The sequence below is a fragment of the Pseudomonas sp. GW821-FHT12A04 genome, assembly GCF_058807755.1.
In genome coordinates this window covers 170638-218934 of record NZ_JBXAQZ010000006.1, presented here as the reverse complement: position 1 = coordinate 218934, position 48297 = coordinate 170638, and the positions used below count along the sequence as shown (strand labels likewise).

Here is a 48297-nt window from a genome sequence, read left to right as displayed (position 1 = left end):
GCTCGCTCCCACAGTTGACCGAGTTGACTCAGATCTACTGTGGGAGCGAGCTTGCTCGCGATGGCGGTGTTACTGGTTACGAATATCTAAGTGCATGAGCCGGCTCGATCTTCGCCGCACGCCAGGCCGGGTAAACCGTGGCCAGGAAGCTCATGACAAACCCCGCCGTGCAGATCAGCGCCACATCCGCGCCTTGCAGCTCAGACGGCAGGTTACTGACGAAGTACACGTCGGAACTGAAGATGTGCTGCCCGCTGACCCGCTCGATCCAGCCCACGATCTGGCTGACGTTCAGTGCGGCAATCACGCCCAATACACCGCCAATCAAGGTGCCGACGATGCCGATCACCGTGCCCTGCACCACGAAGATCGCCATGATCTGTCGTGGCGTGGCGCCGATGGTGCGCAGGATCGCGATGTCCGCACCCTTGTCGTTCACCACCATGATCAGGGTCGCGATGATGTTGAACGCCGCCACCGCGACGATCATCAGCAACAGCAGGCCGATCATGGTTTTTTCCATCTTCATCGCGCTGAACAGGCTGCCCTGGGTGTGGGTCCAGTCGTCAGCCTTGTAGGCGGCGCCCAGCCCCGAGGCGATTTCGTTCGACACTTGCGGCGCGGCATACAAGTCCTTCACCGCCAGGCGCACGCTCTGCACCTGATTCGGCTCCCAGTGCTGCATCTGCGCGGCATCGGCCATGTGGATCAGCGCCATGGTGCCGTCCAGTTCCGCACCGACCTTGAACACGCCGACCACATTCAGCCGCTGCATGCGCGGGGTAATGCCGCCCGGCGCATTGCTGACCTCAGGCACGATCAAGGTGATCTTGTCGCCCACGTTCAAACGGAAGCGGCGCGCCGTGATCTGCCCGATCACCACGCCGAATTCGCCCGGCTTCAGGGCTTCCAGGCTCCCCTGAACGATGTGCTTGGCAACGATCGACACCTGGCCTTCCAGCGCCGGGTCGACACCGCTGACCTGGATCGGCTGCATCGTGCCCTTGTAGGACAGCATGCCCTCCATCTCGGTGAACGGCACCGCCGCCGTCACTTCCGGGTTTTTCATCGCGGCCGCCGCCACGGGCTTCCAGTCGTCAATCGGGTTCACGCCGACGATGGTGGCGTGCGGCACCATGCCTAGGATGCGCGAGCTCATTTCGCGCTGGAAGCCGTTCATCACCGACAGCACCACGATCATCGCCAGCACGCCGAGGGCGAGACCGATCATCGAGGTCATCGAGATGAAGGAAACAAAGCGATTGCGGCGCTTGGCGCGGGTATAGCGCGTGCCGATAAAGATCGATAACGGTCTGAACATTCGCTGGGGCACCGTATAAAAATAAAAGACCCGACGCACCTTTCGGTCGCGTCGGGTTTCAATCCGTTAGATGGGAGTCAGGCAACCTTCCTGCAAGTGCAGGACGCGGTCCATCTGGCGGGCGAGGTTCATGTCGTGGGTCACCACCAGGAACGCCGTGCGCATCGAGGTGCTGAGCTCCAGCATCAAGTCCTGGATCCCCTGGGCGGTGTGGGAATCGAGGTTGCCGGTCGGCTCGTCGAGCATCACCAGGCCCGGATTGTTCACCAGGGCGCGGGCGATGGCCACGCGCTGACGCTCACCACCGGACAGTTCGGCCGGCTTGTGCTCCAGGCGATGCCCCAGCCCTACCCGCTCCAGCAACGCCGTGGCACGCTGACGCGCTTCGGGGATCGCGGTCTTGCCGATCAGGAGCGGCATGCAGACGTTTTCCAGGGCGGTGAATTCCGGCAGCAGGTGGTGGAACTGGTACACGAAGCCGAGGGCGCGATTACGCAGCAGACCGCGTTTCTTCTCGCTCAGCGCCGACAGTTCTTCACCGTCGAGCCAGACACTGCCCTTGGTCGGTGTATCGAGGCCGCCCAACAGGTTGAGCAAGGTACTTTTGCCCGAGCCCGACTTGCCGACAATCGCCACACGCTCGCCCGGGTGCAACTCCAGTTGCAGGCCGGCCAACACTTCCACCGATTCCGGGCCTTCCTCGTAGGATTTGCCCAGGCTGCGGCAGCTCAAGATTGCTTTATCACTCATGCCCGACTCACTCATAACGTAGCGCCTCCGCAGGCTGGGTGCGCGCGGCACGCCAGGCTGGATACAGGGTGGCGAGGAAACTCAGGACCAACGCCGCGGAGCAGACCATTACGACGTCCTGGCTCTGCACCTGCGACGGCAGGTAATCGATGAAGTAAACGTCGGCGTTGAGAAACTTGTGCCCGATCAGGCCTTCGAGGGCCGAGATCGCGGCGCTGACGTTCAGCGCGGCGAAGATCCCGACCACCGCGCCGATCGCGGTACCGACTACGCCAATGACGGTGCCTTGCACCATGAACGTGCGCATGATCGTGCCCGGTGTGGCGCCCAGCGTGCGCAGGATCGCGATGTCGCCCTTCTTGTCATTCACCACCATCACCAGCGTGGAAATAATGTTGAACGCAGCGACGGCAACGATCAGCAGCAGCAACAGGCCGATCATGGCTTTTTCCATGCGGATCGCCTGGTACAGGTTGCCGTGGGTGCGGGTCCAGTCGCGGGCGTAGTAGCGGTCTTCGCCGAGGTCGCGGGCGATGCTCCACGCGGTGCGCGGCGCCTGGAACAGATCGTCGAACTTCAGGCGCAGGCCTTGGACCTGATCCGGTTTCCAGCGGTGCAGCCGGGCCAGATCCTGCAGGTTGGTGACGCCAAGATAGCCATCGAGCTCACCGGCTCCGACATGGAAGATGCCGACCACGGTAAAGCGCTTCATGCGCGGGAACATCCCGGCCGGGGTCACCGTGACTTCGGGCGCGACGAAGGTCAGCTTGTCGCCGATGGCCGCGCCGAGCTTGGCCGCGGCCTTGTCGCCGATGACGATGCCGAACTCACCCGGCACCAGGTCGTCGAGTTTTCCCTGGGTCATGAATTGATCGATGATCGACACCTGGCGCTCTTGCGCCGGGTCGATGGCATTGAGCAGGACTTTCGAGACCTTGCCGTTATTGGTCAGCAAACCCTGCATTTGCGTAAACGGCGCCACGGCGGTCACCTGCGGGTTCTGCTTGACCTTCGCGGCCAGGCCTTGCCAATCGCTGATCGCCTCACCGGACTCGATGGTCGCGTGGGGCACCATGCCCAGCACGCGGGTGCGCATCTCATGATCGAAGCCGTTCATCACCGACAGCACCACGATCATCACGACCACGCCAAGGGCGAGCCCGATCATCGAAGTCAGGGAAATGAATGACACAAAATGATTGCGACGCTTTGCACGGGTGTAACGCGTGCCGATAAATACGAAGAGAGGTCTGAACATGTCGGGGCTTGTTCGGAGGGAAAAGGAACGTCCTTGTGGCGGGGGTCGATAACCAGCTTTACACTCAGACCACCGCCGCTACCATGGGTTCGCCATGTCGACATTAGATGAAGAAGATCGCCGCGAATACTACCGTATCGAGGATACGATCGCACTGGAAATTCGGCCCCTGTCCGCTACTGAAGCCACAGGCCAGGAAGTGTTGCAGGATGCTTCCCCACTCTTCAACTTGCTCAGCGAACTGCACCTGAGTGAATTCGAGTCGCAACACCTGTTGCGCCAGATCAGCGAACGCGACCGGAACCTCGCGGCGTTCCTCAAATCCCAGAACAAACGCATCGACTTGTTGAGCCAGGTGATCGCCATCACCGCGCTCGGGCAGATCGGCGAACCACAGCCGGTGATCATCTCCGAAGGCGGCATCGACTTTCAGCATCCATCGCCCATTGCCACCGGCGCACGCCTGTCGGTCAAACTGGTGCTGATGCCGCAGGCCCTGGGCCTGCTGCTGCGCGCCCGCGTCACCCATTGCGACCGCAAGGGCGACGGCTATGACGTCGGCACCGAGTTCGAATACCTGACCGACGCCCAACGCCAACTGCTGGCCCGCCACATCTTGCAAAAGCAGGCCCAGGAACGACGCCTGGCCCGCGACCAACTCGAATCAGGCAATTAAATTAAGGAAGAACCGTGACCCTCATCTACGGCCATCGCGGCGCCAAGGGCGAAGCACCGGAAAACACCCTGACCAGCTTTCAGGAATGTCTCAAGCACGGCGTGCGTCGCTGCGAACTGGACCTGCACCTGTCCATGGACGGCGAGCTGATGGTCATCCACGACCCGACCCTCAAGCGCACCACCGACCGTCGCGGCAAGGTCGTCGAACACACGGCGGCCGAGCTTGTGACCTATGACGCACGCAAGGGTGGACCGGGCTGGATCAAGCCTTGCCCGATTCCGACGCTGGAACAGCTGTTCGAGCAATGCGACTTCGATCACTGGCAGCTGGAAGTCAAAAGCGCATCACGGATGCGTGCCGCGACCACCGTGCTGGCGATTCGCGAAATGGTGCAGCGTCATGGCCTGATGGACAAGGTGACCATCACCTCGAGTTCCCGTGAAGTGCTCAAGGCTGCGCTGGAGTTGGTGCCGGACGTATCCCGCGGGCTGGTGGCCGAGTATGCCTGGCTTGACCCACTGAAGGTCGCCGCCAGCTATGGCTGTGAGATTCTGGCGCTGAACTGGACCCTGTGCACGCCGGAACGTCTGCAAAGGGCGCAACGTCAGGGGCTGCATGTGTCGGTATGGACCGTCAACGAGCCCGCGCTGATGCGCAGACTCGCCGACTTCGGCGTTGACAGCCTGATTACAGACTTTCCCGGTTTGGCCACCGCCACGCTCGAGAATTGCTGAAATCGGTCTCCCCGGCCGGCTCAGGCCACCGGCCGGAGCCCGTCAAAAAAGCCGGTTGAGGCCGTCGTACGCGGCTACCCGATAGGCTTCGGCCATGGTCGGGTAGTTGAACGTGGTGTTGACGAAGTACTTCAACGTGTTGAGTTCGCCCGGCTGGTTCATGATCGCCTGACCGATGTGTACGATCTCCGACGCCTGATAACCGAAGCAGTGAACACCCAGCACTTCCAGGGTTTCACGGTGGAACAGGATCTTCAGCATGCCTTGCGGCTCGCCGGCGATCTGCGCCCGCGCCATGCTCTTGAAGAAGGCCTTGCCCACTTCGTACGGCACCTTGGCCTGGGTCAGCTCCTGCTCGTTCTTGCCGATCGAGCTGATCTCCGGAATGGTGTAGATGCCGGTCGGCACGTCATTCACAAAGCGCCAGCTACCGTTATCGACGATGCTGCCGGCGGCCGAGCGACCCTGGTCGTGGGCGGCACTGGCCAGGCTCGGCCAGCCGATCACGTCACCGGCGCCGTAGATGTTCGGCACGCAGGTGCGGTACGCCTCGTCGACTTCGATCTGGCCACGGCTGTTGACCTTCACGCCGATGTTTTCCAGACCCAACTGATCGGTGTTGCCGGTACGACCGTTACACCAGAGCAAGGCGTCGGCCTTGATCTTCTTGCCGGACTTGAGGTGCAGGATCACACCGTTGTCCACGCCTTCGACGCGGTCGTAGTCTTCGTTGTGGCGAACCGTGATGTTGTTGTTGCTGAAGTGATAACTCAGGGCCTGGGAAATTTCCGAGTCGAGGAAGCTCAGCAGTTGCCCACGGTTGTCCACCAATTCAACCAATACACCCAGACCGCTGAAGATCGAGGCGTATTCGCAACCGATCACGCCGGCGCCGTAAACGATGAGTTTACGCGGGGTGTGGCCGAGGCTGAGGATGGTGTCGCTATCGTAGATACGCGGGTGGTGGAAATCGATGTCCGCCGGGCGATAAGGACGCGAACCGGTGGCGATGATGATGTGCTTGGCCACCAGTTTTTCGACCACGCCGTTGGCGCAGACCACTTCGATGGTTTGCTCGTCGGCGAAGCTGCCGGTGCCGAAGAATACGTCGACGCGGTTACGGGCGTAGTAGCCGGTACGCGAAGCGACTTGCTTGGAGATGACTTTCTCGGCGCTTTTCAACACGTCCGGGAACGAGAACCAGCGCGGCTCACCAATGGCCCGGAACATCGGGTTGGTGTTGAATTGCATGATCTGCCGCACCGAGTGACGCAGTGCCTTGGACGGGATGGTGCCCAAGTGAGTGCAGTTGCCGCCGACCTGGCGACGGCTATCGACCATCGCCACCTTGCGCCCTGCCTTGGCGGCGTTCATTGCCGCGCCTTCCCCTGCCGGGCCGGAACCCAACACCACCACGTCGTAGTTGTAGACAGCCATGCGTACTCCTCAGAACAGGCCGCGGCACCCTCGGCACCTGCGGCTAAATCACGCCAATGCGTGGCATGAAGGAACAATTTGGGGCCAGTGCAGAACCCGGACACAGTCTATAGAAGCGTCAACGCCGCGCACATTAACCCTTGGTCGCGTCGTAGGCTACTTTTGCCTGCGCTACAACGCCAGTTTTCAATGCTCAAATCGCCGAAATCATTCGGTTTTTTTGCCACTGATGCGTTCAAAAGCGGGACTGCTGCGTGTGACGAAACCTATATCGGCACGAATCACAAAAAATGCGCCGATATCGTGTTTTTCTGCGTAGTCCCAACCGCGCTCCGGGCCGAGAATCAGCAACAGCGTCGATAAGCCATCGGCCATCAACGCAGAAGGATGAATCACTGTGACGGACGCCAGGCTGTGTGAGACCGGCGCACCGGTGCGGGCATCGAAGGTGTGGGAAAAACGCTGTCCGTCCTGCTCGAAATAATTCCGGTAGTCGCCAGAAGTGGACAGGCCATAGCCGTCGACGACAATGACCCGTTCCGCCACCTGCCGGTCATCCCGCGGCTCTTCCAGGGCAATGCGCCACGGCGAGCCGTCAGCTTTCTTGCCGGACGCCTTGAGCTCACCCGTGGCCTCGGCGAGGTAGTCATGGATACCCATCGCCTCGAGTCTTGCGGCAATCGTGTCCACTGCATAACCTGCGGCGATGCTGTTGAAGTCGACCTCCACGGCAGCGTCCTTGCACAACCGGTCACCATCGATGCGCAAGTGTTCATGGCCGACGCGCTTGCGGCCTTCGGCGAGCGCCTCGGCGGTCGGGACTTTTTCCCCGCGGGCCTGCGGGCCAAATCCCCAGAGGTTCAGCAATGGCTCCACCGTCAGGTCGTAGGAACCGTCGCTTTGCGCTGACAGTTGCTCGCCCACGCGGACCAATTCGAGGATCGACGCCGGCATTGCCTGACAGCCGTTGGCCGGCAATGCATTGAAGCGCTCGATGTCCGAGTCGCTGCGGTAGGTCGACATTTGCCGGTCAATGTCAGCGAGGATCTGCTCGACCTGGACACGGACTTCGTCCGGCGCCGGAAGGTCGGCATGGCGCACATACTTGATCGAATAAGTGCTGCCCATGGTCGGGCCGCCGAAGTTCTCCAGAGTGTCGCCGTTGCCGCAACCTGATAGTGCGCCGAGCAGCAAAAATGCCACCCTCTGCCACCTGATCAACAATTTCCGAGCTCCCCAATGCATCCCCTGACACACCGCCAGGGCCAGCCATTATGCGATAGAACCGTGGGTGCGGGCTTGCTCGCGAAGAGGCCATCACATTCAGCATTGATATCTCTCTCAGACCGCTATCGCGAGCAAGCTCGCTCCCACATTGGATAGCTGGCGTGATCACTACCGTGCAAACACCACCATACCCTGTGGGAGCGAGCTTGCTCGCGATGAGGCCAGTGCGAACAGCACATCCCCCAATAGACAAAAGCAGCACAAACAAAAACGCCCCGACCAAGGCCGGGGCGTTTTCATGTGCAGCTAAGGCTTAGCGCGGGAATGCTGGCGGGTTTACACCGGCCATGTCTTCCATCACGCGAACCACCTGGCAGCTGTAACCGAACTCGTTGTCGTACCAGACGTACAGAACAACGCGGTTATCCTGGGTGATGGTCGCTTCAGCGTCCACTACGCCTGCGTGGCGCGAGCCAACGAAGTCGGTGGAAACCACTTCCTGGGAGCTGACGTAGTCGATCTGCTTGTGCAGATCCGAGTGCATGGCCATCTGGCGCAGGTACTCGTTGATCTCTTCGCGAGTGGTGGCCTTTTCCAGGTTCAGGTTCAGGATAGCCATCGACACGTTCGGCGTAGGAACGCGAATCGCGTTACCGGTCAGCTTGCCCTTCAACACTGGCAGAGCCTTGGCGGCTGCAGTGGCGGCACCGGTCTCGGTGATTACCATGTTCAGCGGCGCGGCGCGGCCACGACGGCTGCCCTTGTGGAAGTTGTCGATCAGGTTCTGGTCGTTGGTGAACGAGTGAACGGTTTCGACGTGGCCGTTGACGATGCCGTACTTGTCATTCACAGCTTTGAGCACCGGCACGATGGCGTTGGTGGTGCACGAAGCGGCCGAGATGATCTTGTCGTCAGGGGTGATTTCGCCGTGGTTGATGCCGTGCACGATGTTCTTCAGCGCGCCCTTGCCAGGTGCGGTGAGGATTACGCGGGCAGCGCCCGGGCAAGCCAGGTGCTGGCCCAGGCCATCGGCGTCACGCCATACACCGGTGTTGTCGACGATCAGAGCGTTTTCGATGCCGTACTGGGTGTAGTCGACTTCGGCCGGGCTCTTGGCGTAGATAACCTGGATCAGGTTGCCGTTGGCGGTGATGGTGTTGTTGGCTTCATCAATGGTGATGGTGCCATCGAACGGGCCATGAACCGAGTCGCGACGCAGCAGGCTGGCACGTTTGACCAGGTCGTTCTCGGCGCCCTTGCGGACCACGATGGCGCGCAGACGCAGGCCGTCGCCACCACCGGTTTTCTCGATCAGGATGCGCGCCAGCAGACGACCGATACGACCGAAGCCGTACAGGACAACGTCGGTGCCTTTGCGGGCGGAAGCGTTCTGCTGGCCAACCACGTCGGCCATCTCTTCACGGACGAACTGCTCGGCACTACGGCCATTGCCTTCGGCCTTGTATTTGGCCGCCAGCTTGCCCAAGTCTACCGAAGCGGCACCGAGCTTGAGCTCGCTCATCGCCTTGAGTAGCGGGAATGTTTCGTGGACGGAGAGTTCGGTTTCGTCGGTCTGGCGATGACGGGCAAAGCGGTGCGCTTTGAGGATCGAAATCACCGAGCGGTTGATCAGGCTGCGGCCATAGATCGAGCTCACCACGTTGTTATTGCGGTAGAGCTGACCGATAAGCGGAATCATCGCTTCTGCGAGTGCTTCACGGTCGATCCATTCACCAAGACACTGGTCGGGCTTCTGAGTCACGGGAACCTTCCACATGTAGGGGCAGAAAAAAGGGGCTACATTATGCCGCCGAGTGACAGCGGTAGCAATGCGCGCCCGTCGCGCTTTACGTAACAAATCGTCGTTCAAAAAAATTACGCCTCGCTCCAGCCCAATAAAACCGGGGCTTTCAGCACAGTCAATTTTTTGGAGCCAAAGTCTCCTTATCCGTAACCCTCCGTAACACTCGTTGTTTTTGCCACTACATATTCATTAATTTTAGGTAAAAAAGCGCAGAATTTTGTCTTTACCACTACATTTCGCCAAACCCGTGCTTTAGACACAGTCAGCAACTGACAGGCGGCATCGTAGACCGCTACAATTACCGACTTTGTCGCAACGCTTGGAGCTCAACCTTCCGTGCCCGTTCTGCGTCTACCGCTTCTCCCTGCCGCGGCAGGTAAACAGCACTGGGGCAACCTGCCCGGTGCCGCCCTGAGCCTGGCCATCGCCGAGGCCGCCAGCGCTGCCAAGCGCTTTACCCTGCTGCTGACCGCCGACAGCCAAAGTGCCGAACGGCTGGAACAGGAGCTGGCTTTCTTCGCCCCGGATTTGCCCGTACTGCACTTTCCCGACTGGGAAACCCTGCCCTACGACCTGTTCTCGCCGCACCAGGACATCATTTCCCAGCGCATCGCCAGCCTGTACCGGTTGCCGGAACTGAGCCATGGCGTGCTGGTGGTGCCAATCACCACGGCCTTGCACCGCCTGGCGCCCACCAAATTCCTGCTCGGCAGCAGTCTGGTGCTGGATGTCGGCCAGAAGCTCGACGTCGAGCAAATGCGCACCCGGCTTGAAGCCACGGGTTATCGCTACGTCGATACGGTGTATGAACACGGCGAGTTCACCGTTCGCGGTTCGCTGATCGACCTGTTCCCGATGGGCAGCAAGCTGCCGTATCGCATCGATCTGTTCGACGACGAAATCGAAACCCTGCGCACCTTCGACCCGGAGAACCAGCGCTCGATCGACAAAGTCGACTCGGTCAAGCTGTTGCCGGCCAGGGAGTTTCCGCTGCAGAAAGAAGCGGTCACCCGTTTCAAGGCGCGGTTCCGCGAGCGTTTTGACGTCGACTTCCGCCGTTGCCCGATCTTCCAGGACTTGAGCAGCGGGATTACCCCGGCCGGTATCGAGTACTACCTGCCGCTGTTCTTCGAAGAAACTTCGACACTGTTCGATTATTTGCCCCAGGACACGCAAGTGTTTTCCCTGCCGGGCATCGAGCAAGCCGCGGAAAACTTCTGGAACGATGTGCGCAATCGCTATGAAGAACGCCGCGTCGACCCGTCCCGTCCTTTATTGCCACCCGCCGAACTGTTCCTGCCGGTGGAAGACTGCTTCGCGCGCCTGAAGAACTGGCCGCGCGTGGTGGCCAGTCAGCAGGATGTAGAAAGCGGTGGCGGTCGCGAGCGCTTCCCGGCTCGCGAATTGCCCAACCTGGCCATCGAAGCCAAGGCCACCCAGCCATTAGCGGCACTGGCTGGTTTCCTCGACGAATTCCCCGGCCGCGTGTTGTTTACCGCCGAATCGGCAGGCCGCCGCGAAGTGTTGCTGGAGCTGCTGGAACGCCTGAAGCTGCGACCAAAAACCGTCGACAGCTGGCCGGACTTTGTCGCCGGCAAGGAACGCCTGGCGATCACCATCGCCCCGCTCGACGAAGGCTTGATGCTCGATGACCCGGCCCTGGCCCTCGTCGCCGAAAGCCCGCTGTTCGGCCAGCGCGTGATGCAGCGCCGTCGCCGCGAAAAACGCGCCGATGCCAACAACGATGCCGTCATCAAGAACCTCACCGAGCTGCGCGAAGGTGCGCCGGTGGTGCACATCGACCACGGTGTCGGCCGCTACCTGGGCCTGGCGACCCTGGAAATCGACAGCCAGACCGCTGAATTCCTCGCCCTGGAATACGCCGAAGGCGCCAAGCTTTATGTGCCGGTGGCCAACCTGCACCTGATCGCCCGCTACACCGGCAGCGACGATGCCCTGGCCCCGTTGCATCGCCTGGGCTCCGAGACCTGGCAGAAAGCCAAGCGCAAAGCCGCCGAACAGGTGCGTGACGTGGCCGCCGAGTTGCTCGACATCTATGCACGTCGCGCTGCCCGCGAAGGCTACGCTTTCGCCGATCCGAAGGCCGACTACGCCACGTTCAGTGCCGGTTTCCCGTTCGAAGAAACCCCGGACCAGCAAACCACCATCGAAGCGGTGCGCGAAGACATGCTTGCGCCCAAGCCGATGGATCGCCTGGTGTGCGGCGACGTCGGCTTCGGCAAGACCGAAGTGGCAATGCGCGCCGCGTTCATTGCGGTGCACGGCGGTCGCCAGGTGGCGATTCTGGTGCCGACCACCCTGCTCGCCCAGCAGCACTACAACAGCTTCCGCGACCGCTTTGCCGACTGGCCGGTGAGCGTGGAAGTGATGAGCCGCTTCAAGTCGGCCAAGGAAGTGAATGCAGCGGTCGCAGACCTGGCCGAAGGCAAGATCGACATCGTCATCGGCACGCACAAGCTGCTGCAGGACGACGTGAAGATCAAAAACCTCGGGCTGGTGATCATCGACGAAGAGCACCGTTTCGGTGTCCGTCAGAAAGAACAGCTCAAGGCCCTGCGCAGCGAAGTCGACATCCTGACACTGACCGCCACGCCGATTCCGCGCACGCTGAACATGGCGGTGTCGGGCATGCGCGACCTGTCGATCATCGCCACGCCGCCGGCCCGGCGCCTGTCGGTACGCACCTTCGTCATGGAGCAGAACAAGAGCACGGTCAAAGAGGCCTTGCTGCGTGAGTTGCTGCGTGGCGGCCAGGTCTACTACCTGCACAACGACGTGAAGACCATCGAGAAATGCGCTGCCGATCTGGCCGAACTGGTGCCGGAAGCACGGATCGGTATCGGCCACGGGCAGATGCGCGAACGCGAACTCGAACAGGTGATGAGCGACTTCTACCACAAGCGCTTCAACGTGCTGATTGCCTCGACTATCATCGAGACCGGCATCGACGTACCGAGCGCCAACACCATTATCATCGAGCGTGCCGACAAGTTCGGCCTGGCACAGTTGCACCAGTTGCGCGGCCGGGTCGGACGCAGCCACCACCAGGCGTACGCCTACCTGCTGACGCCGCCACGCCAGCAAATCACCCCGGACGCGGAAAAGCGCCTGGAAGCGATTGCCAACACCCAGGACCTCGGCGCGGGCTTCGTGCTTGCCACCAACGACCTGGAAATCCGTGGCGCCGGCGAACTGCTCGGCGACGGCCAGAGCGGGCAGATCCAAGCCGTCGGCTTCACGCTGTACATGGAAATGCTCGAGCGCGCGGTGAAGTCGATCCGCAAGGGCGAACAGCCAAACCTCGATCAACCGCTTGGCGGCGGTCCGGAAGTCAACTTGCGGGTACCGGCGTTGATCCCGGAAGACTACCTGCCGGATGTCCATGCCCGCCTGATTCTCTACAAGCGCATTGCCTCGGCCACCGACGAGGACGGCCTCAAGGATTTGCAGGTGGAGATGATCGACCGTTTCGGCCTGTTGCCGGAACCGACCAAGAACCTGATCCGCATCACAGCATTGAAATTGCAGGCCGAGCAACTGGGCATCAAGAAAGTCGATGGCGGCCCCCAAGGCGGTCGCGTCGAGTTCGCCGCACAGACGCCGGTCGACCCGTTGACCCTGATCAAACTGATCCAGAGCCAGCCAAAACGCTACAAATTCGAAGGTGCCACGATGTTCAAGTTCATGGTTCCGATGGAGCGCCCGGAAGAGCGCTTTAATACTGTAGAGGCGCTTTTCGAGCGCCTCGTTCCGAAAACTGCTTGAAGGACGCCGCATGCGCCTGTTTCGCTCACTGACCCTGTTGACCCTGTTGATGCCAGCGCTGGTCGCACCCACGGCATATGCCGATGACCTGTATCAGGTCGAAATGATTCTGGTCCGTCAAAACACCGTACCGGCAATCGTCAGCCGCGCCGCGCCGGAAGACTGGGCCGCTGGCGCCCAACCGGTCAGCCCCGACAGCCTGCGCACGCCAAGCCTCAATGGCGAGGTGGAAAAACTCACCAGCAGCGCTGACTACACGGTATTGCTGCACAAGGCCTGGCAACAGCCCCTCGGCGAAACCGCCAGCAAAGTGGCGATCAGCGACGGCAAGGAACAGTATGGTCAGTACCCGATCGAGGGCACACTGAACATGAAACTGGGGCGTTTTACCGACGTCGACGCCGATTTCTGGGTCAACCAGATCGATGCCAATGGCATGGTGACGGCCAGCGAGCGCTTGAAACAGGAAAGCCACACCAAAAACGGCCAATTGAACTTCCTCGACAACGGCCACCTCGGCCTGCTGATCAAGATCACCTCGCTGACCTCCCCCGCCCCCCGAACAGCTCCCGAAGAAATTCCGGACTGATTCCCAATGTCCGCGACCCTGAGCAAACCCCTGGCACCGACCTGGGTCAGCCGATTCAAGGAACAGAGCCTGGAGCGTGGCCGCCGCTACGCGCTGGAGAATCGTGTCAGGATCGTCGAAGCCGGCGACGCAACCATCGTCGCCGCGTGTGAAGGCTCGGGCGGTAACGTTTACCGCCAGACCATTCGCCTGCGCGAGTCAGCCAAGGGCACTCTGCTGATGGTCGACGCCACCTGCTCCTGCCCGGTCCACAGCAACTGCAAACATTGCGCGGCGGTGCTCCTGCAAGTGCAGGAAACCCTCGACTACCCCGCTGCCGCCAAAGATGCCGAACTCCTGGAAAAACTCCAGGCAGTCCTGGAAAACCGCAGCCCGAAAGCACCGCCGCAAGTGCTGGTGGACAATGTGCAGCCCGTTCCGCGCCTGTGGCTGGCCAGCATCGAGTTCAGCGCGTTCGAACCGCGCAACGGTCGAATGCAGCGTTACATCCAGCATCGCGCGGCGCTGTCTTTCAGTTACCTGGACGAGTACGTTTCCGGGCAGAAAAACACCGACATCCTGATTCGTCAGGAAACCCAGACGCTGCGGATCAAACGCCACCCGGAAGTGGAACAGTCCTACCGAGAGCAACTGCGAATCCTCGGTTTCAAAATCGCCACCCGGCAAAGCAAGGCCCTGCCGGAAAGTGCCGGCGAGCTGTTCGAGATGGTCAATGACAGCGCCTGGCTGACCTTTACCCTCAATGAACTGCCGAAGTTGCGCACCCAGGGCTGGGAATTGCAGATCGACGAGGACTTCGGTTTCGACCTGACGGCGGTAGACGACTGGTACGCCACGGTCGACCAGGCACCGGAGCGAGACTGGTTCGACCTGGAACTGGGGATCATCGTCAACGGCGAACGCCTGAGCCTGTTGCCGATTCTGCTCAACCTGATGCGCTCCCACACCGAAATCCTCAACCCGGAGCGCCTTGCCCGACGCCGCGACGACGAGCTGATCCTGGTCAATATCCCCAATCGCCCGAACTCCGGGCACGGCCCGTTGCAAGTCGCCCTGCCCTTCGGCCGCTTGAAACCGGTGCTGGCCACCCTCGGCGAGTTCTACCTGCAGGAGCCCGGCGACACCACGCTGCGCCTGAGCAAGGCCGATGCCACGCGCCTGAACCCACTGGAAGACATGCCACTGCTCTGGGAGGGTGGCGAACAGATCCGCACCTTTGCCCAGCGCCTGCGCGACATCAAGGACCACACGGCCGTCGCCCCGGACGGTCTGAATGCGACGCTGCGTCCGTATCAGCTTGAGGGCTTGAGCTGGATGCAATCGCTGCGGCAACTGGAAGTGGGTGGAATCCTTGCGGATGACATGGGCCTGGGCAAAACCCTGCAGACACTGGCGCACGTCCTGAGCGAGAAAAACGCCGGTCGTCTCGATCGGCCGTGCATGGTGGTGATGCCAACCAGCCTGATCCCCAACTGGCTCGACGAAGCGGCGCACTTTACGCCGCAGCTCAAGGTACTGGCGCTATACGGTGCCAGCCGCAAAAAGCACTTCGACAAGCTGGCCGACTACGATCTGATCCTGACCACCTATGCGCTGCTGCCCAAGGATGTCGAACGCCTGGCGGCGCAGCCCTTGCACATACTGGTGCTGGACGAAGCGCAATACATCAAGAACCCGACCAGCAAGGCCGCCCAGGCTGCCCGCGAGCTCAATGCCCGGCAGCGCCTGTGCCTGAGTGGCACGCCGCTGGAAAACCATCTCGGTGAACTCTGGTCGCTGTTTCACTTCCTGTTGCCCGGCTGGCTGGGCGACGTCAAAAGCTTCAACCGCGATTACCGCGTGCCGATTGAAAAACGCACCAGCGAGGTCAGGCTCCAGCACCTCAACGGCCGGATCAAACCTTTCCTGCTGCGCCGTACCAAGGAACAGGTTGCCACCGAGTTGCCGCCGAAAACCGAGATCATCCACTGGGTCGAACTCAATGAGGCCCAGCGCGATGTGTACGAAACCATGCGCCTGGCCATGGACAAGAAAGTCCGCGACGAGATCACCCGCAAAGGCGTGGCCCGCAGCCAGATCATCATTCTTGAAGCCCTGCTCAAGTTGCGACAGGTGTGCTGCGATTTGCGCCTGGTCAACGAGGCGACCCTGCCAAGCCGCGGCAGCACGTCAGGCAAGCTCGATAGCCTGATGGAAATGCTCGAGGAATTGTTCGAGGAAGGTCGGCGGATCCTGCTGTTCTCGCAGTTCACTTCAATGCTGTCACTGATCGAAGACGAACTGAACAAGCGCGGCGTGGCCTACGCTCTGTTGACCGGCCAGACCCGCGACCGCCGCACACCGGTGAAGGAATTCCAGAGCGGCAAGCGTCAGATTTTTCTGATCAGCCTGAAGGCCGGTGGCGTTGGCCTGAACCTGACCGAAGCGGACACGGTGATTCATTACGACCCGTGGTGGAACCCGGCGACGGAAAACCAGGCGACCGACCGTGCGTATCGCATCGGCCAGGAGAAGCCGGTGTTCGTCTACAAACTGATTGCGCGCGGCACGGTGGAAGAAAAGATTCAGCACCTGCAAAAGGAAAAATCCGACCTCGCGGCCGGCGTATTGGATGGGCGCAAGGCCGGGGACTGGAAACTGCAGAGCGATGATATCGAGGCGCTGTTTGCGCCGCTGCCGGAAAACCTCGAAAAACGTTGAGATCTGTGGCGTTTTTTAGTCCGTCATCGCGAGCAAGTCGGATCGCCGCACCGTCGCTCCCACAGATTCAGAGGTGTCCGCAAAAGACGCGGACACTGTGGGAGCGAGCTTGCTCGCGATGAAGTCAACTCGGTATCAAGCGGGACTCAGCCCTTGAGCACCCTCGCCAGCGTCGATTTCACCTTGCCCATGCCGTCATGCAATGCCTGCTCGATCTCGGCCATGGTGATCACCGCCGTCGACTTGCCCGCCGCCGGGTTCACCACCAGCGCCAGACAGGCGTAATCGAGTTCCAGCTCGCGGGCCAAGGCGGCTTCCGGCATACCGGTCATGCCGACGATGTCGCAGCCATCGCGCTCCAGCCGGGCGATTTCAGCCACTGTCTCCAGGCGCGGCCCTTGAGTGCAGGCATACACGCCATGACTGCTGTAGCCCACGCCCTCCGCCGCCAATGCCGCAATCAGTTGCTGACGCAACGGCTCGCTGTAGGGGTAGCTGAAGTCGATATGGGTGACGTGCTCCAGGTCATCGGCAAAGTAGGTGTGCTCACGACCGCTGGTGTAGTCGATCAACTGATGCGGCACGCAGAAATGCCCGGTGCCCATCGCGGCATGGATGCCGCCCACGGCGTTGACTGCCAGAATGGCTTCGGCACCAGCCTGCTTCAGCGCCCAGAGGTTGGCGCGGTAGTTGACCTGATGCGGTGGAAAACGATGGGGATGACCGTGACGCGCAAGGAACAGTACTTCCTTGCCGGCATACTCGCCGATCTGAACGTCGGCCGAAGGTGCGCCATAAGGCGTGTCCACTGCCAGTGACTGGCGAATGCTCAGGCCTTCGAGTTGAGTCAGGCCAGTGCCACCGATAATCGCGTAAACCGTCATAACGAACAGTCCTTAATCAATCAATTGAGCTTCTTTGAGCGCGCCGACAGCGGCCAGCCAGCGCGGATCCTGACGGTATTCGGTGCTGGCAAACGACTGGCCGCGCATCCGCGCAATGCGCTCGGAAGGCTTGACCTTCAGGCGCTGGGCAGCGCTCAGGGCCAGTTCGGCGGCCGCACGGTCGTTGCACACCAGACCCATGTCGCAACCGGCAGTCAGCGCCGCTTCGATACGGCTGGCGGCATCGCCGACCACGTGAGCGCCTGCCATGGACAGGTCGTCACTGAAGATCACGCCATCGAACTGCAATTCGCCACGCAGGATGTCCTGCAACCAGCGGCGGGAGAAGCCGGCGGGCTGGGAATCGACTTGTGGATAAATGACGTGGGCCGGCATGACCGCGGCCAGTTGCTTGCTCAGCTTGGCAAACGGCACCAGGTCATTGGCGCGGATCTCGTCGAGGCTGCGTTCGTCGTTGGGAATCGCGACGTGAGAATCCGCTTCAGCCCAGCCGTGGCCGGGGAAGTGCTTGCCGGTGGCGGCCATCCCGGCGCTGTTCATCCCGCGGATGAATGCACCCGCGAGCAAGGCAGCGCGCTCGGGATCACTTTCGAACGAGCGAGTGCCAACAACGGCGCTGCGCTGGTAATCCAGGTCCAGCACCGGGGCAAAGCTCAGGTCCAGGCCGACAGCCAACACTTCGGTGGCCATGATCCAGCCGCACTGCTCGGCCAGGTATTCGGCGTTCGGGTTGTCGGCAATGGCGCGCATGGCGGGCAATCGCACGAATCCCTGGCGCAGGCGCTGCACGCGACCGCCCTCTTGATCCACCGCCAACAGCAGATCGGGACGAATGGCGCGAATGGCCGCACTCAGCTCGCGCACTTGACGCGGATGCTCGATGTTGCGGGCAAAGATGATCAGGCCACCCACTTCGGGCTGGCGCAACAATTGGCGATCTTCAGCCGTCAGCCAGGTACCGGCGACGTCCACCATCAACGAGCCTTGCAAGCCAGCAGTCATAGAAATTCCTTGATAACAGAAAACCCGGCCCACACGAATTCGCCGCCAGACGCTGTGCCCGGCAGGTCGGCGATTTCAATGGGAAACGGGTTCAGAACGAGAGTCGGCATGGGCGGCTAGCTTAGCGGATGTCAGCTGCCGCGCCCACCCGTGTGCGGTTAAACCTTGGCGGCAACCGGTGTCGATTTGCTACGCGGACGCAACTGGGCCGTGGCCATGGCCGTGTCGGTAACGCCGGATTCGGCGCGCATGCCGGCAGCCAGGAACGGCACCATCAGGCGCATGACCTGCTCGATCGAGGTGTTCACGCCGAAATCGGTTTCGGCAATCGCGCGCAAGGCCTTGATACCGGACATGCTGAACGCCGCCGCACCCAGCATGAAGTGCACGCGCCAGAACAGTTCGATAGGTGGAATACGTGGCGCCGCTTCGTTGACCAGCATCATGTAGCGGCGAAATACCTTGCCGTACATGTCTTCCAGATAACGACGCAAGTGCCCCTGGCTCTGACTGAACGCCAGTCCCAGCAAACGCATGAAGATAGACAGGTCGTTGCCACTGCGCGGCTGCACCACCAGTGCCTGCTCGACGAGGATTTCCAGCAACTCTTCGAGTGTCGGCTTGTTTTCAGGCTTGGCCTGACGCCGCTCCAGCTCTTTATCGAGGCTGATGCAGAATGGCCCGAGGAACCGCGAGAAAACCGCTTGAATCAACGCCTTCTTCGAACCGAAGTGATAGTTCACCGCTGCCAGGTTGACACCCGCCTTGCTGGTGATCAGACGCAACGAGGTTTCGGCGAAACCTTTTTCCGCGAACAACTGCTCGGCGGCATCAAGAATGCGTTCAACGGTTTCCGACTGGGCCATGGCTACTCCGCCTGACAAACACTTGTTTGAAACATACGTTTCAGCCTGTGCATTGTCAAGTCTGGCAGTTCGTTTCGGGAATGGTCGGTCAGACATTTAACCACACAACGGCAAAGCTTCAATCCATCGGCTGTTTGACCGTCCGGCGGCGACTGAAAAATGGAGCATTGCCAAGACCGACTTACTGTATATAATCCCAGTCACTGTATAAAAAAACAGAGCGATCGATATGCTAAAGCTGACGCCACGACAAGCAGAGATTCTGGCCTTCATCAAGCGTTGCCTGGAAGACAACGGGTATCCACCCACCCGCGCGGAAATCGCTCAGGAACTGGGTTTCAAGTCACCCAATGCGGCGGAAGAACACCTCAAGGCACTGGCCCGCAAGGGTGCAATCGAGATGACGCCTGGCGCCTCCCGTGGCATCCGCATTCCCGGCTTCGAAGCCAAGGCCGACGATTCCACCCTGCCGATCATTGGCCGGGTAGCAGCCGGCGCCCCGATTCTTGCGCAGCAACACATCGAAGAGTCCTGCAACATCAATCCCGCCTTCTTCCATCCGCGCGCCGACTACCTGCTGCGCGTCCACGGGATGAGCATGAAGGATATCGGCATTTTCGACGGCGACCTGCTGGCGGTCCACACCACCCGCGAAGCCCGTAACGGCCAAATCGTCGTTGCGCGGATCGGCGACGAAGTGACCGTCAAGCGCTTCAAGCGTGACGGCAGCAAAGTCTGGCTGATCGCCGAGAACCCCGAGTTCGCCCCTATTGAAGTGAACCTTCAAGACCAGGAACTGGTGATCGAAGGCTTGAGTGTCGGCGTCATTCGCCGCTAAAGGAGACACCATGCAGTTCCCACAGACATCACCACAGCAAACCCAACTGCCGTTGTTCGAAGCGTTCATGGCACAGCCATTGGCGCCGATCCTGAAAGACGTAGTCGAGTCCCCCTGGAGCGCCGAACCTGACGCTTTCAGCGAGCTGTCACTGCGTGGTGCAGCCGGGAACTGCCTGAGCCTTCTGGCACCGATCCTCAGAGAACTGAGCCAGGACCAGGACGCACGCTGGCTGACACTGATCGCGCCACCCGCCAGCCTGACTCAAGCCTGGCTGCGAGATGCCGGCCTTAACCGCGAGCGCATTCTGCTGCTGCAACCGCGGGGCACCCAGAGCGCCCAGCAACTGACTTGCGAAGCCCTGCGCCTGGGTCGTAGCCACACGGTGGTCAGCTGGATCAACCCGCTGAGCCCCCAATCGCGACAACAACTGATCAGCGCCGCCCGTACCGGGGACGCTCAGAGCCTGAATATTCGACTGGGTTAACCGGCGGACAAACGCGTGATTCACCGCGCAAGGCTTCTCCAGGGACAGAGAAGCCGATGAGTAACGACATCAGGAAAAGCGACAGGCGGCGGTCAATGAAGAACCCGCGACCCCTCTTCCTTGTCGAATTCGCCTTCAACCAGGCGACCGGCCATCTGAACACCGACGCTCAACATCGCCTTGGCGACTTCCACGTGCTGCCCTTGCAGGAATGCCTTGGCGTCCTCGGAGAAATCCAAAGTAACCAGAGAACCCTCGTCCTCGGCCCTGCGCAGCTCGATACGGCCGTCTGGTAACTCGACAATTTCTAGAAAGGACGTTGGCATAAAGGACTGTTCTCCACGAAAGGCGGGGATTATATAGGCATCGGCCAGGCTTCGCTCGGGATCTTGACCAGATGCCATCCCAAAACTGTTTCTGTCAGCACTCGTTCAGGCCTTCGCGAAAGCGGATCGCCAATCCTTTCAGATTCTGACGCCAGCTCTCCAGCTCCTCCCGACTCAGCTCTTGCGGCGCCTCCTCTTCATCCAGATTGACAGCCTGAATCAGTGGCTGGGTCACGTCGCCTTTTGGCTTGTGGGGCGCGCGCGGCGGCTGAAACAACGCAGCATGGGCAGCCAACAACTTGGCCAGCCAGGTTTCCGGGTTATTGGCCAGCTCGACCAGCTCAGCCATTTCCGGAATGGCGATGGTGTCCAGCACCTCGCGAGTCAGCAACAACTCTGCACGGGGCGCATTGGCCTGAGGCAAGCGATAGAAACCGGCGATCTCGTGACACAGACCCAGCAGCGCGCCGTACAGATGAAACAGCGCGGATTCGCGCCCAGCCTGGATCAGCGCCAGCGAATTCATCGCCCGCCCCTCTTCAGTGCGGGCCAGCGCTTCGAGCGACAAGCCGGCGAAATAAATCTTCTGATTGGTGCGGGTGTACAGTTCGTGGGCCATGACGGCAGCCTCCACAACGAAATAATTGCTTCACGCAGGTCTGACAGTGTCGTGGATCAGCCGATCCGACCGCAAGCCCAAAACAAAAAAGCCGCATGAAAACCCGAGGGTTCTCATGCGGCCTTGCGCACTGACTGTAGGAGCGAGCTTGCTCGCGATGGACCTGAGAGCAACGCGGGCATTCTGAAGGCCCGCGTCATCGTTGACGACCATCGCGAGCAAGCTCGCTCCTACAGGGGGCGCGGCTTTAAGCCTTGGCTGCCGGACGCTTGTCTTCAACCGTCCACTTGCCACCGTCGTAGTAAGCCTTCCAACCGGTTGGCTTACCGTCAACCTCGGTCTGCACGTACTGTTCCTTGGTCTTGCGACTGTAACGAATCACAGTCGGGAGGCCATCCGGATCTTTCTTCGGCGCTTCGCAGAGGAAGTGATACTTCGGATCGATCTCATCCTTGTGCGGGATGATTTCCATCACCAATGGAGCACGAGTCTCGCGGTTTTTCGGGAACTGGCTGGCCGCCAGGAACAGACCGGATGCACCGTCGCGCAGAATGTAGGTGTCGTTGACCTTTTCGCACTTCAGCTCAGGCATCTTCACCGGATCCATCTTCGGCGGCGCCGCATCACCACTCTTCAGCAGTTTGCGGGTGTTCTTGCAGGTGGCATTGGTGCAACCGAAGAACTTGCCGAAACGGCCGGTCTTGAGCTGCATCTCGCTACCGCACTTGTCGCACTCCAGGCTCGGACCTTCATAGCCCTTGATGCGATAGGTGCCCTCTTCGATTTCGTAGCCATCGCAATCCGGGTTGTTACCGCAGATGTGCAGCTTGCGCTTCTCATCGAGCAGATAGGCGTCCATCGCCGTACTGCAGATCGGGCAGCGATGCTTGCCACGCAACACCAGCGACTCCGACTCGCCCTCGTCGTCCGCAGCGATTTCATCGCCCGGCACCAGGTTGACGGTGGCCTTGCAGCGCTCTTTCGGCGGCAGGCTGTAGCCCGAGCAACCGAGGAACACGCCGGTCGACGCGGTACGGATCTGCATCGGGCGACCGCAGGTGGTGCACGGAATGTCAGTCATGACAGGCTGATTGGCCCGCATGCCGTGTTCCGGGCTTTCGGCTACTTCGAGTTTCTTCTTGAAGTCGCCGTAGAACTCGTCGAGCACGTTTTTCCAGTCGCGTTCGCCTTGGGCCACGTCATCGAGATGCTCTTCCATGCCGGCGGTGAAGCCGTAGTCCATCAGGTTGGAGAAGCTTTCGGCCAGACGCTCGGTGACGATGTCGCCCATCTTTTCCGAATAGAAACGACGGTTGTGCAGCGCCACGTAGCCGCGGTCCTGAATGGTCGAAATGATCGCCGCGTAGGTCGAAGGACGACCGATGCCGCGTTTTTCCATTTCTTTTACCAGGCTGGCTTCCGAGTAACGCGCCGGCGGCTTGGTGAAGTGCTGGGTCGGATCAAGCTTGATCAGCTTCATCGCGTCGCCCTGGGCCATGTCCGGCAGCACGTCGTCATCGCCCGGCTTGGCGATTTGCGGCATGACGCGGGTGTAACCGTCGAACTTCAGGATGCGGCCCTTGGCGCGCAGCTCGAAGTCGCCGGCACCGACAGTGACCGTGGTCGACAGGTATTGCGCCGGCAGCATCTGGCAAGCGAGGAACTGGCGCCAGATGAGCTCGTAGAGGCGCTCAGCGTCACGCTCCATGCCCGACAGCTTGCTTGGCTCGGTATTGGCGTCGGACGGACGAATCGCTTCGTGAGCCTCTTGTGCGCCTTCCTTGCTGCTGTAGACGTTCGGGGTTTCCGGCAGGTATTTCTTGCCGAATTCGCCTTCAATATAGGTACGCGCCATCGCCACGGCATCAACCGAAAGGTTGGTGGAGTCGGTACGCATATAAGTGATGTAGCCAGCTTCGTAAAGACGCTGGGCCATCATCATGGTCTTCTTCACACCGAAGCCCAGGCGATTGCTTGCGGCTTGCTGCAAGGTGGAAGTGATGAAGGGTGCCGACGGCTTGCTGCTGGTCGGCTTGTCTTCGCGCTTGACGATGCTGTAGCTGGAAGCCTTGAGCTTCTCCAGCGCGGCCATGGCCTGGGTTTCATTGAGCGGCTTGAAGGCTTCGCCTTTCTCGCGGGCCACGTCGAAGCGCACGGTCGCGCCTTTTGCGGTGCCGAGGTCGGCGTGAACTTCCCAGTACTCTTCCGGGATGAACGCGCGGATTTCGCGTTCGCGCTCGACCACCAGCTTCACGGCAACCGACTGCACGCGACCGGCGGACAGACCGCGAGCGATCTTGGCCCACAGCAGCGGCGAAACCATGTAACCCACCACGCGGTCGAGGAAACGACGCGCCTGCTGGGCGTTGACGCGGTCGATATCCAGCTCGCCTGGTTTCGAGAAGGCTTCCTGAATCGCCTTCTTGGTGATTTCGTTGAACACCACGCGCTTGTAGCGGGTGTCGTCACCACCGATGGCTTCGCGCAGGTGCCAGGCAATGGCTTCCCCCTCGCGGTCCAAGTCGGTTGCGAGATAGATGGTGTCAGCATCCTTGGCGAGCCGGCGCAGCTCTTCGATGACTTTTTCCTTGCCCGGGAGGATCTCGTACTTGGCTTTCCAGCCATGATCCGGATCGACACCCATGCGCGCGACCAGCTGCTTGCGCGCTTTTTCTTTCGGCGACAGTGCCGGCGCTTCACCCGCAGCAGCCTTGCCGCGCTTGGCGGCTGGCTCTTTGCTGGCGCTAGCCGAACCGCTGGTGGGCAGGTCTCGGATATGGCCGATACTCGACTTCACCACGTATTCGTTGCCCAAATACTTGTTGATGGTCTTGGCCTTAGCCGGGGATTCCACAATGACCAGCGATTTGCCCATGGATCAGAAAATTCCTGAATTCGAGAAGTGAAAGGCGGTTGGCGCCTGACGCGGCACCGCTATATATAGTGGCTACAAGATGAGGTCAAGCGCAGGGCTCTGCGCGTACTCCCCTTATGGCTTCGGAAAAACGCTCGGTTCGGCCTGCACCAAAGCAAAGCGTGGCACCTGTTCGCCGTCAACCTCGACGGACTCCAGGAACATGCTCAAGGGACGCACCCAAAAGCCGTAATCGCCATACAGGGCTTGGTAGAAGACCACTTCTTCTTCGGTTTCCGAATGCCGCGCAACACTGAATACGCGGTACTGCGGACCTTTGTAATGTTGGTAGAGCCCAGGTTGTATCGGCATGCTTTGGCCCTCACTCAAATTTTTTCAAAATAAAAACAAAAATAAATCCGGAAAAACAAAAACCGGGGCACTTGGCCCCGGCTTCCATCAACGAGACGCTTAAACGCGTTCGAAGACGGTGGAGATGCCTTGGCCGAGACCAATGCACATGGTGGCTACCCCAAAGGTACCGCCATTCTGCTTCATCACATTGAGCAAAGTGCCGGAGATACGCGCACCGGAGCAACCGAATGGGTGGCCCAGGGCGATCGCGCCGCCGTGCAGGTTAACCTTCTCGTTCATCTTGTCGAGTACTTTCAGATCTTTCAGCACTGGCAGGGCCTGTGCGGCGAAAGCTTCGTTGAGCTCGAAGAAGTCGATGTCGGAAATGCCCAGACCCGCGCGCTTCAGTGCTTTTTGTGTGGCCGGTACTGGACCATAGCCCATGATTGCCGGATCCACACCTGCCACTGCCATCGAACGAATCACCGCCAGAGGCTGGATACCCAGATCCTGTGCACGCTGCGCCGACATCACGATCATGCACGAGGCACCATCGGTGATCTGCGACGAGGTACCGGCTGTCACGGTGCCGCCCTTCGGATTGAACGCCGGCTTCAGAGCCGCCAGGCTTTCCAGGGTGGTTTCCGGACGAATGGTTTCGTCGTAGTCGAAGGTTTTCAGGAAACCGTTCTCGTCGTAGCCCTGCATCGGGATGATTTCGTCTTTGAACTTGCCTTCCACGGTCGCCTTGTGGGCGAGTTGGTGGGAACGCACGCCGAAAGCGTCCTGCTGCTCGCGAGTGATGCCGTGCATCTTGCCCAGCATTTCCGCGGTCAGGCCCATCATGCCCGAGGCTTTCGCCGCGTACAGCGACATGTGCGGGTTCGGATCGACACCGTGCATCATGCTCACGTGACCCATATGCTCGACGCCACCAACCACGAAAACGTCACCGTTGCCGGTCATGATCGCTTGCGCGGCAGTGTGCAGAGCGCTCATCGACGAGCCACACAGGCGGCTGACGGTCTGGCCGGCCGAAGTGTGCGGGATCTGGGTCATCAGCGACGCCATGCGCGCGATGTTCCAGCCCTGCTCCAGGGTCTGGTTCACACAGCCCCAGATCACGTCTTCGACTTCGTTCGGGTCGACCTTGACGTTACGTTCCAGCAGTTTGCTGATCAGGTGCGCCGACATGTCTTCGGCACGGGTGTTGCGGTGCATGCCGCCCTTGGAGCGGCCCATCGGAGTACGACCGAAGTCGACAATCACGACGTCTCTAGGATTCAAGCTCATAAGTTCACTCTCACTCTAGTTGGGGGCGCTTAACCGAAGAAGCTCTGGCCGTTCTTGGCCATTTCGCGCAGCTTCGCGGTCGGGTGGTACAGCGCGCCCAAATCAGCGTACTGGTCAGCCAGGGCAACGAACTCTGCCACACCGATCGAATCGATGTAACGCAGCGCACCGCCACGGAATGGAGGGAAACCAATACCGTAGACCAGACCCATGTCGGCTTCGGCAGCGGTTTCGACGATGCCGTCTTCCAGGCAACGCACGGTTTCCAGGCACAGCGGGATCATCATCCAGTTGATGATGTCTTCGTCGGTGACTTCGCGCTGCTCGTAAACGATCGGCTTGAGCACTTCCAGCACCGAAGGATCGGCCACTTTCTTCTGCTTGCCCTTCTTGTCGGTCTCGTAGGCGTAGAAGCCCTTGCCGTTCTTCTGGCCCAGGCGCTTGGCTTCGTAGAGCACGTCGACGGCCGAGCGACGGTCGTCTTTCATGCGGTCCGGGAAACCTTCAGCCATTACGTCACGACCATGGTGACCGGTGTCGATGCCGACCACGTCCATCAGGTAGGCCGGGCCCATAGGCCAGCCGAATTTTTCCATGATCTTGTCGATACGGACGAAGTCCACACCGGCGCTGACCAGCTTGGCGAAACCGCCGAAGTACGGGAACAGGACGCGGTTGACCAGGAAGCCCGGGCAGTCATTGACCACGATCGGGTTCTTGCCCATTTTCTTGGCGTAGGCAACGGTGGTGGCAACAGCCAGCTCGCTGGACTTCTCGCCACGGATCACTTCCACCAGCGGCATCATGTGCACCGGGTTGAAGAAGTGCATGCCGACGAAGTTTTCCGGACGCTTGAGGGCCTTGGCCAGCAAGGTGATGGAAATGGTCGAGGTGTTGGACGCCAGGATGGTGTCCTCCTTGACCTTGTCTTCAACTTCGGCCAGTACCGCTTGCTTGACCTTCGGGTTCTCGACGACCGCTTCGACCACCAGATCCACGTGACCGAAGTCGCCGTAAGACAGGGTTGGACGGATGCCGTTGAGCACTTCAGCCATTTTCGCGGCGGTCATGCGACCTTTATCAACGCGGCCGACCAGCAGTTTGGCGGCTTCGGCCAGACCCTGCTCGATACCGTGCTCGTTGATGTCCTTCATCAGGATCGGCGTGCCTTTGGAGGCCGACTGATAGGCGATACCGCCACCCATGATGCCGGCGCCCAGTACGGCGGCCTGCTTCACATCCTTGGCGATTTCGTCGTAGGCCTTGGCCTTTTTCTTCAGTTCCTGATCGTTCAGGAACAAGCCGATCAGGCTCTGCGCAGCAGAGGTCTTGGCCAGTTTGACGAAACCTGCAGCTTCAATTTCCAGCGCCTTGTCGCGACCGAAGTTCGCGGCTTTCTGGATGGTCTTGATCGCTTCAACCGGCGCCGGGTAATTCGGACCAGCCTGGCCGGCCACGAAACCCTTGGCGGTTTCGAAAGCCATCATTTGTTCGATGGCGTTCAGCTTCAGCTTTTCCAGCTTCGGCTGGCGCTTGGCCTTGTAGTCGAACTCGCCGGAGATGGCGCGCTTGATCAGTTCCAGCGCGGCATCCTGCAGTTGCTCAGGAGCAACCACGGCGTCGACGGCGCCGACTTTCAGCGCGTCTTCAGGACGGTTTTCCTTGCCGGCGGCGATCCATTCGATGGCGTTGTCGGCACCGATCAGGCGCGGCAGGCGCACAGTACCGCCGAAGCCCGGGTAGATGCCCAGCTTGACTTCCGGCAGACCGATCTTGGCCTTGGTGGACATGACGCGGTAGTCCGCCGCCAGGCACATTTCCAGACCGCCACCCAACGCGATGCCATTGATCGCGGCGACGGTCGGGACGTTGAGGTCTTCGAAATCGCTGAAAATCTTGTTGGCTTCGAGGTTGCCAGCAACAAGTTCTGCATCCGGCAGCTTGAAGTTGTCGACAAATTCGGTGATGTCGGCGCCGACGATGAACACGTCCTTGCCACTGCTGACGATCACGCCCTTGATCGAAGCATCTGCCTTGATGGTGTCTACGGCCTGACGCAGTTCGTTCAGGGTTAGACGGTTGAACTTGTTGACGGACTCACCCTTGAGGTCGAACTTCAGTTCGACGATGCCACTTTCAAGAGCCTTAACCGTGATGGCTTTACCTTCGTAAATCATCAACTGATCTCCACGATATGGAAGCTGAACAGTACACGTCGGACGCAGGCGAACGGCTTGGCAGGGACGTTGATCGTCAATGCTACGCCCATTCCCCCGGCACACCCGCCAACGCGATAGTCGGGATTCTGTAGGAGCGGTCTGAAATACAAACGCTCAATTCATACGCCCGTTTGATTTGGGTACGTCACCTTCACGGAATTTCCGACAATTGTCAATCGCCCGAAACACGGGTTGAAACGCGACTTTCCGGTCATATCCGTACTGCGAAGACCTTAAACACGCTTGAGCATGCAAGGTCATTCATAGAATCAATTGTTAGAAAGTTCGCCCTAATTCGCTGCAGCCCGTGTTTAACAAGCTACGCTGGCGGAACCCAGGGGAAAATTTTGAACGCTTTTGGCGAATGCCCAGCGTAAGATCAGCCAACACCGTTTTTACCGGCCTGCCTGGCCAACTCCAGCCCGATGATGAATGTCGGGCTTTTTATTGCCTGCGAAAAACACCTGTAGGAGCGAGCTCGCTCGCGATGGACGTCAACGATGACGCGGGAAGCCTGGCACCCCGCGGCGCTCTCAGGTTCATCGCGAGCAGGCTCGCTCCTACAGGGGATCGGGTTTCAGGCGAGGGCTTTGAGGGTGGCGTCGATCTGCTGCAACACCTCGGCCTCGCCCTTCTCGCCCCAGTACAACGTGATCATTTGCTTGTCTGCCTCGACTTTGTAGACGTTGGCCGGCAATTTTTCGAAATGATCGAGCAGTGCCCTGTCTTCACAGATTTCCTGCCATTGATTGACCCAGACACCCGGTGATTTTTGCCAGTAACTCCAGCACGCCGGCTGATTGCCACGGCGAGGACGATGGTACTGGGCGCAGGGGCTCGGCGGCTCCTGGCTGAGCCAGTGCGGCCACTCCTGAGGCGCCAATTGCATGGCCAGCCCGATGCGCCGAGCCTCCATCCGCAAGGCGATGCGCCCGCTCTGAACTCGCGACGGCCGCAACCATGCCAGCGGACTCAGCACCACCAGCAGGATTGACACCACTATCCAGACCGTCATATCTGTACTCCCGAATTTGAATGAGCCCATTGTGTCACTTTGGAACCAATGCGCTTGAAACCAGCCATACTTACCAATATTGCATCCCTCAGGAGGAGCACCTCATGCCCTACAACCATATTCTGGTCGCTGTAGATCTGACCGAAGAGTGCGACCCTGTGATTCACCGCGCTCGCGAACTGTCGGTGAGCAACGGTGCGAAATTGTCGCTGGTGCACATTGTCGAGCCGATGGCGATGGCCTTCGGCGGCGACGTGCCGATGGACCTGTCACAACTGCAACAGCAGCAGTTCGATCAAGCCAAGGAGCGCCTTGACCGCTTGATCCTGAAATACCCGGAGCTCTCCAGGGAATACAGCCACCTGACCTACGGACAGCCACGCCAGGAGATCCACCACCTGGCCAAGGAGCAAACCTGCGACCTGATCGTGGTGGGCAGCCATGGCCGGCATGGTCTGGCACTGTTGCTGGGCTCCACCGCCAATGACGTGCTGCATGGCGCGCCTTGTGATGTGCTGGCGGTGCGTCTGCAAAACAAAAGCTGACAACACACCCTTGTAGGAGCGAGCCTGCTCGCGATGGTCGTCAACGATGACACGGGAAGCCTGACACCCCGCGGCGCTCTCAAGTTCATCGCGAGCAAGCTCGCTCCTACAGGGGGATTGCATTTCATATGAAAAGCCCGGCGTTCATCACTGAACGCCGGGCTTTTTTTGTTACCGGGTCAATCAGGCATCCAGCTCGGCCCAACGCTCGACCATGATGTCGAGTTCAGCCTGCAACTGCTCCAATTGAGCAATCACCGCAGCCGTTTCGGCCGCCGGACGCTGATAGAAGCCGGCATCCGCCATCTGTGCTTCAACGGCGGCAATCTGCTGCTCCATGGCCTCGATCTGCCCCGGCAACGCTTCCAGTTCGCGCTGCAATTTGTAGCTTAGCTTTTTCTTCGCCACTGGCGCTTCGACAGCTGCCGCAACCGGCGCAGGCTCGGCCTTCACCACCGCGGAGTTCAGGTCGGCCTTGCCGGACTTGCTCTCGGTCACGCCCAGCAGACGCGGCGAGCCGCCCTGGCGCAGCCAGTCCTGGTAGCCACCGACGTACTCGCGAACCTTGCCTTCACCTTCGAAGACCAGGGTACTGGTGACCACGTTGTCGAGGAATGCCCGGTCGTGGCTGACCATCAGTACGGTGCCGTTGAAGGTCAGCAAGACCTCTTCCAGCAGCTCGAGGGTTTCGACGTCGAGGTCGTTGGTCGGTTCGTCGAGTACCAGCAGGTTCGCCGGCTTGCTGAACAGCTTGGCCAGCAACAGACGGGCACGCTCACCACCCGACAGCGCCTTGACTGGCGTGCGGGCACGCTGCGGGCTGAACAGGAAGTCGCCGAGGTAGCTCAGCACGTGGCGGCTCTGGCCATCGATATCGATGAAGTCGCGACCTTCGGCCACGTTGTCGATCACGGTTTTTTCCAGATCCAGCTGATGGCGCAACTGGTCGAAGTAGGCGACATCGATCCGGGTGCCCTCTTCCACTTTGCCGCTGGTCGGCTGCAAGCCGCTGAGCATCAGCTTCAGCAGGGTGGTCTTGCCGGTACCGTTGGCGCCGAGCAGACCGATACGGTCGCCGCGCTGCAGCACCATGGAGAAGTCCTTGATCAGGAACGGACCGTCCGGGTGAGCGAAACTCACGTTATCGAGGACCATGACCTGCTTGCCGGACTTGTCGGCGGTTTCCAGCTGGATATTGGCCTTGCCGGTACGCTCACGACGCTCGCTGCGCTCGACGCGCAAGGCTTTGAGCGCACGTACGCGACCTTCGTTACGGGTGCGACGGGCCTTGATGCCCTGGCGAATCCACACTTCTTCCTGGGCCAGGCGCTTGTCGAACAGCGCGTTGGCGGTCTCCTCGGCCGCCAGTGCGGCTTCCTTGTGCACGAGGAAACTGGCGTAGTCGCCGTTCCAGTCGATCAGGCCGCCGCGATCCAGTTCGAGGATGCGGGTTGCCAGGTTCTGCAGGAAAGAACGGTCGTGCGTGATGAACAGCACGGCGCCCTGGAAATCCTTCAGCGCTTCTTCAAGCCAGGCGATGGCACCGATGTCCAGGTGGTTGGTCGGTTCGTCGAGCAGCAGCAGGTCCGGCTCGGACACCAGGGCCTGGGCCAGCAGGACGCGACGACGCCAGCCGCCGGACAACTCGGCGAGGGTCTTGTCGGCCGGCAGTTGCAGGCGGCTCAAGGTGCTGTCGACGAGGGTCTGCAAGCGCCAGCCATCGCGGGCTTCGAGGTCGTGCTGGACGTGCATCAGCTTGTCCAGATCGGCGTCAGTGACGATGTTCTGGCTCAGGTGGTGATATTCGGCGAGCAAGGCGCCAACGCCGTCCAGGCCTTCGGCCACCACGTCGAACACTGTCCGCTCGTCGGCCACCGGCAATTCTTGCGGCAATTCGCCGATCTTGAGCCCGGGTGCGCGCCAAACGGAGCCGTCATCGGGCTTCTGGTCGCCCTTGACGAGCTTCATCATGCTGGACTTGCCAGTGCCGTTGCGGCCGATGATGCACACCCGCTCACCACGGGCGATCTGCCAGGACACCTTGTCCAACAACGGCATAGCGCCGAAAGCAAGGGACACATCGCTGAATTTGAGCAGGGTCATGAGCTTCTCCAAAAACCGGGCGCGCATTCTACCTGACTTGAGGCTTCAGAAGGCCGGCAATTTCACTCTCGTAGCACTCTGCATGACAAATGTTGCGAACTGATGCGGGAAGACCCGCAAAGCTTTCACCGGCTGCTGGCAAAAGGCTAAGCTACAGACAATTCAGCGCGGGCCTGGCCCGCGCTTGTCATGATTTTTCTCTGCCCGGACGTCTCATGCGCAGTCGCCTTTTCAATCTTTTATCTGCTTTTTTACTGTCTGCCGCTGCCGTTCAATCCGCCCAGGCGGTGGACCTGTCCACCCAACGCCAGTATTACGATGAAGCCAAGCGCGCCCTGGCCAAGGGCGATAGCGGCCCGTATTTCCGTTACAGCCAGGCCCTCGCCGATTATCCGCTGGAACCCTACCTGGCGTACGACGAGCTGACCGCGCGCCTGAAAACCGCGAGCAACGCCGAAATCGAGAAATTCCTCGCCGAACACGGCGACCTGCCCCAGGCCAACTGGATGAAGTTGCGTTGGTTGCGCTGGCTGGCGGAACGGGGCGACTGGGCGACCTTCGTCAAGTACTACGACCCGAAAATGAACTTCACCGAACTGGACTGCCTGAATGCGCAGTACCAGATCAGCCACAACCTCAAAGCCGAAGGTTACGCCAACACTGAAAAGCTCTGGCTGACCGGTAAATCCCAGCCCGAAGCCTGCGATGCCCTGTTCGGCATGTGGGCCGCCGATGGCCAGTTGACCGAGCAAAAGCGTTGGGAACGCGCCAAACTCGCCGCCCAGGCGCGCAACTATCCCCTGGCCAACAGCCTGATCAACGGCATGACCACCCTCGCCCCTCGCGGCCGCTTGCTGGTGGACGTGGCGCAGAAACCGGAACTGCTCAACCAGCCGTCACGCTTTACCCCGGCCGATGAGGCCATGTCCGATGTGGTCAGCCTCGGCCTGCGCCGCCTGGCTCGTCAGGACCCGGACAGGGCCATGAATCTGCTCGACGGTTACGCCAGCAGCATGCATTTCTCCCGGGATGAAAAAGTGGCGATCGCCCGGGAAATCGGGCTGACCCTCGCCAAACGTTTCGACAGTCGAGCCCTGGACGTCATGACCAAATACGATCCGGAACTGCGCGACAACACGGTTTCCGAATGGCGCTTGCGCCTGCTCCTGCGCCTGGCGCGCTGGGACGATGCCTATCAGTTGACCCGCCGCCTGCCCCAGGACCTGGCCACCACCAACCGCTGGCGTTACTGGCAGGCCCGCACCCTGGAGCTGGCGCAACCGCAGAACCCGGAAGCCCAGACCCTGTATCGAAGCGTGGCTCGTGAGCGCGACTTTTATGGGTTCCTCGCGGCGGATCGCTCGCAGTCCCCCTATTCGCTGAACAACAAGCCGCTAGTGATGAGCCAGGCGCTGATCAACAAAGTGCGCAACACCCCCGGCATACGTCGCGCCTTGGAGTTCCACGCTCGCGGGCAAATCGTCGACGGGCGCCGCGAGTGGTACCACGTCAGCCGTCACTTCAGCCGCGACGAAATGGTCGCCCAGGCCAAACTGGCCTACGACCTGAAATGGTACTTCCCGGCCATTCGCACCATCAGCCAGGCGCAGTACTGGGACGATCTGGATATCCGTTTCCCGATGGCCCACCGCAACACGCTGGTGCGTGAAGCGAAGAATCGCGGCCTGCATCCGAGCTGGGCGTTCGCCATCACTCGCCAGGAAAGCGCCTTCATGGAAGATGCCCGCTCCGGGGTCGGCGCCTCGGGCCTGATGCAACTGATGCCCGCCACCGCCAAGGAAACCGCACGCAAGTTCAGCATTCCCTATAGCTCGCCACAGCAACTGTTCAACCCGGACAAAAACATCCAGCTCGGCGCCGCATACCTGAGCCAGGTGCACAGCCAGTTCAACGGCAACCGCGTCCTCGCCTCCGCCGCCTACAACGCCGGCCCGGGCCGAGTGCGCCAATGGCTACGCGGTGCGGACCACCTGAGTTTCGACGTGTGGGTGGAAAGCATTCCGTTCGACGAAACCCGCCAGTACGTGCAAAACGTGCTGTCGTATTCGGTGATCTATGGCGAGAAGCTCAACTCACCGCAGCCAATCGTGGATTGGCATGAACGGTATTTCGACGATCAATGATCACTGCAGGAGCGAGCCTGCTCGCGATGGACATTAGAGTGCCGCTGGGTATCAGGCATCCCGCGTCATCGTTGACGACCATCGCGAGCAGGCTCGCTCCTACAAGAGCTCCCCAGCGTTAATCAATCCATCACTGAACTGCAACGCCGCCAACCGCGCATACAACGCATTGCTGGCAATCAGCTCCAGATGCGTACCCACCGCCACCAGTTTCCCCTGGTCCATCACCGCAATTCGGTCGGCGTTTTTCACCGTTGCCAGGCGATGGGCGATCACCAGGGTGGTCCGGTTTTTCATCAGTGTCGGCAGCGCCTGCTGGATCAGGTGTTCGCTTTGGGCGTCAAGGGCGCTGGTGGCTTCGTCCAGGAGCAGGATCGGGGCGTCCACCAGCAGCGCACGGGCAATGGCCAAGCGTTGGCGCTGGCCGCCGGACAAACCGAGACCACCGTCCCCCAGATGAGTCTGGTAACCATTGGGCATGGCTTCGATAAAGTCATGGGCGTAAGCGACTTTTGCCGCTTCCTGTACCTCGGCCAACGTCGCCTGCGGATTGCCGTAGCGAATGTTTTCTTCAATGCTGCCGAAAAACAGCGCCGGGGTTTGCGACACCAGGGCAAAACAGCGACGCAGGTCCAACGGGTCGAGTTGAGTCAACGGCACGCCATCGAGCAGGATGCGCCCCTCGGCCGGGTCGTAAAAACGCAGCAGCAAGTCATACACCGTGGACTTTCCGGCCCCCGATGGCCCGACCAGCGCCAGCGTCTCACCGGCATTGACGGTCAGGCTCAACCCGTCGACAGCATAACTTTCCGGCCGCGACGGGTAGGAAAAACGCACATTGTGCAGTTGTAGTTGGCCATTGACCCGCTCCGGCAGCTTCACCGCGCCCGCCACCGGCGGCAGGATGATGTTTTCCGAACGCAGCAACTCGGCAATCCGCTCAGCCGCGCCGGCTGCCCGCTGCAACTCGCCAATCACTTCGCTCAACGTACCGAACGCGCTGCCGACAATCAGGCTGTAGAACACGAACGCCGCCAGCTCGCCAGCGGAAATTCGCCCGGCGATGACGTCCATGCCACCAACCCAGAGCATCACCCCGACCGCTCCCAGGACCAGCACGATCACCAGGGTAATCAGCCAGGCCCGCTGGAAGATGCGCTTGCGCGCGGTGTTGAACGCCTCTTCCACCGTCACGGCAAACCGTCGCTCGTCCTGGGCCTGATGGTTGTAGGCCTGCACGGTCTTGATCTGCCCCAGGGTTTCGGACACATAACTGCCGATATCGGCAATCCGGTCCTGACTCAGGCGTGAGAGGTTACGCACCCGGCGTCCGAAAATCAGGATCGGCGCGATCACCAGGGGCAAGGCAACCACCACGATGCTGGTGAGTTTGGGGTTAGTGATGAACAGCAGGACGATCCCACCGATCACCATCAGCAAATTGCGCAGGAACAATGACAGCGAAGAACCGATGACCGATTGCAGCAGCGTGGTGTCGGCGGTCAGGCGGGACTGGATTTCCGAGCTGCGATTGTCTTCGTAAAACCCCGGATGCAGGTAAATCAGATGATTGAACACGTTGCGGCGGATATCGGCGACGCAGCGCTCGCCGATCCACGACACCAGGTAAAACCGTGCAAAGGTTCCTATCGCCAATCCCGCCACCAGTAACATGAACAGACCGATGGACTGATTGAGCAGATGCGGTGACTGGGTCATGAACCCCTCGTCCACCAGCAGGCGGATGCCTTGCCCCATGGACAAGGTGATGCCAGCGGTGACGATCAGCGCCAGCAAGGCGCCAAAGGCCTGCCAGCGATATGGCGCGATGAAGCGACTGGCCAGGCGAATGGCACGGCGGTGACGGGCAGAGAGCATCGTAATCATCCTGGACAAGGCAATCATTAGGGTCAGCCTATACCGCTCAATGGGGTGGCTTGCTGCAAATCACAATGAGTCGGGTTAATTATGTCCGCCAACACTAGAGGCTAGACGCTATTGGTCTAAAGTTCGGGTAGCCACGTGGTGGCATTTCTGGTGGACTGGTTCTGCCCCCCAGGAAAGATCGCAGGGAGTTGTCATAGCCCGGTCACCTGGCGGTTCTACAGTAAGCACACAACCTGATGAGGAGACAGGCCATGTCCTTGCAACACAGCAGCGATGACAAGATTCAAGTGATCCGCACGCAACCAGACCAGTCTCTGGGTTGCTCGATTATTGACGAGCAGGGTCGCGAAGTACCGATCACTGAAGAAATGATCCAGAAAGCTTGCAGCGAACTGGATAAGCGATTGGTCAAACCTGCCAAACAAAAGTGATATAGCCACCGTCTTCTTGACCCGGCCCATTGTTGGCCGGGTTTTTTATGGGCGCCTGTCCGGACATTGTGGGGCGCCCTTCGCGGTCTATCAGACTGCCGTTGCCCCCAACGCCGCCACAATCCTCTGCAACTCAGGCGCATCCCCCTCGATCCGCACCTGCAATCCGTCGATCTCTCGACGCGAAGGATAATTCTTGCGCAACGCATCAAATGCCGCTCGCTGTTCGCTGACACTGCCGACAAGGCTGCGACGGAAGTCCGCATCGTCACGTCGCGGGTCATACACGCCACGGCACAGCATCGCCAACGCCCAGGCCGGGTCACTTTGCGCATTGAGGGTCACGTGCGACAGCCACGGCGCCGGCAGCAAATCGCCCAGGCTGACCCGGGCTGGCTGCCCAAGGAAATCGCAATAGGCCTGATAAATCTGCGCGGTGCCCCGCTGCTTGCCGTCGAGGCTGTAGCCGGCAATGTGTGGCGTTGCCAGCACGCAGAGTTCGGCCAGCGCCACGTCGACTTCAGGCTCGCCTTCCCAGACATCGAGCACCGCTTGCAGGTCTTCGCGCTCCAGCAGCACGTCGCGCAGTGCTGCATTGTTGACCACCGGCCCGCGACTGGCATTAATCAGCCAGGTGCCGGACCTGAGCTGGTTCAGGTGTTTTTCATCGAACAAATGCCAGGTCGATTGCTGACCCTGTTTAGTCAATGGCGTGTGCAGACTGATGACGTCGCACTCGTCGATGATCTGCTCGAGGCTGACGTAGTCTCCACCTTCCGCAGTTTGCCGTGGCGGATCGCACACCAGCACCTTCCAGCCCAGGCCTTGCAATACCTTGACCAGGCGTCCACCCACTTCGCCGGCACCGACCACGCCGTAGGTACGCCGGGTCAGGTCGACACCCTCGATTTCGGCCAGGGTCAGCAGACTGCCGAGCACATAGTCGACCACACCACGGGCATTGCAGCCCGGCGCGCTGGACCAGGTGATACCGGCCTGCTGAAAGTAATTCAGGTCCAGATGATCGGTGCCGATGGTGCACGTACCGACAAAGCGCACCTTGCTGCCCTCGAGCAGCGCGCGATTGACGTTGGTCACCGAGCGCACCAACAGCACATCGGCCTGCTCGACCGTGGCACGGTCGATGGCGCGACCCGGTACCCGGCGGATTTCACCGAAGCCTTCGAAGAAGGCATCGAGCAGAGGGATATTTTCGTCGGCAACAATCAGCATGGCAGGCTCCTTTGGCGGGTTGGCAGTGTAGGCGCAGAATTCATCTCTGTGTAGGAGCGAGCATGCTCGCCATGGGCGTTAACGATAACGAGGGCTGCCTGAATGAACGCGGCGCCCTCACATTCATCGCGAGCGAGCTCGCTCCTACAGAGAGAGCGGAGCGATTACAAATACCCAACACAGTCTTTTCCTGACCGAAGCGTCAACGCGTAGAATGCGCAGCCCTGCGCATCAAAACCTCTGGACGCTTCGCTTGTGAATTCCGTGACTGACACTACCGCCGCCCCACGCACGACCCCGGTTCGCCTGGAACTCAAGGGCCTGCTCGGCCTGGCCCTGCCGATCATGATCGCGCAACTGGCCACCACGGCCATGGGCTTCGTCGATGCGGTGATGGCCGGCCGCGTCAGCCCGCGGGACCTGGCATCGGTGGCCCTGGGCAATTCGATCTGGATTCCGGTCTACCTGTTGATGTCCGGCGTCCTGCTGGCAACCACACCCAAGGTCGCGCAACGCTTTGGCGCCGGGCAGTTTGACGAAATCGGCCCGCTGGTCCGCCAGGCGCTGTGGCTCGCATTGTGTGTCGGGTTGATCGGCAGCGGCCTGTTGCTCGGCGCCGAGCCGATCCTGCACTGGATGAAAGTCGATCCGCAATTGATCGAGCCGAGCATGGGTTACCTGCACGGGATCGCCTTCGGCTTGCCGGGCATGGCGTTCTATTACGTGCTGCGCTGCTACAGCGATGGCATGGGTCGGACCCGTCCGAGCATGGTCATCGGCTTGTGCGGGCTACTGCTGAACATCCCGCTGAACTACACGTTGATCTATGGCCATTTCGGCGCACCGGCCCTGGGCGGTGTTGGTTGCGGCTGGGCCAGCGGCATCGTGATGTGGTTCATGGCGTTGAGCATGGCCGGCTGGACCTTCTGGGCCCCGTTCTATGCCCGCACCCGTGTACTGGTGCGCTTCGACCGGCCGAAATGGGCCGTGATCAAGCGCCTGGTCAGCATTGGCCTGCCGATCGGTATCGCCGTATTCGCCGAGTCCAGCATCTTCGCGGTCATCGCCCTGTTGATCGGCAGTCTCGGCTCCACCGTGGTGGCAGGGCATCAAATCGCCCTGAATATCAGCTCGTTGCTGTTCATGATTCCTTATTCGCTGGGCATGGCGGTGACCGTGCGGGTCGGCCAGGCACTGGGGGCCGGCAATCCCTGGCAGGCGCGCTTCGCGGCGAAGGTCGGGCTCGGCGCGGCACTGGTGTTCGCGGCGTTCTCGGCGGCACTGATCCTGCTCCTGCGCGAACCTATCGCCTCGATCTACACGCCTGACAAGGCCGTGATCCAGATTGCGTCGATGTTGATTGTGTATGCCGCGCTGTATCAGTTTTCCGATGCCATCCAGGTGATCTGCGCCGGCGCGCTGCGTGGGTACCAGGACACCCGGGTGACAATGATCCTGACCTTGTTCGCCTATTGGGGCATCGGCCTGCCGGTCGGCTACGTGCTGGGACTGACCGATTGGTTCGGTCCGGCCAGCGGCCCGAGCGGGCTGTGGGAAGGGTTGATTGCCGGTTTGAGCTGTGCGGCGCTGATGCTGTCGATCCGACTGACGCTCAGTGCGCGCCGGCGGATTCGTAACAGCCAGGGTTGATCGTCACAACCCTGTAGGAGCGAGCTTGCTCGCGAAGGTCGTGAACGATAACGCGCAAAAACCAGATGCCCAACGGCGCCTTCGTTATTTTCGCGAGCAAGCTCGCTCCTACAGGGGGCTTGTTGGTTAAACAGACTTCTTGCGAATCCAGTAGAGGTAGGTGCCCTCATCTTCGTGCTGTGCCACCAGTTCATGGTCGAGAAACACACAGAACTTGGGAATGTCGCGACGGGTCGACGGGTCGGTGGCGATCACTTTGAGCAGGCCGCCGGGCACCAGATCACGGATGTGTTGATGCAGCATCATCACCGGCTCGGGGCAATTGAGGCCGGTGGCGTCGAGGGTGCCGTCTACCGGCGTATCAAGCATTTCACTCATGATTCACTCCTGAAGCTGGCCGGCATTGTCGCGCACTGCCGGGTGTAACGTCATCTGTGGCATTACGCCGCCCCCTTGTAGGAGCGAGCCTGCTCGCGATGATCGTCAACGATGACGCGGGAGACCTGACACCCCGTGGTGCTCTCAGGTCCATCGCGAGCAGGCTCGCTCCTACAGGGGATTGCGGTGTTTCAGCGGGACTTGGGTTTCTTCACGTCCAGTCGGCGCAAATGGCAAGTCACTTCCTCGCGGTCGTGGTACAGCTGCTTGCAGCCAATCTCGACCTTGATACCCCGGGCCTTGAAGCCATCGGCAATGCGCTCGAGCAAACGCTTCACTTCGGCATAGCGCTGCTTCATCGGCAGCTTGAGATTGACCACCGCCTCGCGGCAGTGGCCGTCGCCGATCCACTCTTCCAGCATCGCGGCGTTGCGCGCCGGCTTCTCGACGATGTCGCAGACCATCCAGTCCACCGGTTGCTTGGGCTTGAAGGTGAAACCGTCAGCCATCAAGTGCTGCACCAGACCGGTGTCCATCAGGCTTTCGGCCATCGGGCCGTTGTCGATGGCGGTCACCAGCATGCCACGGTTGACCAGTTGCCAGGTCCAGCCACCAGGGGCGGCCCCCAAGTCAACGCCGGTCATGTCGCCATGCAGGCGCTCGTCCCACTGGTCGCGCGGGATGAAGTGGTGCCAGGCCTCTTCCAGCTTGAGGGTCGAGCGGCTCGGCGCCTCGCGGGGGAACTTCAAACGGGGAATGCCCATCGGCCACATCGCCGAGTTGTTCGACTCCGCCAGGCCCATGAACACTTCACGACCGCTCTTGAACGTCAGCAGCAAACGCGGCTTGTGGGCATCTTCCACCAGCTTGCCGGCCGCCATCAGCGCCTTGCGCAGGTGCACTTCGAATTTCTTGCAGAAGTTCGACAGTTCCTTTCCGTCGTTGGTGTCGACCATTTCCAGCCACAGGCTGCCGCACAGCGGAAAGTCCGCCATGTGGGCGAGGATCACACTGATGCGGTCGGTTTCCGGCAGATCGATGAAAATCCCCCGGGCCCATTGGCGCGGGAAGATCAGCTCGGCAAAACGCTGCCCGCGCATCAGGCGCTCGGCGCCGTCTTCTTCGGTGCAGACAAACTCGGCGCAAGCAGTTGCCGCCTTGGCCTTGGCATAACCGGCCACGTTCAAGCGCGCGGCGAGGTCGGAAATCTCGGAACAGACTTCGCCTTCGAAGCCCGGCCGGCAATGCATAAAGAGGGTGTTCATTAATACTCCTGGACCCTGTAGGAGCGAGCTTGCTCCCACAAAGAGAGACCGCTTGCCCTGAAGCAAAGCCTGTCACGAAAACCGGCGCATGATAGCCGAGATCGGAAGCTGGAGCTTGTCGATAGAACCCGGTTATTAGCCAGCTACTGAAAACAGAGCTAGGTTTAATGTTCTGCCCATCCCCTCAGTCCGTAGCCGTGCGGACTCAAAGGAGTGATTGCAATGCCGTCCCTCGATAGCCTGAATACGCTCAAGACCCTGCAAGTCGGCAACAAGACCTACCACTACTTCAGCCTGCCCGATGCCGCCAAAAGCCTGGGTGATCTGGACAAGTTGCCGATGTCGTTGAAAGTCCTGCTGGAAAACCTGCTGCGCTGGGAGGACGAAAAAACCGTCACCGGTGCCGACCTCAAGGCATTGGCCGCGTGGCTCAAGGAGCGTCGTTCCGACCGCGAGATCCAGTACCGCCCCGCGCGGGTGCTGATGCAGGACTTCACCGGCGTACCGGCGGTGGTCGACCTGGCCGCGATGCGCGCGGCGATGGCCAAGGCCGGCGGCAATCCGCAACGGATCAACCCGCTGTCGCCGGTGGACCTGGTGATCGACCACTCGGTGATGGTCGACAAGTTCGCCAGCAGCAGCGCCTTCGAGCAGAACGTCGACATTGAAATGCAGCGCAATGGCGAGCGCTATGCGTTCCTGCGCTGGGGCCAGAGTGCCTTCGACAATTTCAGCGTGGTGCCGCCGGGCACCGGGATCTGCCACCAGGTGAATCTTGAATACCTCGGCCGCACGGTTTGGACCAAGGACGAGGACGGCCGCACTTACGCCTTCCCGGACACTCTGGTTGGCACCGATTCCCACACCACCATGATCAACGGCCTCGGCGTGCTTGGCTGGGGTGTCGGCGGTATCGAGGCGGAAGCGGCGATGCTCGGGCAACCGGTGTCGATGCTGATTCCCGAAGTCATCGGTTTCAAACTCACCGGCAAGCTCAAGGAAGGCATCACCGCCACCGACCTGGTGCTGACCGTGACCCAGATGCTGCGCAAGAAAGGCGTGGTGGGCAAATTCGTCGAATTCTACGGCGACGGCCTTGCCGACCTGCCCCTGGCCGACCGCGCGACCATCGCCAACATGGCCCCGGAATACGGCGCCACCTGCGGTTTCTTCCCGGTGGACGACATCACCCTGGATTACCTGCGCCTGTCCGGCCGGCCCCTGGAAACGGTGCAACTGGTCGAGGCCTACAGCAAGGCCCAGGGCCTGTGGCGCCTGCCCGGCCAGGAACCGGTGTTCACCGACAGCCTGGCGCTGGACATGGGCAGCGTCGAAGCCTGCCTCGCGGGGCCGAAACGCCCGCAGGACCGGGTGACGCTGCCGAATGTCGCGCAAGCGTTCAGCGACTTCACCGACCTGCAATTCAAGCCCACCAGCAAGGAAGAAGGCCGCCTGGAAAGTGAAGGCGGTGGCGGTGTTGCCGTCGGCAATGCCGATATGGCCGGCGAAGCGGATTACGATTACGAAGGCCACACCTATCGCCTGAAAAACGGCGCCGTGGTCATCGCCGCGATCACCTCCTGCACCAACACCTCCAACCCCAGCGTGATGATGGCCGCCGGGCTGGTGGCGAAGAAGGCCGTGGAAAAAGGCCTGAAACGCAAACCCTGGGTGAAGAGCTCGCTGGCCCCCGGCTCGAAAGTGGTCACCGACTACTACAAGGCGGCCGGCCTGACCCAGTACCTCGATGAATTGGGCTTTGCCCTGGTCGGCTATGGCTGCACCACTTGCATCGGCAACTCCGGGCCGCTGTCGGAGCCCATCGAGAAAGCCATCCAGCAAGCCGACCTCACCGTGGCCTCCGTGCTCTCGGGCAATCGCAACTTCGAAGGCCGGGTGCATCCATTGGTGAAAACCAACTGGCTGGCCTCCCCGCCGCTGGTGGTGGCCTATGCGCTGGCCGGCACGGTGCGCACCGACCTCAGCCGCGAGCCGCTGGGCGAAGGCAAGGACGGCAAACCGGTGTACCTGCGGGACATCTGGCCAAGCAGCAAGGAAATTGCCGACGCCGTGAATCAGGTCAACACCGCCATGTTCCACAAGGAGTACGCCGAAGTGTTTGCCGGTGACGAACAATGGCAGGCGATCAAGGTTCCGCAGGCGGCGACCTATGTCTGGCAGGACGACTCGACTTACATCCAGCACCCGCCGTTCTTCGACGACATCGGCGGCCCAGCGCCCGTGGTCAAGGATGTCAGCGGCGCCAGGATCCTCGCACTGCTCGGCGACTCGGTGACCACCGACCACATTTCCCCGGCCGGCAACATCAAGGTCGACAGCCCGGCAGGGCAATACCTGCGCGACAAAGGCGTGGAACCGCGGGACTTCAACTCCTACGGCTCGCGGCGTGGCAACCATGAAGTAATGATGCGCGGCACCTTCGCCAACATTCGCATACGCAACGAAATGCTCGGCGGCGAAGAAGGCGGCAACACCCGCTACATTCCCACCGGGGAAAAAATGTCGATCTACGACGCCGCCATGCGCTATCAGGCTTCGGGCACGCCGCTGGTGGTGATCGCCGGCCAGGAATACGGCACCGGCTCGAGTCGCGACTGGGCGGCCAAGGGCACCAACCTGCTGGGGGTGAAAGCGGTCGTCGCCGAAAGCTTCGAACGAATTCACCGCTCCAACCTGGTGGGCATGGGCGTGCTGCCGTTGCAATTCAAGCTGGATCAGAACCGCAAGAGCCTGAAACTGGGCGGCAGCGAAACCCTGGACATCCTCGGCTTGACCGGCGTCGAGCTGACGCCACGGATGAACCTGACGCTGGTCATCACCCGCGAAGACGGCAGCCGCGAGAAGATCGAGGTGTTGTGCCGCATCGATACACTCAATGAGGTGGAGTACTTCAAGTCCGGAGGGATTCTGCATTATGTGTTGCGGCAGTTGATCGCGTCTTGACCGACCGCTGACAAAGACACCGCCTTCGGGCGGTGTCTTTGTTTGGGCCACGAAAAGCCATGTGGGAGCGAGCTTGCTCGCGATATGGAGAGAACATTCAACATTGTTGCCGACAGTCGGTAAGCTATCGCGCGCAAGCTCGCTCCCACAGGGGTTTGACAGTGCATCGCAAATCCCGACAAAAGGACTTCAAATGATTGCCCTGCCATGGACGCTTCTGGCTCTGCTTTCCTTCGGCTACGGCCTGGCGCTGACCTACGGCCATCTCGGCTGGCTCTCGGCAATCTCGGTGTTCCTGTTGCTGGTCGCAGGTGTCGCCGTCCGCCAACGCGACATCCCTTTTGCCCGCAACCTCGGCCACGGCCTGTTCATCGTTCTGGCCCTGGCATTGGCGACGCATTGGCTACCCGGCTTCTATAACGGTCGCGCCATCGACCCCCAGCGTTTTACCGACAATGCCGTGTCATTCGCCATGCACCTGAACCTGGACAAACCGCTGATCGGCTTCTGGCTGCTACTGGTTTGCCCGTGGATTGTCGGCCGCCGTTCGCTTCGGTTGTCACTGTATGCCACCGTACTGGCCCTGGCCTTGAGCGCCATGCTGGCATTGGGTGGCGCGCTGTTGCTGGGCGTAATCGCATGGGCGCCGAAATGGCCGGATCAAGCCTGGCTGTGGTTGCTGAACAATCTGCTGCTGGTGACGCTGGTCGAAGAGGCGCTGTTCCGTGGCTACATCCAGGGCGGCCTGACCCGGTATCTCAAAGACCGGCCCTACGGTGAACACCTCGCCCTGCTGCTGGCGTCATTGGTCTTCGGCCTGGCCCATGCCGGCGCGGGATGGCGGTGGGTATTGCTGGCAACGCTGGCCGGGGTCGGCTATGGCCTGGCCTATCGGCTCGGGGGGCTGGGGGCCGCCATCGCCAGCCACTTTGGCCTGAACCTGCTGCACTTCGGTCTGTTCACCTATCCGATGCTCGCCGGCTGACGCAAGGGTCATTTTGCGACGCATTGCCGATTATCGAAAAATAATCTCAACAATCCGCCAGCCTTGCCGATACAGCACTTGAAAGCCTTGCGGATTAAAAAAGCCATGCGTAACAACCAGCCAATTACACAACGCGAGCGGACCTTCCCGGCTCAGCAACGGTTGATTTCCACCACCGATGCCAAGGGCATGATCACCTACTGTAACGACGCTTTCGTCGAGATCAGCGGGTTTTCCCGAGAGGAGTTGATCCGTGCACCGCACAACCTGGTCCGTCACCCCGACGTCCCGGCGGCGGTGTTCGCACACATGTGGGACACGCTGAAACAAGGCTTGCCATGGATGGGCATTGTCAAGAATCGCTGCAAGACCGGTGATCATTACTGGGTGAACGCCTATGTGACACCGATCTTCGAAGGCAATCAGGTGATCGGTTATGAGTCGGTGCGGGTCAAGCCCACCGCCGAACAGATCCGCCGAGCCGAAGCGCTCTACCAGCGCATCAACCAGGGCAAGTCGGCTGTTCCCTCCTCGGATAAATGGTTGCCGATGCTGCAGGACTGGCTGCCGTTCATTCTGGTCAGCCAATTGAGCTTCATGATCGGTGCCTCGTTGAACTCCCACTGGGGGTTTGCCCTGGCTGCCGGTCTTTCGGTGCCGCTGGGCCTGATGGGCCTCCAGTGGCAACAGCGAGGCCTCAAGCGTTTGCTGCGCCTGGCGGAGCAGACCACCTCCGATCCGTTGATTGCACAGATGTACACCGACAGTCGCGGCGCCCAGGCGCGTCTGGAAATGTCCATCCTCAGTCAGGAAGCACGCCTGAAAACCTGCCTGACGCGTCTGCAGGACACGGCCGAACACCTGACCGATCAGGCCCGACAGTCCGACGCCCTGGCGCACAACAGCTCCAGCGGCCTGGAACGTCAACGGGTCGAGACCGAGCAAGTGGCCACCGCGGTCAACCAGATGGCCGCGACCACCCAGGAAGTCGCCAGCCACGTGCAACGCACCGCCGACGCCACCCAGGAAGCCAACCGCCTGACCGGTCGTGGTCGTGACATCGCCGGGGAAACCCGCGAAGCCATCCAGCGCCTGTCGGTAGTCGTCGGTGAAACCGGCGTCACCGTGACCCAACTGGCCAAGGACAGCAACGAAATCGGCGGCGTGGTCGACGTGATCAAAGGCATCGCCGACCAGACCAACCTGCTGGCCCTGAACGCCGCCATCGAAGCGGCCCGTGCCGGCGAAATGGGTCGTGGTTTTGCGGTGGTGGCCGACGAAGTCCGTCAGCTGGCACAACGCACCAGCGAGTCCACCGGGCAGATTCACGCACTGATCGCCAAGCTCCAGCACACCGCCGGCACCGCCGTGCAAACCATGGAAGCCGGGCATCGTCAGGCGGAAGAAGGCGTGGCGCGGGTACTGGAAGCGGACCAGGCCCTGGTGGGGATCAGCGAAGCGGTGGCCAATATCACCGACATGACCACCCAGATCGCCGCCGCGACCGAAGAGCAAAGTGCCGTGGCCGAAGAAATCAGTCGCAACATCAGCAACATTTCGGAACTGGCGGACCAGACCTCGGAACAGGCACAGAACTCGGCGTTGCTGAGTGAAGAGCTGACCAAGACTGCCAATACACAGTATTCGTTGGTGGAGCGGTTTAACCGCTGATTGCTACTGGAATGATAAAAACCCGGACAGCGAGAGCTTCCGGGTTTTTTATTGAGCCGGTGACAGTGATGTTGTCTGGTAGTCCCTCATCGCGAGCAAGCTCGCTCCCACAGGGTTTTGAGCCACACCACAAATCACTGTGGGAGCGAGCTTGCTCGCGATGGGGGCCTTACAGCCTGCACAAAACCTCACTGAAGGAATGAAGCCACCTTCTGCGCCGCCGCCGCCAAATGCTGCTCATGGCTAAACCCCGAAGCCTTCAGCGGCTTCAAGTCATGATCCCCCGCCACCAGCCAGAACACCTCGATACCCGGCGATAGCGCGTAACCCTCGACCGCCTCCCGGTTGCCCAACGCATCGCGCTCACCTTGCACGATCAAGGTCCGCGCCTTCAGCGCCGCCAAATGCTCAACCCGTGGCTTCTCCGGTTTGCCCACCGCATAGAACGGATAACCCAGGCACACCAGCCCATCCGCGCCCAACTCATCCGCCAGCAGACTGGCCATGCGCCCGCCCATGGACTTGCCGCCGATGGCCAGCGGCCCAGTGACATGGCGTCGCACCTGGGCATACACCTCACGCCAGCATTCCAGCAGTTTCGGTGCGGGGTTCGGCGGGCGTCTACCGCCATCGAGGCGCCGTTGCGCCATGTAGGGAAACTCGAAGCGCAACACGTTGACGCCTTGAGCGGCGAGGCGTGCAGCCATGTCGCTCATCCAGTCGCTGTCCATCGGTGCGCCGGCACCATGGGCGAGGATCAGCGTCGCCGCTGCCTTGCCAGCGGCGGCATTCCACAACCATCCATGATCCCGCACGCACTGCGCCCATTGATCCCCGTCAATACCGGCCTTGTGCCCTTTGTCCATGCTTGCCTCGCTTTTAGTCTGCCTATAACTCCGGCCGAAGGGTGCACTGCCTTGCGCTGCGCGCTCACTTCGGCTGAACCGTGGATGGGGAACCATGAACACTTCTATCAGTACCGCCTACAACTACAAGGTGGTCCGCCAATTCGCCATTATGACGGTGGTGTGGGGCATCGTCGGCATGGGGCTCGGGGTTTTTCTCGCTGCCCAGTTGGTCTGGCCCGAACTCAACTTCAATTTGCCGTGGACCAGCTTCGGTCGCCTGCGCCCACTGCACACCAACGCCGTGATCTTCGCCTTTGGCGGCTGCGCGTTGTTTGCCAGTTCGTTCTACTCGGTGCAACGCACCTGCCAGACCCAATTGTTTGCGCCGAAAATCGCCGCGTTCTGTTTCTGGGGCTGGCAGCTGGTGATCCTGCTGGCGGCCATCAGCCTGCCGCTGGGCTACACCAGCTCCAAGGAATACGCCGAGCTGGAATGGCCGATCGACATCCTGATCACCATTGTCTGGGTCGCCTACGCCATCGTGTTCTTCGGCACGATCATGCAGCGCAAGACCAAGCACATCTATGTCGGTAACTGGTTCTTCGGTGCGTTCATCGTCACCGTGGCGATCCTGCACATCGTCAACAACATGGAACTGCCCGTCAGCTTCACCAAGTCCTACTCGCTGTACTCCGGCGCCACCGATGCGATGGTGCAATGGTGGTACGGACACAACGCCGTAGGCTTCTTCCTCACCGCCGGTTTCCTCGGGATGATGTATTACTTCGTGCCGAAACAGGCCGAACGTCCGGTGTACTCCTATCGTTTGTCCATCGTGCACTTCTGGGCACTGATCACCCTTTACATCTGGGCCGGTCCGCACCACTTGCACTACACGGCGCTGCCGGACTGGGCGCAGTCGCTGGGCATGGTGATGTCGCTGATCCTGCTGGCGCCGAGCTGGGGCGGGATGATCAACGGCATGATGACCCTGTCCGGTGCCTGGCATAAGTTGCGCAGCGACCCCGTCCTGCGCTTCCTCGTGGTGTCGCTGGCGTTCTACGGCATGTCGACCTTCGAAGGGCCGATGATGGCGATCAAGACGGTCAACGCCCTCTCCCACTACACCG

37 protein-coding genes and 1 pseudogene (1 of these 38 only partly in view) are annotated in these 48297 nt (G+C 60.7%); 16 read left to right on the top strand and 22 right to left on the bottom strand.

Annotation, left to right across the window (positions count from 1 at the left end):
- Positions 1-76: 76 nt before the first annotated feature.
- From AC1RS8_RS11950 to AC1RS8_RS11940, 3 genes are all read right to left on the bottom strand, one after another.
- Entirely contained in the window at positions 77-1321 is a 1245-nt protein-coding gene (locus tag AC1RS8_RS11950) for a lipoprotein-releasing ABC transporter permease subunit (RefSeq protein WP_489340099.1), read from the bottom strand.
- Between the two features lie 66 nt (positions 1322-1387).
- On the bottom strand, positions 1388-2071 hold the full coding sequence (gene lolD, locus AC1RS8_RS11945) for a lipoprotein-releasing ABC transporter ATP-binding protein LolD (protein WP_173677889.1): 684 nt from the start codon (positions 2069-2071) through the stop codon (positions 1388-1390).
- 7 nt (positions 2072-2078) lie between these two features.
- Positions 2079-3329 carry a lipoprotein-releasing ABC transporter permease subunit gene (locus AC1RS8_RS11940; RefSeq protein WP_102668916.1) on the bottom strand — a complete coding sequence of 417 codons (1251 nt, stop codon included), beginning with the start codon at positions 3327-3329 and terminating at the stop codon, positions 2079-2081.
- Between the two features lie 94 nt (positions 3330-3423).
- Between AC1RS8_RS11940 and AC1RS8_RS11935 the strand changes: the two genes are divergently transcribed.
- Both AC1RS8_RS11935 and AC1RS8_RS11930 read left to right on the top strand, forming a co-directional pair.
- Positions 3424-4005, top strand: a complete 582-nt coding sequence (locus AC1RS8_RS11935) for a PilZ domain-containing protein (RefSeq protein ID WP_489340098.1) — start codon at positions 3424-3426, stop codon at positions 4003-4005.
- Between the two features lie 14 nt (positions 4006-4019).
- Positions 4020-4742 carry a glycerophosphodiester phosphodiesterase gene (locus AC1RS8_RS11930; RefSeq protein WP_057715645.1) on the top strand — a complete coding sequence of 241 codons (723 nt, stop codon included), beginning with the start codon at positions 4020-4022 and terminating at the stop codon, positions 4740-4742.
- Positions 4743-4784: 42 nt separating this feature from the next.
- Here the strand turns inward: AC1RS8_RS11930 and sthA are convergent, their stop codons facing one another.
- From sthA to AC1RS8_RS11915, 3 genes are all read right to left on the bottom strand, one after another.
- Positions 4785-6179, bottom strand: a complete 1395-nt coding sequence (gene sthA, locus AC1RS8_RS11925) for a Si-specific NAD(P)(+) transhydrogenase (protein ID WP_007984277.1) — start codon at positions 6177-6179, stop codon at positions 4785-4787.
- 207 nt (positions 6180-6386) lie between these two features.
- Entirely contained in the window at positions 6387-7424 is a 1038-nt protein-coding gene (locus tag AC1RS8_RS11920; protein WP_489340097.1) for an FAD:protein FMN transferase, read from the bottom strand.
- Positions 7425-7719: 295 nt separating this feature from the next.
- Positions 7720-9183, bottom strand: a complete 1464-nt coding sequence (locus tag AC1RS8_RS11915; RefSeq protein WP_090454111.1) for a glyceraldehyde-3-phosphate dehydrogenase — start codon at positions 9181-9183, stop codon at positions 7720-7722.
- A 363-nt stretch (positions 9184-9546) separates the two neighbouring features.
- Between AC1RS8_RS11915 and mfd the strand changes: the two genes are divergently transcribed.
- Genes mfd through AC1RS8_RS11900 form a run of 3 tightly spaced genes read left to right on the top strand, consistent with a single transcriptional unit; the run spans position 9547 to position 16285 of the window.
- Positions 9547-12996 carry a transcription-repair coupling factor gene (mfd, locus tag AC1RS8_RS11910; protein ID WP_489340096.1) on the top strand — a complete coding sequence of 1150 codons (3450 nt, stop codon included), beginning with the start codon at positions 9547-9549 and terminating at the stop codon, positions 12994-12996.
- 10 nt (positions 12997-13006) lie between these two features.
- Positions 13007-13585, top strand: a complete 579-nt coding sequence (locus tag AC1RS8_RS11905; RefSeq protein WP_489340095.1) for a CsiV family protein — start codon at positions 13007-13009, stop codon at positions 13583-13585.
- Between the two features lie 6 nt (positions 13586-13591).
- Complete coding sequence (locus tag AC1RS8_RS11900) at positions 13592-16285, top strand: SNF2-related protein (RefSeq protein ID WP_489340094.1); 2694 nt, start codon at positions 13592-13594, stop codon at positions 16283-16285.
- 146 nt (positions 16286-16431) lie between these two features.
- Here AC1RS8_RS11900 and AC1RS8_RS11895 read toward each other — a convergent pair whose 3' ends face one another.
- The 3 genes from AC1RS8_RS11895 to AC1RS8_RS11885 all read right to left on the bottom strand — a co-directional run bounded on the left by AC1RS8_RS11895 (position 16432) and on the right by AC1RS8_RS11885 (position 19058).
- Positions 16432-17169 carry an S-methyl-5'-thioinosine phosphorylase gene (locus tag AC1RS8_RS11895; protein WP_007974037.1) on the bottom strand — a complete coding sequence of 246 codons (738 nt, stop codon included), beginning with the start codon at positions 17167-17169 and terminating at the stop codon, positions 16432-16434.
- A gap of 12 nt (positions 17170-17181) precedes the next feature.
- Entirely contained in the window at positions 17182-18192 is a 1011-nt protein-coding gene (gene nagZ, locus AC1RS8_RS11890; RefSeq protein WP_489340093.1) for a beta-N-acetylhexosaminidase, read from the bottom strand.
- Between the two features lie 158 nt (positions 18193-18350).
- On the bottom strand, positions 18351-19058 hold the full coding sequence (locus AC1RS8_RS11885; protein ID WP_056857021.1) for a TetR/AcrR family transcriptional regulator: 708 nt from the start codon (positions 19056-19058) through the stop codon (positions 18351-18353).
- Positions 19059-19287: 229 nt separating this feature from the next.
- Between AC1RS8_RS11885 and lexA the strand changes: the two genes are divergently transcribed.
- Entirely contained in the window at positions 19288-19896 is a 609-nt protein-coding gene (gene lexA / locus AC1RS8_RS11880; RefSeq protein ID WP_007995278.1) for a transcriptional repressor LexA, read from the top strand.
- Between the two features lie 10 nt (positions 19897-19906).
- Complete coding sequence (gene sulA / locus AC1RS8_RS11875; protein ID WP_008052977.1) at positions 19907-20383, top strand: SOS-induced cell division inhibitor SulA; 477 nt, start codon at positions 19907-19909, stop codon at positions 20381-20383.
- 92 nt (positions 20384-20475) lie between these two features.
- On the opposite strand, the gene AC1RS8_RS11870 is transcribed toward sulA, so the two are convergent.
- The 7 genes from AC1RS8_RS11870 to AC1RS8_RS11840 all read right to left on the bottom strand — a co-directional run bounded on the left by AC1RS8_RS11870 (position 20476) and on the right by AC1RS8_RS11840 (position 29063).
- Positions 20476-20709 carry a hypothetical protein gene (locus AC1RS8_RS11870; protein WP_046041430.1) on the bottom strand — a complete coding sequence of 78 codons (234 nt, stop codon included), beginning with the start codon at positions 20707-20709 and terminating at the stop codon, positions 20476-20478.
- 94 nt (positions 20710-20803) lie between these two features.
- The gene (locus AC1RS8_RS11865; protein ID WP_057715652.1) at positions 20804-21328 is read right to left on the bottom strand and encodes a DUF6586 family protein; all 525 of its coding nucleotides are present in this window, start codon (positions 21326-21328) and stop codon (positions 20804-20806) included.
- 247 nt (positions 21329-21575) lie between these two features.
- The gene (topA, locus tag AC1RS8_RS11860; RefSeq protein WP_489340092.1) at positions 21576-24203 is read right to left on the bottom strand and encodes a type I DNA topoisomerase; all 2628 of its coding nucleotides are present in this window, start codon (positions 24201-24203) and stop codon (positions 21576-21578) included.
- Positions 24204-24317: 114 nt separating this feature from the next.
- On the bottom strand, positions 24318-24554 hold the full coding sequence (locus AC1RS8_RS11855) for a DUF1653 domain-containing protein (protein WP_046819512.1): 237 nt from the start codon (positions 24552-24554) through the stop codon (positions 24318-24320).
- 99 nt (positions 24555-24653) lie between these two features.
- A complete protein-coding gene (gene fadA / locus AC1RS8_RS11850; RefSeq protein ID WP_008023006.1) occupies positions 24654-25829 on the bottom strand; it encodes an acetyl-CoA C-acyltransferase FadA in 1176 nt (391 codons plus the stop codon).
- Between the two features lie 29 nt (positions 25830-25858).
- The gene (gene fadB / locus AC1RS8_RS11845) at positions 25859-28006 is read right to left on the bottom strand and encodes a fatty acid oxidation complex subunit alpha FadB (protein WP_057715656.1); all 2148 of its coding nucleotides are present in this window, start codon (positions 28004-28006) and stop codon (positions 25859-25861) included.
- A gap of 619 nt (positions 28007-28625) precedes the next feature.
- Positions 28626-29063: a hypothetical protein gene (locus AC1RS8_RS11840; RefSeq protein WP_090454096.1), complete on the bottom strand. Its 438-nt coding sequence runs from the start codon at positions 29061-29063 to the stop codon at positions 28626-28628.
- 104 nt (positions 29064-29167) lie between these two features.
- Between AC1RS8_RS11840 and AC1RS8_RS11835 the strand changes: the two genes are divergently transcribed.
- Positions 29168-29608 carry a universal stress protein gene (locus tag AC1RS8_RS11835; RefSeq protein WP_046041383.1) on the top strand — a complete coding sequence of 147 codons (441 nt, stop codon included), beginning with the start codon at positions 29168-29170 and terminating at the stop codon, positions 29606-29608.
- 183 nt (positions 29609-29791) lie between these two features.
- On the opposite strand, the gene AC1RS8_RS11830 is transcribed toward AC1RS8_RS11835, so the two are convergent.
- Positions 29792-31711, bottom strand: coding sequence for an ATP-binding cassette domain-containing protein (locus AC1RS8_RS11830; RefSeq protein WP_008022990.1), 1920 nt, complete (start codon positions 31709-31711; stop codon positions 29792-29794).
- 215 nt (positions 31712-31926) lie between these two features.
- Between AC1RS8_RS11830 and AC1RS8_RS11825 the strand changes: the two genes are divergently transcribed.
- Positions 31927-33855, top strand: coding sequence for a transglycosylase SLT domain-containing protein (locus tag AC1RS8_RS11825; RefSeq protein ID WP_057715658.1), 1929 nt, complete (start codon positions 31927-31929; stop codon positions 33853-33855).
- 99 nt (positions 33856-33954) lie between these two features.
- Here AC1RS8_RS11825 and AC1RS8_RS11820 read toward each other — a convergent pair whose 3' ends face one another.
- On the bottom strand, positions 33955-35742 hold the full coding sequence (locus AC1RS8_RS11820) for an ABC transporter transmembrane domain-containing protein (RefSeq protein WP_223511003.1): 1788 nt from the start codon (positions 35740-35742) through the stop codon (positions 33955-33957).
- Positions 35743-35993: 251 nt separating this feature from the next.
- Between AC1RS8_RS11820 and AC1RS8_RS11815 the strand changes: the two genes are divergently transcribed.
- Positions 35994-36173: a PA1571 family protein gene (locus tag AC1RS8_RS11815; RefSeq protein WP_057715660.1), complete on the top strand. Its 180-nt coding sequence runs from the start codon at positions 35994-35996 to the stop codon at positions 36171-36173.
- A 90-nt stretch (positions 36174-36263) separates the two neighbouring features.
- Here AC1RS8_RS11815 and pdxB read toward each other — a convergent pair whose 3' ends face one another.
- Positions 36264-37406: a 4-phosphoerythronate dehydrogenase PdxB gene (gene pdxB, locus AC1RS8_RS11810; RefSeq protein WP_057715661.1), complete on the bottom strand. Its 1143-nt coding sequence runs from the start codon at positions 37404-37406 to the stop codon at positions 36264-36266.
- A 255-nt stretch (positions 37407-37661) separates the two neighbouring features.
- Between pdxB and AC1RS8_RS11805 the strand changes: the two genes are divergently transcribed.
- Entirely contained in the window at positions 37662-39056 is a 1395-nt protein-coding gene (locus tag AC1RS8_RS11805) for an MATE family efflux transporter (protein WP_057715662.1), read from the top strand.
- Positions 39057-39182: 126 nt separating this feature from the next.
- Here AC1RS8_RS11805 and tusA read toward each other — a convergent pair whose 3' ends face one another.
- Entirely contained in the window at positions 39183-39434 is a 252-nt protein-coding gene (gene tusA / locus AC1RS8_RS11800) for a sulfurtransferase TusA (RefSeq protein WP_056721984.1), read from the bottom strand.
- Positions 39435-39532: 98 nt separating this feature from the next.
- Between tusA and AC1RS8_RS11795 the strand changes: the two are divergent.
- A pseudogene (locus AC1RS8_RS11795) lies at positions 39533-39620 on the top strand (outer membrane lipoprotein carrier protein LolA); the annotation flags it as partial.
- Between the two features lie 5 nt (positions 39621-39625).
- Here AC1RS8_RS11795 and rlmM read toward each other — a convergent pair.
- A complete protein-coding gene (gene rlmM, locus AC1RS8_RS11790) occupies positions 39626-40699 on the bottom strand; it encodes a 23S rRNA (cytidine(2498)-2'-O)-methyltransferase RlmM (RefSeq protein ID WP_057715663.1) in 1074 nt (357 codons plus the stop codon).
- Between the two features lie 222 nt (positions 40700-40921).
- Between rlmM and acnA the strand changes: the two genes are divergently transcribed.
- The 3 genes from acnA (at position 40922) to AC1RS8_RS11775 (ending at position 46319) form a co-directional block, all read left to right on the top strand.
- On the top strand, positions 40922-43663 hold the full coding sequence (gene acnA, locus AC1RS8_RS11785; RefSeq protein WP_489340091.1) for an aconitate hydratase AcnA: 2742 nt from the start codon (positions 40922-40924) through the stop codon (positions 43661-43663).
- A gap of 193 nt (positions 43664-43856) precedes the next feature.
- Positions 43857-44648: a CPBP family intramembrane glutamic endopeptidase gene (locus AC1RS8_RS11780; protein WP_218496705.1), complete on the top strand. Its 792-nt coding sequence runs from the start codon at positions 43857-43859 to the stop codon at positions 44646-44648.
- A gap of 105 nt (positions 44649-44753) precedes the next feature.
- A complete protein-coding gene (locus tag AC1RS8_RS11775; protein ID WP_489340090.1) occupies positions 44754-46319 on the top strand; it encodes a methyl-accepting chemotaxis protein in 1566 nt (521 codons plus the stop codon).
- A gap of 188 nt (positions 46320-46507) precedes the next feature.
- Here AC1RS8_RS11775 and AC1RS8_RS11770 read toward each other — a convergent pair whose 3' ends face one another.
- Positions 46508-47185, bottom strand: coding sequence for an alpha/beta family hydrolase (locus AC1RS8_RS11770; RefSeq protein ID WP_489340089.1), 678 nt, complete (start codon positions 47183-47185; stop codon positions 46508-46510).
- Positions 47186-47279: 94 nt separating this feature from the next.
- On the opposite strand from AC1RS8_RS11770, the gene ccoN reads away from it, so the two are divergent.
- Positions 47280-48297: the 5' portion of a cytochrome-c oxidase, cbb3-type subunit I gene (gene ccoN, locus AC1RS8_RS11765; protein ID WP_102668942.1), read on the top strand. 407 nt of this gene lie beyond the right edge of the window; only the first 1018 of its 1425 coding nucleotides appear in the window; the start codon lies at positions 47280-47282; the stop codon falls past the right edge of the window.

Coding starts and splice junctions, on each gene's coding strand:
- topA (WP_489340092.1), bottom strand. CDS start 24,203: ATGGGCAAATCGCTGGTCATTGTGGAATCCCCGGCTAAGGCCAAGACC.
- AC1RS8_RS11935 (WP_489340098.1), top strand. CDS start 3,424: ATGTCGACATTAGATGAAGAAGATCGCCGCGAATACTACCGTATCGAG.
- AC1RS8_RS11820 (WP_223511003.1), bottom strand. CDS start 35,742: ATGATTACGATGCTCTCTGCCCGTCACCGCCGTGCCATTCGCCTGGCC.
- AC1RS8_RS11770 (WP_489340089.1), bottom strand. CDS start 47,185: ATGGACAAAGGGCACAAGGCCGGTATTGACGGGGATCAATGGGCGCAG.
- fadA (WP_008023006.1), bottom strand. CDS start 25,829: ATGAGCTTGAATCCTAGAGACGTCGTGATTGTCGACTTCGGTCGTACT.
- fadB (WP_057715656.1), bottom strand. CDS start 28,006: ATGATTTACGAAGGTAAAGCCATCACGGTTAAGGCTCTTGAAAGTGGC.
- AC1RS8_RS11855 (WP_046819512.1), bottom strand. CDS start 24,554: ATGCCGATACAACCTGGGCTCTACCAACATTACAAAGGTCCGCAGTAC.
- AC1RS8_RS11780 (WP_218496705.1), top strand. CDS start 43,857: ATGATTGCCCTGCCATGGACGCTTCTGGCTCTGCTTTCCTTCGGCTAC.
- lexA (WP_007995278.1), top strand. CDS start 19,288: ATGCTAAAGCTGACGCCACGACAAGCAGAGATTCTGGCCTTCATCAAG.
- AC1RS8_RS11825 (WP_057715658.1), top strand. CDS start 31,927: ATGCGCAGTCGCCTTTTCAATCTTTTATCTGCTTTTTTACTGTCTGCC.
- tusA (WP_056721984.1), bottom strand. CDS start 39,434: ATGAGTGAAATGCTTGATACGCCGGTAGACGGCACCCTCGACGCCACC.
- AC1RS8_RS11920 (WP_489340097.1), bottom strand. CDS start 7,424: ATGCATTGGGGAGCTCGGAAATTGTTGATCAGGTGGCAGAGGGTGGCA.
- AC1RS8_RS11840 (WP_090454096.1), bottom strand. CDS start 29,063: ATGACGGTCTGGATAGTGGTGTCAATCCTGCTGGTGGTGCTGAGTCCG.
- AC1RS8_RS11835 (WP_046041383.1), top strand. CDS start 29,168: ATGCCCTACAACCATATTCTGGTCGCTGTAGATCTGACCGAAGAGTGC.
- nagZ (WP_489340093.1), bottom strand. CDS start 18,192: ATGACTGCTGGCTTGCAAGGCTCGTTGATGGTGGACGTCGCCGGTACC.
- AC1RS8_RS11950 (WP_489340099.1), bottom strand. CDS start 1,321: ATGTTCAGACCGTTATCGATCTTTATCGGCACGCGCTATACCCGCGCC.
- sthA (WP_007984277.1), bottom strand. CDS start 6,179: ATGGCTGTCTACAACTACGACGTGGTGGTGTTGGGTTCCGGCCCGGCA.
- AC1RS8_RS11885 (WP_056857021.1), bottom strand. CDS start 19,058: ATGGCCCAGTCGGAAACCGTTGAACGCATTCTTGATGCCGCCGAGCAG.
- AC1RS8_RS11915 (WP_090454111.1), bottom strand. CDS start 9,183: ATGTGGAAGGTTCCCGTGACTCAGAAGCCCGACCAGTGTCTTGGTGAA.
- acnA (WP_489340091.1), top strand. CDS start 40,922: ATGCCGTCCCTCGATAGCCTGAATACGCTCAAGACCCTGCAAGTCGGC.
- AC1RS8_RS11900 (WP_489340094.1), top strand. CDS start 13,592: ATGTCCGCGACCCTGAGCAAACCCCTGGCACCGACCTGGGTCAGCCGA.
- AC1RS8_RS11775 (WP_489340090.1), top strand. CDS start 44,754: ATGCGTAACAACCAGCCAATTACACAACGCGAGCGGACCTTCCCGGCT.
- rlmM (WP_057715663.1), bottom strand. CDS start 40,699: ATGAACACCCTCTTTATGCATTGCCGGCCGGGCTTCGAAGGCGAAGTC.
- AC1RS8_RS11815 (WP_057715660.1), top strand. CDS start 35,994: ATGTCCTTGCAACACAGCAGCGATGACAAGATTCAAGTGATCCGCACG.
- AC1RS8_RS11830 (WP_008022990.1), bottom strand. CDS start 31,711: ATGACCCTGCTCAAATTCAGCGATGTGTCCCTTGCTTTCGGCGCTATG.
- AC1RS8_RS11865 (WP_057715652.1), bottom strand. CDS start 21,328: ATGGCCCACGAACTGTACACCCGCACCAATCAGAAGATTTATTTCGCC.
- sulA (WP_008052977.1), top strand. CDS start 19,907: ATGCAGTTCCCACAGACATCACCACAGCAAACCCAACTGCCGTTGTTC.
- AC1RS8_RS11895 (WP_007974037.1), bottom strand. CDS start 17,169: ATGACGGTTTACGCGATTATCGGTGGCACTGGCCTGACTCAACTCGAA.
- AC1RS8_RS11870 (WP_046041430.1), bottom strand. CDS start 20,709: ATGCCAACGTCCTTTCTAGAAATTGTCGAGTTACCAGACGGCCGTATC.
- pdxB (WP_057715661.1), bottom strand. CDS start 37,406: ATGCTGATTGTTGCCGACGAAAATATCCCTCTGCTCGATGCCTTCTTC.
- AC1RS8_RS11940 (WP_102668916.1), bottom strand. CDS start 3,329: ATGTTCAGACCTCTCTTCGTATTTATCGGCACGCGTTACACCCGTGCA.
- AC1RS8_RS11905 (WP_489340095.1), top strand. CDS start 13,007: ATGCGCCTGTTTCGCTCACTGACCCTGTTGACCCTGTTGATGCCAGCG.
- lolD (WP_173677889.1), bottom strand. CDS start 2,071: ATGAGTGATAAAGCAATCTTGAGCTGCCGCAGCCTGGGCAAATCCTAC.